Origin of the sequence: Paenibacillus sanguinis 2301083 = DSM 16941 (genome assembly GCF_000374825.1) — a bacterium.
Lineage (GTDB): Bacteria > Bacillota > Bacilli > Paenibacillales > Paenibacillaceae > Fontibacillus > Fontibacillus sanguinis.
In genome coordinates this window covers 1-57480 of sequence record NZ_KB895378.1, presented here as the reverse complement: position 1 = coordinate 57480, position 57480 = coordinate 1, and the positions used below count along the sequence as shown (strand labels likewise).

General features: G+C 50.6%; 56 protein-coding genes, 2 tRNA genes and 1 pseudogene (1 of these 59 only partly in view). 32 read left to right on the top strand and 27 right to left on the bottom strand.

The annotated features are described in order from the left end of the window. A protein-coding gene (locus C557_RS0106390; protein WP_018751011.1) for an MraY family glycosyltransferase crosses the window boundary here: on the bottom strand, positions 1-72 show its start. Its footprint begins 903 nt before the window's first position; the window shows 72 of its 975 coding nt (coding positions 1-72); its start codon is at positions 70-72; the stop codon falls past the left edge of the window. 373 nt (positions 73-445) lie between these two features. Here C557_RS0106390 and C557_RS0106385 point away from each other — a divergent pair, with 373 nt between their 5' ends. From C557_RS0106385 to C557_RS0106365, 5 genes are all read left to right on the top strand, one after another. After that, on the top strand, positions 446-835 hold the full coding sequence (locus C557_RS0106385; protein ID WP_018751010.1) for a DivIVA domain-containing protein: 390 nt from the start codon (positions 446-448) through the stop codon (positions 833-835). Positions 836-1165: 330 nt separating this feature from the next. Next, positions 1166-1630 (top strand): Dps family protein, encoded by a 465-nt coding sequence (locus C557_RS0106380; RefSeq protein WP_018751009.1) that lies wholly within the window; start codon positions 1166-1168, stop codon positions 1628-1630. A 227-nt stretch (positions 1631-1857) separates the two neighbouring features. Beyond that, on the top strand, positions 1858-2649 hold the full coding sequence (locus tag C557_RS0106375) for an amino acid ABC transporter substrate-binding protein (RefSeq protein WP_018751008.1): 792 nt from the start codon (positions 1858-1860) through the stop codon (positions 2647-2649). A gap of 32 nt (positions 2650-2681) precedes the next feature. Further along, positions 2682-3353, top strand: coding sequence for an amino acid ABC transporter permease (locus C557_RS0106370; protein ID WP_018751007.1), 672 nt, complete (start codon positions 2682-2684; stop codon positions 3351-3353). A 14-nt stretch (positions 3354-3367) separates the two neighbouring features. Further along, complete coding sequence (locus tag C557_RS0106365) at positions 3368-4102, top strand: amino acid ABC transporter ATP-binding protein (protein WP_018751006.1); 735 nt, start codon at positions 3368-3370, stop codon at positions 4100-4102. A 74-nt stretch (positions 4103-4176) separates the two neighbouring features. On the opposite strand, the gene C557_RS0106360 is transcribed toward C557_RS0106365, so the two are convergent. Next, positions 4177-5874 (bottom strand): methyl-accepting chemotaxis protein, encoded by a 1698-nt coding sequence (locus C557_RS0106360; RefSeq protein WP_018751005.1) that lies wholly within the window; start codon positions 5872-5874, stop codon positions 4177-4179. Between the two features lie 146 nt (positions 5875-6020). Continuing rightward, the gene (locus C557_RS23055; RefSeq protein WP_018751004.1) at positions 6021-7178 is read right to left on the bottom strand and encodes an MGDG synthase family glycosyltransferase; all 1158 of its coding nucleotides are present in this window, start codon (positions 7176-7178) and stop codon (positions 6021-6023) included. A 462-nt stretch (positions 7179-7640) separates the two neighbouring features. Between C557_RS23055 and gltB the strand changes: the two genes are divergently transcribed. Beyond that, positions 7641-12233 (top strand): glutamate synthase large subunit, encoded by a 4593-nt coding sequence (gene gltB / locus C557_RS0106350; protein ID WP_026263330.1) that lies wholly within the window; start codon positions 7641-7643, stop codon positions 12231-12233. Positions 12234-12341: 108 nt separating this feature from the next. Here gltB and C557_RS0106345 read toward each other — a convergent pair whose 3' ends face one another. The 3 genes from C557_RS0106345 to ligD form a co-directional block, all read right to left on the bottom strand. Further along, positions 12342-12749 carry a bactofilin family protein gene (locus tag C557_RS0106345; RefSeq protein ID WP_018751002.1) on the bottom strand — a complete coding sequence of 136 codons (408 nt, stop codon included), beginning with the start codon at positions 12747-12749 and terminating at the stop codon, positions 12342-12344. Between the two features lie 15 nt (positions 12750-12764). After that, a complete protein-coding gene (locus tag C557_RS0106340) occupies positions 12765-13778 on the bottom strand; it encodes a M23 family metallopeptidase (RefSeq protein ID WP_018751001.1) in 1014 nt (337 codons plus the stop codon). A gap of 81 nt (positions 13779-13859) precedes the next feature. Then, positions 13860-14762, bottom strand: coding sequence for a non-homologous end-joining DNA ligase (ligD, locus tag C557_RS0106335; protein WP_018751000.1), 903 nt, complete (start codon positions 14760-14762; stop codon positions 13860-13862). A gap of 97 nt (positions 14763-14859) precedes the next feature. Between ligD and C557_RS0106330 the strand changes: the two genes are divergently transcribed. Beyond that, a complete protein-coding gene (locus C557_RS0106330; protein WP_018750999.1) occupies positions 14860-15804 on the top strand; it encodes an ATP-dependent DNA ligase in 945 nt (314 codons plus the stop codon). Positions 15805-15814: 10 nt separating this feature from the next. On the opposite strand, the gene ku is transcribed toward C557_RS0106330, so the two are convergent. Continuing rightward, positions 15815-16762, bottom strand: a complete 948-nt coding sequence (ku, locus tag C557_RS0106325; protein ID WP_018750998.1) for a non-homologous end joining protein Ku — start codon at positions 16760-16762, stop codon at positions 15815-15817. A 452-nt stretch (positions 16763-17214) separates the two neighbouring features. Here ku and tsaE point away from each other — a divergent pair, with 452 nt between their 5' ends. From tsaE to tsaD, 4 genes are read left to right on the top strand one after another with little or no spacing between them, the layout of a single operon-like run. After that, positions 17215-17712: a tRNA (adenosine(37)-N6)-threonylcarbamoyltransferase complex ATPase subunit type 1 TsaE gene (tsaE, locus tag C557_RS0106320; protein WP_026263329.1), complete on the top strand. Its 498-nt coding sequence runs from the start codon at positions 17215-17217 to the stop codon at positions 17710-17712. Beyond that, positions 17684-18643 carry a tRNA (adenosine(37)-N6)-threonylcarbamoyltransferase complex dimerization subunit type 1 TsaB gene (gene tsaB, locus C557_RS0106315; RefSeq protein WP_040676509.1) on the top strand — a complete coding sequence of 320 codons (960 nt, stop codon included), beginning with the start codon at positions 17684-17686 and terminating at the stop codon, positions 18641-18643. Before tsaE ends, tsaB begins: the two co-directional genes overlap by 29 nt. A 17-nt stretch (positions 18644-18660) precedes the next feature. Beyond that, complete coding sequence (rimI, locus tag C557_RS0106310; protein WP_018750995.1) at positions 18661-19158, top strand: ribosomal protein S18-alanine N-acetyltransferase; 498 nt, start codon at positions 18661-18663, stop codon at positions 19156-19158. Then, positions 19152-20189, top strand: a complete 1038-nt coding sequence (gene tsaD / locus C557_RS0106305) for a tRNA (adenosine(37)-N6)-threonylcarbamoyltransferase complex transferase subunit TsaD (RefSeq protein ID WP_018750994.1) — start codon at positions 19152-19154, stop codon at positions 20187-20189. The genes rimI and tsaD overlap by 7 nt, the downstream gene beginning before the upstream one ends. An 84-nt stretch (positions 20190-20273) precedes the next feature. Here tsaD and C557_RS0106300 read toward each other — a convergent pair whose 3' ends face one another. After that, on the bottom strand, positions 20274-20744 hold the full coding sequence (locus tag C557_RS0106300; protein WP_018750993.1) for a bactofilin family protein: 471 nt from the start codon (positions 20742-20744) through the stop codon (positions 20274-20276). Beyond that, a complete protein-coding gene (locus C557_RS0106295; protein WP_018750992.1) occupies positions 20741-21754 on the bottom strand; it encodes a M23 family metallopeptidase in 1014 nt (337 codons plus the stop codon). The genes C557_RS0106300 and C557_RS0106295 overlap by 4 nt, the downstream gene beginning before the upstream one ends. 218 nt (positions 21755-21972) lie before the next feature. Between C557_RS0106295 and C557_RS0106290 the strand changes: the two genes are divergently transcribed. After that, positions 21973-23067, top strand: coding sequence for a ParM/StbA family protein (locus C557_RS0106290; protein ID WP_018750991.1), 1095 nt, complete (start codon positions 21973-21975; stop codon positions 23065-23067). A 79-nt stretch (positions 23068-23146) separates the two neighbouring features. Here C557_RS0106290 and C557_RS0106285 read toward each other — a convergent pair whose 3' ends face one another. Together C557_RS0106285 and C557_RS0106280 are read right to left on the bottom strand one after the other, a co-directional pair. Then, positions 23147-23488, bottom strand: coding sequence for a rhodanese-like domain-containing protein (locus C557_RS0106285; protein WP_018750990.1), 342 nt, complete (start codon positions 23486-23488; stop codon positions 23147-23149). A 521-nt stretch (positions 23489-24009) separates the two neighbouring features. Further along, positions 24010-25974, bottom strand: a complete 1965-nt coding sequence (locus C557_RS0106280; RefSeq protein ID WP_018750989.1) for an ABC-F family ATP-binding cassette domain-containing protein — start codon at positions 25972-25974, stop codon at positions 24010-24012. 192 nt (positions 25975-26166) lie between these two features. On the opposite strand from C557_RS0106280, the gene C557_RS0106275 reads away from it, so the two are divergent. The 6 genes from C557_RS0106275 to groL all read left to right on the top strand — a co-directional run bounded on the left by C557_RS0106275 (position 26167) and on the right by groL (position 30689). After that, positions 26167-26805, top strand: a complete 639-nt coding sequence (locus tag C557_RS0106275) for a 5-formyltetrahydrofolate cyclo-ligase (protein WP_018750988.1) — start codon at positions 26167-26169, stop codon at positions 26803-26805. Positions 26806-26915: 110 nt separating this feature from the next. Further along, positions 26916-27401, top strand: coding sequence for a MogA/MoaB family molybdenum cofactor biosynthesis protein (locus tag C557_RS0106270; RefSeq protein ID WP_018750987.1), 486 nt, complete (start codon positions 26916-26918; stop codon positions 27399-27401). Positions 27402-27515: 114 nt separating this feature from the next. Then, positions 27516-27722: a twin-arginine translocase TatA/TatE family subunit gene (gene tatA, locus C557_RS23050; RefSeq protein ID WP_018750986.1), complete on the top strand. Its 207-nt coding sequence runs from the start codon at positions 27516-27518 to the stop codon at positions 27720-27722. Positions 27723-27806: 84 nt separating this feature from the next. Continuing rightward, positions 27807-28559 carry a twin-arginine translocase subunit TatC gene (gene tatC, locus C557_RS0106260; RefSeq protein WP_018750985.1) on the top strand — a complete coding sequence of 251 codons (753 nt, stop codon included), beginning with the start codon at positions 27807-27809 and terminating at the stop codon, positions 28557-28559. Between the two features lie 159 nt (positions 28560-28718). After that, complete coding sequence (groES, locus tag C557_RS0106255) at positions 28719-29000, top strand: co-chaperone GroES (RefSeq protein WP_018750984.1); 282 nt, start codon at positions 28719-28721, stop codon at positions 28998-29000. Positions 29001-29060: 60 nt separating this feature from the next. Next, positions 29061-30689 (top strand): chaperonin GroEL, encoded by a 1629-nt coding sequence (groL, locus tag C557_RS0106250; RefSeq protein WP_018750983.1) that lies wholly within the window; start codon positions 29061-29063, stop codon positions 30687-30689. A gap of 369 nt (positions 30690-31058) precedes the next feature. On the opposite strand, the gene C557_RS24405 is transcribed toward groL, so the two are convergent. From C557_RS24405 to C557_RS0106225, 4 genes are all read right to left on the bottom strand, one after another. Beyond that, entirely contained in the window at positions 31059-31235 is a 177-nt protein-coding gene (locus tag C557_RS24405) for a YjfB family protein (RefSeq protein WP_018750981.1), read from the bottom strand. 195 nt (positions 31236-31430) lie between these two features. Continuing rightward, the gene (locus C557_RS25660; protein ID WP_018750980.1) at positions 31431-32360 is read right to left on the bottom strand and encodes a glycine betaine ABC transporter substrate-binding protein; all 930 of its coding nucleotides are present in this window, start codon (positions 32358-32360) and stop codon (positions 31431-31433) included. Between the two features lies 1 nt (position 32361). After that, the gene (locus C557_RS25655) at positions 32362-33204 is read right to left on the bottom strand and encodes an ABC transporter permease (RefSeq protein WP_018750979.1); all 843 of its coding nucleotides are present in this window, start codon (positions 33202-33204) and stop codon (positions 32362-32364) included. Continuing rightward, positions 33173-34414, bottom strand: a complete 1242-nt coding sequence (locus C557_RS0106225) for a quaternary amine ABC transporter ATP-binding protein (RefSeq protein WP_018750978.1) — start codon at positions 34412-34414, stop codon at positions 33173-33175. Before C557_RS0106225 ends, C557_RS25655 begins: the two co-directional genes overlap by 32 nt. 365 nt (positions 34415-34779) lie before the next feature. Here C557_RS0106225 and C557_RS0106220 point away from each other — a divergent pair, with 365 nt between their 5' ends. Next, a complete protein-coding gene (locus C557_RS0106220; RefSeq protein ID WP_018750977.1) occupies positions 34780-35334 on the top strand; it encodes a GbsR/MarR family transcriptional regulator in 555 nt (184 codons plus the stop codon). An 87-nt stretch (positions 35335-35421) separates the two neighbouring features. On the opposite strand, the gene C557_RS0106215 is transcribed toward C557_RS0106220, so the two are convergent. Beyond that, complete coding sequence (locus C557_RS0106215) at positions 35422-37764, bottom strand: alpha/beta hydrolase (RefSeq protein WP_018750976.1); 2343 nt, start codon at positions 37762-37764, stop codon at positions 35422-35424. Positions 37765-37869: 105 nt separating this feature from the next. Next, positions 37870-39222: an amino acid permease gene (locus tag C557_RS0106210; RefSeq protein ID WP_018750975.1), complete on the bottom strand. Its 1353-nt coding sequence runs from the start codon at positions 39220-39222 to the stop codon at positions 37870-37872. A 182-nt stretch (positions 39223-39404) separates the two neighbouring features. Here C557_RS0106210 and C557_RS0106205 point away from each other — a divergent pair, with 182 nt between their 5' ends. Further along, the gene (locus tag C557_RS0106205) at positions 39405-40649 is read left to right on the top strand and encodes an MDR family MFS transporter (RefSeq protein ID WP_018750974.1); all 1245 of its coding nucleotides are present in this window, start codon (positions 39405-39407) and stop codon (positions 40647-40649) included. Positions 40650-40694: 45 nt separating this feature from the next. On the opposite strand, the gene C557_RS0106200 is transcribed toward C557_RS0106205, so the two are convergent. Next, positions 40695-41252: a hypothetical protein gene (locus C557_RS0106200; protein ID WP_018750973.1), complete on the bottom strand. Its 558-nt coding sequence runs from the start codon at positions 41250-41252 to the stop codon at positions 40695-40697. A 114-nt stretch (positions 41253-41366) separates the two neighbouring features. Between C557_RS0106200 and C557_RS0106195 the strand changes: the two genes are divergently transcribed. Both C557_RS0106195 and C557_RS0106190 read left to right on the top strand, forming a co-directional pair. Next, the gene (locus C557_RS0106195; protein ID WP_026263327.1) at positions 41367-41957 is read left to right on the top strand and encodes a TetR/AcrR family transcriptional regulator; all 591 of its coding nucleotides are present in this window, start codon (positions 41367-41369) and stop codon (positions 41955-41957) included. 330 nt (positions 41958-42287) lie between these two features. Further along, positions 42288-43274 (top strand): alpha/beta hydrolase family protein, encoded by a 987-nt coding sequence (locus C557_RS0106190; RefSeq protein ID WP_154656167.1) that lies wholly within the window; start codon positions 42288-42290, stop codon positions 43272-43274. A 284-nt stretch (positions 43275-43558) separates the two neighbouring features. Here the strand turns inward: C557_RS0106190 and C557_RS25555 are convergent, their stop codons facing one another. Then, complete coding sequence (locus C557_RS25555; protein ID WP_018750970.1) at positions 43559-43681, bottom strand: hypothetical protein; 123 nt, start codon at positions 43679-43681, stop codon at positions 43559-43561. 63 nt (positions 43682-43744) lie between these two features. Continuing rightward, positions 43745-43939, bottom strand: a complete 195-nt coding sequence (locus C557_RS23045; RefSeq protein WP_018750969.1) for a hypothetical protein — start codon at positions 43937-43939, stop codon at positions 43745-43747. A 236-nt stretch (positions 43940-44175) separates the two neighbouring features. On the opposite strand from C557_RS23045, the gene C557_RS0106175 reads away from it, so the two are divergent. The 6 genes from C557_RS0106175 (at position 44176) to C557_RS0106150 (ending at position 50585) form a co-directional block, all read left to right on the top strand. Then, positions 44176-45303, top strand: coding sequence for an outer membrane lipoprotein-sorting protein (locus C557_RS0106175; RefSeq protein ID WP_018750968.1), 1128 nt, complete (start codon positions 44176-44178; stop codon positions 45301-45303). 239 nt (positions 45304-45542) lie between these two features. After that, a complete protein-coding gene (gene alr / locus C557_RS0106170) occupies positions 45543-46724 on the top strand; it encodes an alanine racemase (protein ID WP_018750967.1) in 1182 nt (393 codons plus the stop codon). Between the two features lie 246 nt (positions 46725-46970). Next, on the top strand, positions 46971-47252 hold the full coding sequence (locus C557_RS0106165; protein ID WP_018750966.1) for a CopG family ribbon-helix-helix protein: 282 nt from the start codon (positions 46971-46973) through the stop codon (positions 47250-47252). Between the two features lie 3 nt (positions 47253-47255). Then, positions 47256-47606, top strand: coding sequence for a type II toxin-antitoxin system PemK/MazF family toxin (locus C557_RS0106160; protein WP_018750965.1), 351 nt, complete (start codon positions 47256-47258; stop codon positions 47604-47606). A 238-nt stretch (positions 47607-47844) separates the two neighbouring features. Then, entirely contained in the window at positions 47845-48195 is a 351-nt protein-coding gene (locus tag C557_RS0106155) for a DUF4190 domain-containing protein (RefSeq protein ID WP_018750964.1), read from the top strand. 176 nt (positions 48196-48371) lie between these two features. Then, the gene (locus C557_RS0106150) at positions 48372-50585 is read left to right on the top strand and encodes a Tex family protein (protein WP_051082423.1); all 2214 of its coding nucleotides are present in this window, start codon (positions 48372-48374) and stop codon (positions 50583-50585) included. Positions 50586-50641: 56 nt separating this feature from the next. Here C557_RS0106150 and cmpA read toward each other — a convergent pair whose 3' ends face one another. Then, entirely contained in the window at positions 50642-50773 is a 132-nt protein-coding gene (gene cmpA / locus C557_RS24685) for a cortex morphogenetic protein CmpA (RefSeq protein WP_085979050.1), read from the bottom strand. Positions 50774-50937: 164 nt separating this feature from the next. Continuing rightward, positions 50938-51288 (bottom strand): hypothetical protein, encoded by a 351-nt coding sequence (locus tag C557_RS0106140; RefSeq protein ID WP_018750961.1) that lies wholly within the window; start codon positions 51286-51288, stop codon positions 50938-50940. A gap of 97 nt (positions 51289-51385) precedes the next feature. Here C557_RS0106140 and C557_RS0106135 point away from each other — a divergent pair, with 97 nt between their 5' ends. Beyond that, positions 51386-51859 (top strand): SprT family protein, encoded by a 474-nt coding sequence (locus C557_RS0106135; RefSeq protein WP_018750960.1) that lies wholly within the window; start codon positions 51386-51388, stop codon positions 51857-51859. A 236-nt stretch (positions 51860-52095) separates the two neighbouring features. On the opposite strand, the gene C557_RS0106130 is transcribed toward C557_RS0106135, so the two are convergent. Together C557_RS0106130 and C557_RS0106125 are read right to left on the bottom strand one after the other, a co-directional pair. Then, positions 52096-52662, bottom strand: a complete 567-nt coding sequence (locus C557_RS0106130; protein WP_018750959.1) for a helix-turn-helix domain-containing protein — start codon at positions 52660-52662, stop codon at positions 52096-52098. Positions 52663-52749: 87 nt separating this feature from the next. Then, positions 52750-54012 (bottom strand): MFS transporter, encoded by a 1263-nt coding sequence (locus C557_RS0106125; protein WP_018750958.1) that lies wholly within the window; start codon positions 54010-54012, stop codon positions 52750-52752. Between the two features lie 273 nt (positions 54013-54285). On the opposite strand from C557_RS0106125, the gene C557_RS0106120 reads away from it, so the two are divergent. Then, a tRNA-Asn gene (locus C557_RS0106120) sits at positions 54286-54361 on the top strand. Between the two features lie 7 nt (positions 54362-54368). Next, positions 54369-54457: transfer RNA gene (locus C557_RS0106115), tRNA-Ser, on the top strand. 120 nt (positions 54458-54577) lie between these two features. Here C557_RS0106115 and C557_RS0106110 read toward each other — a convergent pair. Then, the gene (locus tag C557_RS0106110; RefSeq protein WP_026263325.1) at positions 54578-55276 is read right to left on the bottom strand and encodes an ArsR/SmtB family transcription factor; all 699 of its coding nucleotides are present in this window, start codon (positions 55274-55276) and stop codon (positions 54578-54580) included. 74 nt (positions 55277-55350) lie between these two features. On the opposite strand from C557_RS0106110, the gene C557_RS0106105 reads away from it, so the two are divergent. Then, positions 55351-55959 carry a flavin reductase family protein gene (locus C557_RS0106105; protein ID WP_018750956.1) on the top strand — a complete coding sequence of 203 codons (609 nt, stop codon included), beginning with the start codon at positions 55351-55353 and terminating at the stop codon, positions 55957-55959. A gap of 65 nt (positions 55960-56024) precedes the next feature. Here C557_RS0106105 and C557_RS23040 read toward each other — a convergent pair whose 3' ends face one another. Beyond that, the gene (locus C557_RS23040) at positions 56025-56924 is read right to left on the bottom strand and encodes a Cof-type HAD-IIB family hydrolase (protein ID WP_018750955.1); all 900 of its coding nucleotides are present in this window, start codon (positions 56922-56924) and stop codon (positions 56025-56027) included. 335 nt (positions 56925-57259) lie between these two features. After that, positions 57260-57480, bottom strand: a pseudogene (locus C557_RS25765) (ISNCY family transposase); the annotation flags it as partial.

Below are 57480 nucleotides of genomic sequence, written 5' to 3'. Positions count from 1 at the left end.
AGGGATCAGGAAGTAAACAATCAGAAACGATACCAGGAAAGTTAATACGTATAGAATTTTGCTCACCACCAAATGTTAGACTCAACTAATGCATATTATAGAAAGAAATTCGGACATTGTCGAATGCTTGTTTCACAGTGACATTGGAACAGGTGATTCCGGGGTCTGAAATGTGTTACATTATAAGAGTGCGAGTTCAAAAAGTCGGGTTTACAGGACCAAGAAGGTTGAATGAAGCTAGGGACTGAGTAGCGGAGCGTACGTAGTGGGTACGTGAACAACGGAAGTTCCGGGTGAATTCAAGATTCGATGTCGAATTTACTCCTCGAACACCTTCGTCCTGGGAAGGCGACTGTTTGAACAACCTCTAAAAGAGTGCGAGTTCATGACTTTTTGAACTACCTCTATAAAGGATTAAACGTTGAGCAAGTACGGAGGGATTGTAATGCAAGATGAGTATACACGCAAACTGGAGGATCAAAAAAGCTTGTTTCGCCAGTTAGGAGTCAAGCTGGATGCGCTCTCGATCCATGAGAAGGATTTTGATGCGAAAATGAGAGGTTATGATAAGGAAGAGGTTGACCGTTTTCTGGATGACATTATTGTTGACTATGAACGCTTTTATGATATTATCACCGACTTACTGGATAAATATAAGGAAATCCAGCGCCGTCAGGCCTACTGGGAGGAAGAGAAGAAGACGCTTGCTGCCGCTCGCAAGCCACAAGTGGATACCGAGCATGCGGTGGACCGTCGCCTGGTAGAAGAGGGCATCCGTCAAATGGAGCGCAGTCTGGAGCAATTCAAGCTGCATCTGCGTAATGAGCAACGTTAATGGCATGCAGCCCGAACCGGACGATGACGGTTCGGGCTATTTTTTTAAGATTATAGAGTTTATAAGTTTTCAGCGGAGCTGAACAATTCTATAATCGCAAGAAAAACTACCGCTTAACGTGGCCTGGCTTCAAAGACAGTACATCAATAGATATTTTCCTTATAAAATCATCAACTCTTCACGGGATGTTCATGGTTGAAAGCTTGCAACCTGTCTATTCAGGTGATATGATAATAACAAGATTTAGATTTAGTCTAAATTTAATAAAAAAGCACAGCAGATAGACTAACTATCTATTTAAAATTATTTGTTGAAACGGAGGAATTACAAATGGCAAATCAAACAACAACTCAAGTGGATCAAGTATTACAGCAACAGCTCAATTTGCAAATTGCGAACTGGACGGTGTTGTACACCAAGCTGCACAATTTCCATTGGTTCGTCAAAGGCCCTAACTTCTTCACGCTGCATGAGAAATTTGAAGCACTTTACGATGAAGCGGCCACCTATATCGATGATATTGCTGAACGCTTGCTGACTATTGGTGGTACTCCGGTAGCCACTTTGCGTGAATCTCTGGCTTTATCCAGCATTGAGGAAGCTAGCGGCAAGGAGACTGCGGAAGAAATGGTAGCGGCGGTGATTAGCGACTTCGAGAAGCTGGGACAAGAATTGAAGGATGGCATGGAAGCTGCAGCTAATGCCGAGGATGAAGCGACTGGCGATTTGTTGCTAGGCGTCATCTCTTCCCTGGAGAAGCACCGCTGGATGCTGAACGCCTATCTTGGCAAATAAGGATCGGACTCGCCGATCTGTAATGAGCTGATACACTTGTCATACTTTACAAATTCTGATTAAAAGCGGGGCATCCATCATGAGATGCCCCGCTTTTTTTAGATGTTAGAATTTATTAATATACTACAAGATATTAAGTTGACTAATCTTATAGGAATATATATAATTAATCACATTGAACTGATAAACATGTATTTTTGTAAAGAACTTCAACAGGGGGAAATAAGATGGAGAGAAAATTATTGTTTACGATGATTTTTTTGTTGTTGGTTGGTTTGCTTGCCACCGCTTGCTCCAATTCCGGTGCCACAGGAACGGACGGGAAGAAAGTGTTAAGGGTAGGAGCCACCGGGCAGTCTTATCCCAATAGCTATAAAGAAGGGGACAAACTGGTTGGCTTCGATGTGGAGGTTATTGAGAAGGTTGCAGAGAACCTGGGATATTCTGTGGAGTGGACCAATTCGGACTTCAGCGGCTTAACCGGACAACTTGAGACGGGTAAAATCGATACGATCGCCAATGTGGTGGCGGTGACGGAGGAACGGAAGGCCAAGTACGATTTTACAATACCGTATTCCTACGCGGGAGTAACGATTGTGACGCATCAAGACAATACAAATATTAATACTTTGGAGGATCTGAAGGGCCACACGGTAGCGGGCGTCTTCGGTTCGCAAAATGTGAAGAATCTGGAGAAGTTTGATACGAATAGCGAGATAAAGGTCCGGACGTATGAAAATCGCGACGGGGCACAAAATGACGTACTGAACAAGCGGGTAGAAGGCTATGTGAACTCTAAATCCTCCTTGCTGGCGGAAATCCAGAAGCAAGGTCTGCCGCTCAAGTTCGTGGGCGATCCGTTCCATTATGAGGATGTTGCCTTTCCGTTTATGAAGAAAGGGAAGGCTGCACTGATTGAAGAGATCAACGGAGAGCTTCAAAAATTACGCGAGGACGGCACGCTCAAGCAGATTTCCGAGAAATATTTCAAAGAAGACATTACGGTAAAACCGGAATAATAGCCCGGTGAGGGGGAAGCAGGCGATTCGATATGAATTTTGATCCTTCTTATATCCTTGTAGCCATGGCAGGTGCCATGAGATACATTCCCATAGCTCTATTCATGGCCGTTCTGGCTATGCTTATCTCTGTAGTGGTTGGACTTGTGCTGGCATTTATGCGGAACAGCTCCAGCCGGGGACTGAGATCGGCAGCGAGTCTATACATCTCGTTCTTCCGTTCCATTCCGATGCTTGTGCAACTATTTTTACTCTATTATGGTTTGCCGCAGTTATTTCCTTTTTTTACAAAAATGGATGCGATCACCGCAACGATTATTGGTCTAGGCATCAAGCAAGCGGCATTCCTGGCGGAAATCTTCCGCGCCGCTCTGCTGTCGGTGGATAAAGGGCAGATGGAGGCTTGTCTGACCGGAGGCATGACCAAGGTGCAGGCATATCGGCGCATCATCTTGCCTCAGGCGGCGCGTAATGCTCTGCCGGGTACGGGCAATACCTTTATTTCGTTGCTTAAAGAAACCTCGCTGGCGTTCACACTGGGCGTCGTAGAGATCTTTGCCGAAGCCAAGATGCAAGCAGCTGAATCTGCCCGTTTCTTTGAGGCTTATCTGGCTGTGGCCCTGATTTATTGGGCAATGATTATTGTCTATAGTTACTTGCAACAATTACTGGAAAGATATTTGGATCGCCCATACCGGACGTAAAGGTTGGATGGTAAATGATAAGTGTCACGAATTTGACCAAGAGCTTCAATGGGCTGGAGGTCCTGAGAGGCATTGACCTGGACATCAAGGATGGTGAGGTGCTCTCGATTATTGGCCCCTCGGGGTCGGGCAAATCGACGCTGATTCGTTGCTTGAACTTCCTGGAAAAACCCGATAGCGGGATCATAGAGGTAGGTAAGGTCAAGCTGGATGTAGGAAGCTGTAATCGCAAAGAGATTCAGCACCTGCGGGCGCAAACGGCCATGGTCTTCCAGAATTACAATCTGTACAAGAACAAGACCGCGTTGCAAAACGTGACCGAATCTTTAGTTGTCGTCAAAAAAATGGCGAAAAAGGAAGCGAACGAGCTGGGGATGGAGCTTCTTAGACAGGTAGGGCTAGAGAGCAAGAAGGATAACTATCCTGCTACCCTGTCGGGGGGACAGCAACAGCGCGTCAGTATTGCCCGGGCATTGGCCCTGCGTCCTCATGCCATTTTGTTTGATGAGCCAACTTCTTCTCTGGACCCCGAACTGGTAGCTGAGGTGCTTCAGGTCATCAAGTCCATCGCCGAGATGGACACCACGATGATTATCGTCACACATGAGCTGGGCTTTGCCCGTGAGGTGTCCGATCAAATTGTGTTCGTGGAAGGTGGACACATTGTGGAGCAGGGAACGCCGGACTTATTCTTCAATCATCCGCAGAAGGAACGCACCAAGCAGTTTATTAAGAACTTTCAGAAATAAAAAAGGTGTGCCGCTGCTTTCCTGAGTTACAGGAAGCCGTGGCACACCTTTTTGCATCTATCTATTACGTTGAATCAAGCTACCTTAAAGCGCTCAATCAGCTCGTGCAGCTTCTCGGCCAGGCTGGATAGCAAGTTGGCTGAGGCATCAACCTCCTGAATGGAGGCGAGCTGTTCTTGGGAGGAAGCAGACATGTCCTGTGCACTGCTGACTGTCTCATTGGCAAAGCGCACGATTTCATCGATGGAGGCAACCAGCTTGTCCGAGCTTGCCGCAAGCAGACTTACACTTTCGCTTACATCCGTGATCGCTTCGGCTGTGGACTGAGCGGCTTCCTCGACTTGCTCGAACGAATCACCTGCACGTTGCACAAGCTCGGAGCCGCGCTTCACTTCTTGGACCGTCTCGCCCATGGCTACACCAGCCAACTCCATACGCTGGACAATCAGCGCGACCAGTTGGGCAATCTGCCCAGCCGAGGCGGTGGAGCGCTCTGCGAGCTTGCGTACAGAGGAAGCCACGACTGCAAAGCCGCTTCCGTATTCTCCGGCCCGGGCTGCTTCAATGGAAGCATTCAGGGCTAGCAGATTTGTCTCGGCGGCAATCTCGGTCATAATATCGAGGATACCCTGCACTTCTTTGGAATGGCTGCTTAACTCTTCGATCGTGCTGGATAAATCCACAATCTTCGATTCCATCGTAGCCATTTGCTGCACACTCGAACGAATGGCTAACGCGCCTTCATCGGAGGCGGCGGAGGCTTGCTGGGCTGACCCGGACACATTTACAGCATGCTGAGCAATGTGTCCGATTCGGTTAGACATCTCATGCAGGGCCATCGACCCGGACTCGAGGTTTTGCAATTGCAGCTCGGCACCCTGTGCCAGCGCTTGCGAAATGCTGACACTATGCTCGCTGGCGGTTCCCGTCTGCTCGGCGCTGGCGGAGAGTTGCTCGGAAGATGCGGCTACTTGCATCGAAGTATCATTCACCTCGGCAATCAGCTCCCGCAGGCTGGTGATCATTTCTGCGATGCTGTAGGTCAGGCGACCCACCTCATCCTTGCTCTTGACAAGAAGCGGTTGTACGGTCAAGTCGCCTTGAGCGACCAGCTCCACTTGCTTGGAGAGCTTCTCCAGTGGACGAATCATCCGATGAATGAAGAAGTAGACGAACAGAACAGCCAAGACGAAGACGATGGCTCCGATCATAAAAGGCAGCATCAAGATGTCCCGTGTTCTGTCGCTAATAATAGAAGCATCAAAATTAATGACCATCAGACCGATGATTTCTTGCTGCGGATCGTGGTTTTTGTATATCGGTCCGTAGCCGCTGAGCAGCTCGGCTCCATCATAGGAATACACCTTCGTATATACGGAGTGCTTCATCGAAGCAATCATCTCACGATCCTCATCGCTGAAATGAAAGGTATCCCCAGCCTGGTATCCCCGGGCTTTCAGATTTTGGTCGGCGGCCAGAATCGTACCGTCCAGCGACATCAGAAACGATTCCTTGAACAGCGGCTTGTGTTCTACCGTCCAGTTCAGTCTAGTCTCCAGTTCCTCCAGTCCGGAGGTATCTCCTTGAACGAGGCGCTCGATATCGCCGGTGTCAAATAATCCGGTAGTAATATTGGCGCATCCGACCGTTTCAATGCCTGCAGACTCTTCTACCTGACGGTAGGTGACTTGATAGCTGAACAAACCGATTAATGAACCGACCAGAAGCAGCAGCCCGATCAGCACGTAGGCAATTTTTTGTGCAAAGCTCATGTTACCTCTCCTATCTTGACCCAGCTATAATCGCTATATATGTAATTAGGCCTAAGTCAGATTATATCCAGAAGAGCAGGAGAAGGGTGTAACTTAACGCACTGGCAATGCTATTAATTGAGAATTGTGTGAGAAATCAAGCCTGCTTAGCATAAAACGCGGAGCGTATGGGATGGCGTGCTTGCAGCTAAGGGGTGCAGCAACCCAGCGACCACATCGGCGCAGGAATCAGGTTGATAGCCCGCTCGCATCGTCGCCACCTTTTTGCTCCGGGCGTTTCCGGTCCGCTCAAGCAGTGCTCCCAACCTCTCGTCCAGCATGGAAGGAGAGGTTAACTCCGCTCCAAAGCCGTGCTTCAGGAAGAATTCACGGTTCTTCTCCTCCTGACCTGGGATGGACTCAAAGAACAGCATGGGAATGCCCTTGGCCATACCTTCGGTGCAGGTCATTCCTCCCGGTTTCGTAATCAGCACGTTGGAGGCATCCATCCACTTGCTGATCTCTCGCGTAAATCCGATGACCTTAACATTCGGGTGCTGGAATCTGGGATCAGAACGCAGCTTGGCTGCAAGCTTCTCGTTGTTTCCGACGCAGCACACAATTTGCACTCTGTCGCTCCAGGCTGTCAGCTTGCTGAGCAAATCATCCTCTACCGGCAGTCCCCAGCCCCCTCCCATAACAAGTACAGTGGGGATATCCTGAAGCCCTAACTCGGCTCGGGCAACGGATGGGGCCTGTCTTCCCCAGAAGTCGGGGTGGACGGGAATCCCTGTGCTGCGAATTTTGGCTGGTTCCACACCGCGTGCAATTAGCAAAGCTCTGACCTCAGGGGCAGAGACCAGGAAAACATCGGTGCCGGGACTAATCCAGGAACCATGGGCATCGTAATCGGTGATCAGGGTGCAAAGTGGCACATTCAGGCGTTTGGTCGCTTTCAGATGGGCCACAATAGCGTTGGGAATCGGATGAGTGCACACGATCAGATCGGGATTGAGCTGCTGAATCACCTGCAACGTATGCTGATAGAACATCTTATGTAATGCCAGTCGGGTGAGCCCGCCCATGGGCTTCTCATATTTTTTATAGTAGAACTTGCCCACCAGCGCAGGGCTGGTATTTACCGTCATGCGATAAGCGGCCAGTATTAAAGGAGCAACCTTCGGGTTCAGAAATGATCCCAGCTCCATTACCTTTGTGTGAATTTGCGGATTTTTCCGTTTGAGCCCGGCTGCCAGCGCATATCCGGCTTGCGTATGGCCACTTCCAAATCCCTCAGATAAGATCAGCACTCTTCTCTTCCGCATATTTATCGCCTGCCCCCCACACTTATTCCATATTTGTACTCTGCTATTAAGTGTATTGCGTTTCTGTGTCAATATACAGAGTCTATGGACTGGTCTGCTGCTGGACTTAGGTCGGGGAACTCAAGCAGGACAAGGAATTGGAATAGCAGCCAGCTATCATTCGCAACCAATTTTATACCGCCGTCACTACTCACCTGCGATCCCTTTTTCTTCTGTAAAAAAGTACAAGCTGGAAAGTTAGATTATCCAGAGGGAAGACCCTGGATGATTTTCACTATAGATGAACATGCTGCTATGTGCAGGGGGCTAATTTGGACGAGCTGTGCTCATTTGTCTGAAATTTCTAATCAATAGTGCAAAATAAAGAGAATATAGTGCAAAAACACAACTGACATTTTCCGTTAGAATAAAAGGAAAGATGGGTCCGGGCTTATCCGGCTGAAGAAAGGGTTGCGTCAGATGATGAAACATACCGATACACCGATCAAGCAGGGATTGTATGATCCCGCTTTTGAAAAAGACGCTTGCGGTATGGGCTTCGTCGCTCATATCAAGGGAAACGCCTCACACGATATTGTCAGTCAGGCCTTGACGATGCTGGCGAATATGGAGCACCGGGGCGGGCAAGGCAGTGAGCCCAATTCGGGAGATGGGGCAGGTATTTTACTGCAAATTCCGCATCGCTTTTTTGCGGAGGAAGCACAGAAGCATGGCTTTGTTCTTCCAGAAGCCGGCCAGTATGGTGTAGGCATGTTGTTCCTGCCGCATGACGAGGCGGTTCGTGCCAGTCAAGAAACGGAGCTTGCACGCATTGTTGAAGCGGAAGGACAACGCGTGCTGGGCTTTCGGACGGTGCCGACCTGTGATGATATGCTGGGTAAGTCGGCCAAGGCGGCCAAGCCGTTTGTTCGTCAAATTTTTATCGGCCGCTCGGCAGAGCTTACGGACGATCTGGATTTTGAGCGCAAGCTCTATGTCATCCGCCGCCGGGCCGAGCTAGCGATTCGTTATAGCGGCTCGGAAGAGGGCGATGCTTTTTACGTGTCCAGTCTGTCATGCCGTAAAATTGTGTATAAAGGGATGCTGACCACCGAGCAGGTGGGGCAGTTTTATCTGGACTTGAAGCAGGAAGCGCTGGAGTCGGCCATTGCCCTGGTGCACTCTCGCTTCAGTACCAATACATTCCCAAGCTGGGAGCGCGCGCATCCGTATCGCTTCATGATCCACAACGGGGAAATTAATACGTTGCGCGGTAACGTGAACTGGATGCGTGCCCGGCAGTCGATGTTCAAGAGCGAGGCGTTTGGCGCCGATCTGGAGAAGGTCAAGCCAATCATTAACCCGGATGGCTCCGACACGGCTATGTTTGATAATACGTTTGAATTCTTGTATCTGAGCGGACGTTCCCTGCCGCATGTCGCCATGATGATGGTGCCTGAGCCTTGGGGTGGACAGAAGGATATGGACCAGGACAAGAAGGCGTTCTACGAATACCACAGCACCTTGATGGAGCCATGGGATGGCCCTGCAGCTATGGGCTTTACCGATGGTATCCAGATCGGAGCGATTCTGGACCGCAACGGCTTGCGCCCTTCGCGTTATTACGTGACCAAAAACGATCTGATCGTATTGTCCTCCGAAGTAGGCGTACTGGACATTCCAGCCGAGGATATACTCTATAAGGACCGTCTTCGTCCAGGACGGATGCTGCTGGTCGATACCAAGGAGGGACGGATCATTTCCGATGAGGAAGTGAAGGCAGCCATTGCTGCTGAGCAGCCTTATCGCCAATGGCTGGACGAACACTTGGTCGAACTAGAGGATTTGCCCGACGCGAAGGAGTTGCCGCCGGTAAGTCATGAGAATATCTCGCAGCGGCAAATGGCCTTTGGCTATACGTATGAGGACTTGCGCAAGGTGCTGGAGCCGATGGCGATGACGGGGCAGGAGAACCTGGTCTCCATGGGTTATGATGCACCGATTGCCGTATTGTCGGAGCAGCCGCAGCGTCTCTATAACTACTTCAAGCAAATGTTCGCTCAGGTAACCAACCCGCCGATTGATGCCATTCGTGAAGAACTGATTACCTCAACGGTGACTACGATTGGACCCGAGCGCGACCTGCTTAATCCGGAGCCGGAGAGCTGTCGTCAGATCCGTCTGGACTCGCCGATTTTGTCCAATGAGGATTTTGCCAAGATTCGTCATGTACGCCGCCCTGGCTTCAAATCCATTACGATTCCAATTCTGTTCCCGGCGGCCGAAGGGGCGGAAGGGCTTCGTCAAGCACTGGATACCCTGTGCGAAGCTGCTGACCGGGTCATTGCCAAGGGCCATAACATCATTATCCTGTCGGACCGGGGGATGGATGCGGAGAATGCTGCTATCCCGGCATTACTGGCCGTTTCCTGCCTGCAGCATCATCTGATTCGTCAGGAAACGCGGACCAAGGTCAGCTTGCTGCTGGAATCCGGCGAGCCGCGTGAAGTGCATCATTTCGCCCTACTGCTGGGCTATGGTGTAAGCGCGGTAAATCCGTATCTGGCTTTCGAGTCATTGAAGGATATGATCGCTCAGCATATGCTGCAAGGCATTACCCATGAGAAGGCTGTTTATAACTTTATTAAAGCAGCCACGAAGGGCGTTCTCAAAACGTTGTCCAAAATGGGCATTTCCACGATTCAATCGTACCGTGGGGCACAAATATTCGAGGCGGTTGGGCTGGAGTCATCATTTATAGACCGCTACTTCACCTGGACGCCTTCCCGCATCGGCGGGATCGGCTTGCCGGAGGTTGCCGCCGAGACGCTGGCACATCATTTCCGGGCTTTCACCGATAAAGACGGCAATGACAAGGTGCTGGATTCCATCGGGGAATATCAATGGCGCAGCGGGGGCGAAGAGCATCTCTTCAATCCACAGACTGTACATTTGCTGCAGCAGGCCGTACGGACAGGAGATTATGCTCTGTACAAGAAGTTCGCCGAGCTGGTCCAAGGGGAGAATCAGAAGCATCTGACGCTGCGTTCCCTGCTGGAGCTGAAGGCAGCCGGACCGAAGGTGCCGCTGGAGGAAGTGGAATCTGCGGCTTCGATCATGCGCCGCTTCAAGACCGGGGCGATGTCCTACGGGTCCATTAGCAAGGAGGCGCATGAGACGATTGCCATCGCAATGAATCGCATCGGCGGCAAGAGCAATACCGGCGAAGGCGGGGAAGACCCGGCACGTTTCGTACCGGATGCGAACGGCGATTTGCGCCGAAGCGCGATCAAGCAGGTGGCCTCCGGACGGTTCGGCGTGACGTCGAACTATCTGGTGAATGCCGACGAAATCCAGATCAAGATGGCTCAGGGGGCGAAGCCAGGGGAAGGCGGACAGCTTCCTGGACGGAAGGTCTACCCATGGGTTGCCGAGGTACGTGGCTCGACGCCAGGCGTAGGACTGATTTCGCCGCCACCCCATCATGACATTTATTCTATTGAGGATTTGGCTGAATTGATCTTTGATCTCAAAAACGCCAATCCTCGGGCTCGCATCAATGTCAAGCTTGTCTCCGAGGCGGGTGTCGGCACGATTGCTGCCGGGGTAGCCAAGGGCCGGGCGGATGTTATCCTGGTCAGCGGCTATGACGGAGGAACTGGCGCATCGCCGCAAAGCTCCATCCGTCATGCCGGCTTGCCGTGGGAATTGGGGCTTGCCGAAACACATCAAACCTTGATGCTTAACAACCTCCGGGATCGCGTTGTGCTGGAGACAGACGGGAAGATGCTGAACGGGCGCGACCTTGCTGTTGCTGCCCTGCTAGGGGCTGAGGAATATGGCTTCTCCACCGCACCGCTCGTAGCGGTTGGCTGCATCATGATGCGTGTATGCCAGCTTGATACCTGCCCGGTAGGCGTAGCTACGCAAAATCCGGAGCTGCGCAAGAACTTTGCCGGAGACCCGCAGCATGTCGTGAATTTTATGACCTTTGTGGCGGAGGATTTGCGGGAATGGATGTCGGAGCTCGGCTTCCGCAGCCTGGAGGAGATGATCGGCCGGACCGATTGTCTGGATGCCGTGAAGGTAGAGGGGCATTGGAAGAAGCAAGGCGTTGACCTTCGCTCGCTGCTTCATATGCCGAAGCTTCCGGAAGGCAGCAGCCGTTATTGCACCAAGCAGCAAAACCACGGTCTGGAAGAAACGCTGGATATGTCGAGGATGCTGGAGCTTGCTGCACCTGCGTTGGAGCGTAGAGAAGCAGTGAGTGCCCGCTTGCCGATCTGCAATGTCAATCGCGCTACAGGTACGATTGTCGGCAGCGAGGTGACGCGCCGGTATGGTCTTGAGGGATTGCCCGAGGATACGATTACGTTCCACTTTGAAGGTTCGGCGGGCTTAAGCTTTGGTGCCTTTGTACCGAAGGGAATGACGCTCAGCGTGGAAGGGGATGCCAACGATTACACCGGCAAGGGCTTGTCGGGGGGCAAGATCATCGTGAAGCCATCGCCGCGTGCTACGTTCCGTGCGGAAGAGAATATCATTCTCGGGAATACCTCCTTCTATGGCGCGACTAGCGGAGAGGCTTACATCCGTGGTATTGCTGGTGAACGCTTTGCCGTCCGCAACTCCGGGGCCAATGTTGTGGTTGAGGGCGTGGGCGATCATGGCTGTGAGTACATGACTGGAGGTCGCGTGGTTGTACTTGGCGGCACAGGCCGCAACTTCGCGGCAGGCATGTCTGGCGGGATCGCTTATGTGCTGGATGAAGAGGGAGACTTCGTGAATCGCTGCAATCTGGAAATGGTGCTTCTGGAATCGGTGGAGGACCCTGCCGAAGCTGACCAGCTTCGCACCTTGATCAGCCGTCACGTTCTATATACCGATAGTCCAGTGGGACGCCGTATGCTGGATGAGTGGGAGAAGTTCCTGCCTAAATTCGTCCGCGTCATTCCGAAGGATTACAAGCGGATGATGGAGCAAATCCGCAAGGTGGAGAATGAGGGGCTTCGTGGCGATGCCGCATTGCTTGCCGCTTTTGAAGCCAGCACACGTGAGTTGGCTCCAACCAAATAAGGATTACCATGCTTGCCCAAAAACCAAAAGTTCCCATTGCCTTATCCGGCGTGGGAACTTTTTTCGCGTTCGCGTGCGATATAATTCTGCTTGTATGCTTAAGCTCCATTACCCCGCTTCCGCTTGGGGTTGGTTTTTGCCTTTTTCCTTACCGGCTGTTTGGGTGACGGCAGGCGCCGGCTTCTCCATTCTGCTCATACCGTTCAGAGCGCCGCCTTCGATAATAACCAGCTTGGCAACATGGACATCGCCAACAACCCGGCCGCTGTCTGCGATCGTTAACCGGCCGGAGGTAGAAATGTCCCCGAAAACCGTGCCAGCTACAACAACATCGGCACCCTTGATGCTTGACTGAACTTCACCTGTCTTGCCGATGACCACTTGCCCGAGACAATTGATTTCTCCGTGAACTTGACCTTCTACTCGCAGATTGGATTTGCATTCGAGCTTGCCTTCAAACAGGCTGCCTTGACCAATAAGCGTGTCGGTTGTGGACTTCTTCGTCTCTTTGAACATGAACAGGCTCTCCTTTCATTTTAAATAAGGCAGGGGATCAATCGCTTTGCCACCCTTGACGATCTCGAAATGAAGGTGGGGGCCCGTGCTTCGTCCGGTACTGCCCAGCTTGCCGATGCGTTGTCCCTTTCTGACCGCGTCTCCTTCGTTGACATCAATGCCGCTTAAATGCAAGTACCAGGTCTGCAAGCCTCCGGGATGCTCGACGACAATATACTTGCCGTGAGAGCCGTCGCGGTCCGCGGTAACGATCTTGCCCGCAGCGGCGGCATAGACGGGGTCCCCCATCTTCCCGGCAATATCGATGCCCGCATGGAAGGCGGCCCGCCCGGAGAATGGGTCAGTGCGGTAGCCGAAATTCGAGGTCAAGCGGGTGGACAAGGTGGGCCACTCAGAAGGAGTACCGGAAATGGAATGCTGTGTCTGTCGGGCTTTTTTCAAAGTAACCGGGATGTTTTTCTCCATTTCATCCAACATTTCGTTCATGGCGATGAAGTCATTTTTGGTGTGCTGGGCCAGGTCCGTGATTTCGTTGTCATGAACAGCGATAAACTCACCGCCCACACTGCTAGTGCGCACATATTGCGGGGCATCCGCAGCCGTCCATTCGTCCGCAGGCAGGGAGGACAGCTTGCCAAGCTCTTTGGCATCGCTGATGCCATATTTGCTGATGAATTGCTGAAGCTCTGCCTCCAGCTCCGCGACCCGTTCCATACGCCCCATCATGTTCTCGGATTGGCTGGACAAAGCGATGACCTCATTCTGCAAGCGTGATATGGCCTCATCCTTGTCAGTAACCACGGCTTCAAAAGCGAGGGTCTGTGTAGCAAGCTTGCTTTCCAGAGCGCCGATCGTTTGCTCCGACTGTACGTGCAGGCTGACGATCAGTCCAGAGATGGACAATATCGCCAGCAGCGGAACGGCAACGACCAGCGGCTTGGACACTTGAATTTGTTTGACGGGACGAGCCGCATCCCGAAGAACAAGCAGTGTCATCCGGTTGGGATTAGGCAGGGTAACACTCCTCATGGCATCTCCTCCCTACTCTTGTGGGTTCTATTAATTATCTATTCCTATGATTCTTAAATCATGTCAAAAAAACGGTCCTGTCTAATATAAAGGCCGCTTTCCCTTGAGGTGCTGCAGAATCAATTCCAGAGGCTGCGGAGGGATGGCATCCAGCAAATCACCGCGCTCCTTCAGGCGCTGTGCGATGTTCAGGAGATTATAATCCGCAGGGTGCGGCCCCCGGCGAACCTCCTCCCAGGTTAGCGGAGTAGAGACACTGGCAGCGACGCGGGCCCTTGGCGTGTAAGGGGCAGCCAGTGTTTTTCCACTATAGTGCTGCAAGTAATCCACGTAGATTTTATCGCCGCGGTCTTTTTTTAACCGTTCAATCGTAAAGAGCCCGGGATGCTTCTCAGTAACGTACCTGGCGACGAAGTGGCCGATACTGCGCAACTCATCGAAGGTGATGCCATAATGAATCGGGACGATAATTTGCAAGCCGGTCGCACCCGAGGTCTTTGGAACAGATTCGATGCCAAGGGAGGATAGGGCTTCGCCGACGATGGCGGCAGCCTCCATAATGCGCGGCTCTTCCTCCAGCGAAGGGTCCAGATCCATCATCCATTCGCAAGGCAGCGATTCGCCCACGTAATGCAGCGAAGGATGAAATTCAATGCAGGCGAGATTGCCCAGCCATAATAAGGTGGCCAGTCGGTCCAGCACGATATAGTTGATGTCTTCATGGATAGCGGTGTGGACGAAGGCAGGCAAGGGCTGTGGGGCATTTTTCTGATAAAAGTGTTTGCCATGAACCCCTCCCGGATAACGGATCGTTGTTAAGAGCCGATTGCGGCAGGCTTTGAGCAGATAGGGAGAAAGCTCTGTCAGCTTCTCCAGATACAGGCTTTTGGTAATGCCGAGTTCCGGCCACAGCAGCTTGTCAGGATTGGTTATCCGAATCTCTTCCCCTTCCACATAAATGCTTCCCTGCCGGGCTGTTGCCATGCGCAATCCCTCCTATACTTATTTAAGTATAGGCTTGCCTTCGGTGCGCAAAACTATGAGGGAGGATGACAGATAAGAGAGGAAGAAGGTTGGGCGGATGAGATTGGAACCGATTGTCCCCTTTGAGCCGATTCGCAGTAGGGCGATTCCCTGGGGAAAAGCATGGATTGCTCAGGTAAAATGGGACGGGGTGCGGATGCTCGTTTATTATACGGACGGGGAGGCACGGCTTTTCAACCGGCAGGGCCGTGACCGCACTCTCCAGTATCCCGAGTTCACCGAGGTTCCGGCGTACTGCAAGGCAAGCTCGGTGATTCTGGACGGGGAGATGATTGCCCTGGCGGATGGCAAGCCTTCATTTCATGAGATTATGCGGCGGGACAGCCTCCGTCAGGAGCGGGAGATTCGTTTTGCCGTCGGCCGTATCGCTGCAATCTACATGGTGTTTGATGTTCTTTATTACAATGGCAAATGGATGAACGATAAGACGCTGGCGGAGCGACAACACCTGCTGCAACAAATCATCATTCCCTCCGATCGAGTGCAAGGGGTTCCCAGTCTGACCGAGGGTGAGCGGCTATTTGCGGTTATGAAAGAACGGGGCTGGGAAGGCATCGTATGCAAAAGGCTGGACAGTACCTATGCGATTGGCGGCAAGGATGCCCGCTGGCAGAAGATTAAGTTAACCCATGACCTTTATGCCGCTGTAGGCGGCGTAACTTACCGCGATGGGATGGTGAATGCCGTGATGCTGGGACTATATGATCAAGAAGGCAAGTTCCTCTATATTGGACATGCTGGTAGTGGAAAGTGGAAGGTGCAGGATTGGCGGGATTTAACGGAGCATATTCAGCCCTTGATCATCCCCGCGAGGCCTTTCCACAATGTCCCGGAACGAGTAAAAGGGGCCGTCTGGATTCAGCCGGCCCTGACGTTAAAGGTGCAATTTCTGGAATGGACACCGGGCGGCACGATGCGTCAGCCTATCATCCAGGGCTGGGTCAATGTTCCGCTGGAGGCATGCCGTGTTGGACAAAGCTGACAGGCCGCCTTCATTTGGCTCCCGGCTTGGTGGAGGCTCGTCGTTTGGGCTTGGGCTGTACGACTATGGATGAGTCCGTAGAGGAACTCTCGACAGCCTTGTCCGGTTCGGACTTGCTCTTCTTGGCCGCAGGTTTGCGCGTTCGCTTGGCCGGAGCCGGGGTTGAAGTGGTGCCTGGATCTGTTGCGACCGGCTTGACCGCTTCTATGCTGGCCTGAAGGGCGGCCATCAGATCGATGACATTCGTCTCCGGCTTGGCCGGAGCCAGGCTGATCTCCTCTCCGGCCACCTTCTGTCCAATCAGACGGAGCAGGCTCTCGCGGTAGTCGTCCGTATATTTCCCGGGCTCAAAGGGAGTGGATAGCTGTTCAATCAGCAGACGAGCCATCGTGAGCTCCTTGTCGTTGACCTGAATTTGCTCGGGCAGATTGGGAACCTGGGAGATGGGCCGAATTTCATCGGGATAAAAAATCGTTTCAATAGCCAGGCAGCCCTCCATGACACGAATGGCAGCCAGACTGCTCTTGGAGCGAATGGCGATCTTGGCAATGCCAATCTTGCCGGATTGCCGCATCGCTTCCAGCAAGAGCTGGTAGGCATTTCCGCCAGCCTGATCAGGAGATAAATAGTAGGTCTTCTGGAAATAGATCGGATCGATCTCCTGCAAATCGACGAAATCCATAATATGAATGGTTTTCTCCGTTTGTGCGGACAACTGCTCCAGCTCTTCCTTTTCAAATAATACATATTTCCCCTTCTCGTATTCGTATCCCCGGGATATCTCCTCCCAGTTCACATCAACTTCACAGGCGGGACAACGTCTCACGTAAGAAAGCGGACTGCCGCAAGCTTTGTGGATATATTTCATCGAGATATCTTTGTCTTCGGTAGCGGAAAACATTTTAACCGGCACGTGGACCAGCCCGAAGCTGATGGCGCCTTTCCAGACCGTATGCATGGGCGTTTGCTCCTTCCTTTGCCTTGGTGTGGCGAATCCGGTTCGCCGGGCGGACAGATGTGTACTTAGATGTAGTATGGGTGAAAAATGATTTTCTATGATGCAGACTTTTTGAAGGAACAGGGAATGTCCAACAACGTTCTTTTTCCTGATGGGGGCGGTTGCGGGTCGAGAAACGTACCGATATAATGAGTACATACGTTTTTGGTACCGGATATAGGACAAGTCAATCAGAGTGCGTGTTCAAAAAGTCGGGTTAGCAGGATGACTTCGGAAGCATACGGGTACGTGAGCAACTGAAATGTTTCTGCAAGAAACATACTACGGAAGCCCATGCTTGGCCCGGGTGAATTCAAGATTCGATGTCGAACCTTCTCCTCGAACTGCTTCGTTCTGGAAGGACGACTTTTTGAACAACCTCTCAAAGGTGGTTACGAGCAGTGAATTCAGAGATGGACAATACCTTGGCTGATTGGGTCTATGAGGCAGAGAGTCTGGAGGCTACCGAAAGGCTGGCGGCTTGTTTGGCCGCTTGGTCGCAGCCGGGGACGGTTCTGGCCCTGGACGGTGATCTCGGGGCGGGCAAAACGGCCTTTTCTCAATTGTTCGCCCGCCATTTGGGCGTGCTTGAGACGGTGAATAGTCCGACCTTCACCTTGATCAAGGAGTATGAAGGCAGGCTGCCCTTCTATCATATGGACGTCTATCGGCTGTCGCTGGATGAAGCCGATGAGTTGGGACTGGACGAGTATTTCTACGGCCCTGGTGTGACTGTGGTGGAATGGGCCAGCCTCATCGAGGAACTGCTTCCGCCGGAGGTGCTCCATATTTATGTGGAGACCGTATCGGAGACGGGGCGGCGCATGCATATCAAGGGACAGGGCGAGCCGTATGCTTCATGGTTGTCCTCCCTGAAGAGAAATGGAGTACAAGGTTATGAATCAATCTAAAGAAGACCAGCAGCCTTGGCGGTTGTTGGCGTTTGACACGTCTACATCCTCCCTGGCTGTTGCGGTGGTACTTGGCGGCCGCGTGCTCGCCGAGCGTAATATTTATGCCGAGCGCAACCATTCGGCATTTCTGATCACGGCGATTAGCGATTGCTTGGCCGAGGCGGGCTTGGCCAAGCGGGATCTAAGCGGCATCGCCGTAGGGGTCGGGCCAGGCTCTTATACCGGTACACGGATCGCGGTAACCACGGCCAAGACCTTGGCCTGGTCACTCAAGCTGCCCGTGTACGGCGTCTCCAGCCTGGCTGCTTTGGCGCTGGGCGGCTGGGCCACTGCCAGCGGGCAGGACGCGGCGGCGCTAGGCCGGCTGGCCGCGCGCCAAGGCGAGGAGCCGGCCGGCGCAGCGCGGGCGGCGGAAGCGCCTGCGGCAGGCCTTGGCGGTGCTGCGGGATGGGGGAAGGAAGTCCCATCCCGGACGCAGGCGGCCCCTCCCGCAGGCGGGGAAGGCCGCCGCTATGCCGGCGGCCACTGGATCGTGCCGCTGGTGGACGCGCGGCGCGGCCAGGCGTATACGGCGCTGCTTGGCGTGCCAGCGCCGGGCGGGATGCCGGAGCGTCTCGCCCCCGACGCGATCCGGCTGATGGACGATTGGGCCGGAGAGCTGGCCCGGCGGCTTCATGAGCTGCCGCCGCAGGAACGCCCGGCCCACGTCTGGTGCGTGGGCGAGACTGCGAAGCATGAAGCCTCGCTGGGGGCCTTGGCTGCCGGCTTTGGCGAGCTGGTCCAGGTCGTACCATACGAATTGGAAGGCGTATGGCTCGGCCTCACCGCAATGGAACGTTCCGGACATCCCCCGGACGATGTGCATGCGCTGGAGCCGAATTATACGCAATTGACCGAAGCCGAGGTTAAGCGGCAGCAGAAGGCGTAGGGAAGGGGGCGGTCTGGATGGATCAGGAAGATATTACATTTCGCAAAATGACACTGGGGGACCTCCCCGATATTATGGTTATTGAACATGAATCATTCACATTGCCGTGGAGCGAGGATGCATTCCGCAACGAGCTTACACATAACCATTTTGCAAGGTATCTGATGATGGATTATCATGGGGTGCCCATCGGCTACGCCGGGATGTGGACGATCGTTGACGAGGCTCACGTGACTAATATAGCGGTTCGTACGTCCTATCGCGGCCATCGTTTTGGTGAGCGGCTGCTTCGCAAAATGATGAATTGGGCGGCGGAGCTGGGCATGGTGCGGATCACGCTGGAGGTGCGAGTGTCCAATCAGGCGGCTCGCTCGTTATACGATAAGCTGGGGTTTACTCCGGCAGGAGTGAGAAAAGGCTATTATTCCGATAATCATGAAGATGCTTTGATCATGTGGTGTGATTTGCCTGTACCGCAGATAGAAGCCGGGGAAGGAAGCGAAAGTCATTGGTAAGTAAGCAAGACGACTGTTACATTCTGGCGGTAGAGACAAGCTGCGATGAGACCTCGGCTGCCGTGGTCAAAAATGGTACAAAGGTCTTATCCAACCTGATTGCCAGTCAGATTGAGACGCATCGGGCTTTTGGCGGTGTTGTGCCAGAGGTTGCCTCCCGCAAGCATGTGGAGAGCATTACTCGGATGCTAGAAGAAGCCGTACAGGAATCCGGCATAGCTATGGAGGACCTGTCAGCTATTGCGGTCACAGAGGGACCGGGATTAGTCGGGGCCTTGCTCGTTGGCGTGATGGCGGCGAAGAGTCTGGCATTTGCGCTGGACAAGCCGCTGATTGGCGTTCATCATATTGCCGGGCACATTTATGCCAATCGCTTGGTTGAAGAAATACAATATCCGTCTATGGCCCTTGTTGTATCGGGCGGGCACACGGAGTTGGTATTGCTGGAACGGGCAGGCAGCTTCAAGCTGCTGGGACGAACCCGGGATGATGCGGTAGGCGAGGCCTATGATAAAGTGGCTCGCGCGCTGGGCTTCCCTTATCCCGGCGGTCCTTATGTAGACAAACTGGCGGGGGAAGCGGCAGAGGTGATAGAGTTGCCACGCGCCTGGCTGGAGCCTGATTCTTATGATTTCAGCCTGAGCGGACTGAAATCCGCCGTTCTGAATGCAGTGAATCAACATCGGATGCGGGGGGAAGAGGATTTTGAGCCGGCCATTGCCCGTGGATTTCAGGAATCCGTCATTGAGGTGCTGGTGGAGAAGGCGGTTCGTGCTGTTCGTGCCACGGGTTCTCGCCAGTTGCTGCTCTGTGGCGGTGTGGCCGCAAATCGTGGACTGCGAGCGGCATTAACGGAGCGTTGTGAGCGCGAAAACATAGCGTTGTTGATTCCACCTTTGAAATATTGTACAGATAATGCAGCAATGATCGGTGCTGCCGCCTATCTGAAATGGTGCAGCTCGGAGTTCTCCAGCCTGGAGATCAAGGGTGAGCCTTCATTCTCGCTGGAGGCCTGGTCGGTTCAATCCTGATTCTGATTTGTTGTCCAATCCAAACAAGCTCCCAAAGCTATGTTCAATTGAACGGCTTCGGGAGCTTGTTTTGTTTACTTCGTACTACCATGTTTTGTAGACGGCTTCGCTTTCTGACGAGTCATTATTCTTAGCCAAGGCTGCTGCTTGACCTTGAGGCTGAGCTTCTTTTGCGGCAGCCGCTTCAAGATCTGCCGTGCCCCCCATTTTACTGGTGCCTTCGAAGATGCTTCCTTCCTCGATGGCTAGAGAAGCAGCTACTATATTGCCATACAGCTTACCCTTGGACGTAATGGACAATTTGTTCTTGGTATGTATGTTCCCGTGAATGGTACCGGCAATAATTACGTTGCGGGCATGGATATTGGAATGCACAACACCTTTCTCGCCAACGGTGACGTCACCTTCACAATCGATATCGCCCGTCATTTGTCCCTCGATGCGTACGCCTGCATCCGAACGGATATTTCCTTCAAAGACACTGCCTTCTCCAATTAAGGTATCGGTGGTATTCGGATCCAGCTTGACGGCTTTATTTTGACTCCTGAATTTCATGGTTTATCTTCCTCTCCGGGTTTTCTCAAATATTCTGCGGGGTCTACCGTGCTTCCGTTCTTCACTACTTCAATATGCAGGTGTGGCCCGGTGCTGCGACCTGAGGAGCCGAGCTTGGCTATGGTATCTCCTTGCTTGACGGCATCGCCCGCCTTGATCAAAATTTCACTTAAATGCATATAGTTCGTTTTCAGCCCCGATGGATGGGAGAGGGTGATATAGTTGCCCCGTGCGCTGGAATAGCCAGCTTCAATCACTTTACCATCCGCGGCAGCATATACGGGATCGCCTACCTTGCCGCCAATATCCATACCTGCATGCATGGTGGCTCGTCCGGTGAACGGGTCACGTCGCTTGCCGTAATCCGAGGTTACCCTCAACGAATCGGTTGGCCAAAGCGTGGGCAGGACGGCCATCATCCGCTTGTATTGTTCAATGGAGAGCTTGGTTTGCTTTAGCCTGCTTTGCAGGTCAGGCATGACTTCCAATGAAACAGAGATGCTTTTCTTAGTCTCCTTGATGAGGTTGGTTATATCCTGCTCAGTTAGCGGAATGGCTTCGCCGCCGACACCTTCGGGTTGCAGTACGGTGGTGGCATCTTCCTTCATCGCAGCGGCCGTGGTGCCTTGGGAGCCGGTCACTGTGATCAATTTCAGTTCAGCCTCCAGTTGCTCCAGCTCGCTCATCTTGGTTTCAATCGTTCTGGATTTCTCGTAGAGGTCCATCAATTCTTTTAATAACCGATCGATTTCTTGCTCCTTGTTCACCACAGTGGTTCTGAATTGATCGGACGAGTCGGTCAGTTCGGCTTCCAGATGGCCGATCCGGCTGGTCTGGTTGCGATTGGCAACAAACAGGAACATGAGCGAACTGATCAACAACGCGGCGCTGATCATAATGATCAGCAGATAGGAGAAGCGAAATTGAAAGCGGAATACGGGATTCGTGCCTTCCGGCACAACGAGCAACGTATACCGTCGATTTATATTTTTTCTAAATCTAAGCCGCATGTCTTCCTCCCGATCTCTTATGTAGTGCATTCTAAATAGGGCTAAGGTCTTTCTTGCAACTTGCCAATACAACTATTTCGGCAAAATACTCAAAATTCCTCTTGAAATTTTAAAAAATGTTCGTTTTTTCACTTTTAAAGGAGGAATTTGTCGAAGAAGGGCGAAATGAACAAAGGAAGTTGATAAAGTGGTTATTTTCCTATCGTTAGGAGGTTATTATGATCAGAATTGCCGGTATTGACGTTGGTAACGACAGCGTTAAGGTAGTCGTCGACGGTTCACAACGACCGATCATTATTCCGAGTATCGTTTCTCCCGGATATGATAGACATGTGCTGCAAGAAGAGGATTCCCCACTGAAGGCGCTGGATGTGAGAGTCTATAGTCCCAAGCTCAAGAAAAATAATCAGCGGTATTTCGTAGGGATGCTTGCCATGGAGGATCAGGACAATTCCGAACTCGAGGAGACAGACAACAAGGCCAACAGCGATCAAGCGCTTGTCGTGGCCTTAACGGCGTTAGCCTATGCGGCCCTTTCGGGGCAAGCATATCAACCGGCGGGAACCGGGGTGGAAGAGGTAGAGTATATCATCGGCACCGGATTGCCGGTACGCACCTATGTTGCTTTTCACCAGGCTTTTGAAGAACGCTTGACCGGAGAGCATGAGGTGACATTCCTGTCTACGCCTGAGCTGCGCGGACGGACGGTGCGAATTGCAATTCGTCGTACTATTGTTTCGGTAGAAGGGGCCGCTGCATTGTTCCATTTGGCTACCAACGATACCCTGCAGGTGCGAAATGAAGAATTACATAACGGCTGCATCGGCATCTGTGAGATCGGTGCATTGACCACAGACTTTCCTGTGGTAAAACGAATGAATATCGACAACCAGTTCAGTACGGGCGAGCAATTTGGCCTGGCCACCTATCTGGATTCAATTATCCGCGATGTGGAGGATCAGTTTGGTTACCGCTTCCCGAGCCGGGCGAAGCTGATCGGCAGAATTCGCAATCGTGAGTTCGTGATCCAGCGGGTAGGTGAGGGGCAGGCTGATATTCGTCCGATCGTGGACATGTATTTTGGTCGGGCTGCACAGAAGCTGATTGATTTGATCCGTAAGCGGTGGAAGAAGTATCCTGATATCGAGTGCTTCTATGTGCTTGGCGGGGGGGCTTCCGCCCTGAAGACCTATCTGATCGAGGCTTCCGGGCAAATGAGGTTGCGCTTTGAAGAAAACAGCGAGGTTCTGAATGTGTATGGCTATCTTAAGCTAGCCAAGAATAAAGCCGGTCAATCTTCCACACCGGCGTAGATGAACTTAATGGATCCGGCGGTGGCTTCACTGCCGGTTTTTTGTATCTATTTTTGTATCTATAACAGTGGGGAAACGCTTACTCGGGAGAGGAACCAGAGATGACTTCGCGATCCCAGTTCAGCATGCCGCCAAGATAATTGTGGACACGGGGAAAACCCAGGGCCTGGAAATAACGTGCGACCTCGAAGCTGCGGGAACCACTGCGACATACAAAAATATATTCTTGATTCCTATCGAACTCTTCCATTCGGTTCGGAATCTCGCCCATCGGAATCAACGGAACACCGGGGATATGGGCCGCTTGATACTCGTGGGGCTCACGAACGTCGATAACCACCGCGGTATTTGCCGGGTTTTGCAGCAGGCTATGTAATTCTTTGGTATCGATATGAGAGATGCCTTCGATGATTTGGGCCATGGATAGTTCCTCTTTTCTATGAATATCTTATTTTTTTAATACTCATTTTTTGTCTATTTTAGCTGACATCAAGGCTTTCTTTCAACTAAAATATAAATAGCAAGCAGGTATTTTTTGGGAACGATGGTGAAATACATTGGCTTTGCTCTCATTATATGAAGCTCTGTGCAAATTTATATCCTGAGCTGATTTTACATGAAGCAATAGCATCGCCATTCAATTTGTCAAGTTGTGGACAAGGTTATCCACAACTTGTTGACTATATTTATGAAAGCAATGTGAAAGCTTATGTACCAGCCTATTGAGCATTACCTGAAAAAATCAAGCCTTTTTTGCTGAAAACTGTGGATAATGTGTATAACTTGGTGGATAAGATTGCATTTTGACGAAAAACGACGTTTTTCCTAAGCAAGAACCGGTCTGATGGGCCGATTCTTGCTTATTAGTCCTCCGAAAAATGTGGATAAGCCTGTGTATAATACGACGAATTGTTTGGGGAATGTAATAAAAAAATTGCATTGTTAACCTTCAGCAAGTGTTTCCCATTCCTCATATGCTGCGGATAACTCCGTTTTATGTCGATCAATGACCGTTTGCCGCTCCTGTATGGCTGTATAATCCTGATATACCTCCGGGAGAGTCAATTCATACTCCAGGCCTGTAATGATCTCCTCCAGTTCGGCAATCAGGCTCTCCAGTTGCTCCAGACGTCGTTGCCGACTCCGTTCCTCCCGCTTGGCTTGCTTGTCGGCTTCATAGGAGGCGGCCCCTGTCTTGTCATTTGCCATGCTAGTGGACTCGTCCTGGCTGGCCCGGACCGTTCTACCGGCTGCTTGCATCGTCGCTTGTTCGGCCACCAGTTCGGCAAGTTCCTGCTTTTTCGCTAAATAATCGTCATAATTACCCAGGAAATGTTCTGCGCCGTTAGGGTGCAACTCCACAATGCGTTCCGACATCTTGTTCAGGAAATAACGGTCATGGGAAATGAACAGCAAGGTTCCATCGTATTCCATCAAGGCGGATTCCAGCATTTCCTTACTGAACAGGTCCAGATGGTTGGTTGGCTCGTCAAGAATCAGAACATTGGCCTTCTGCAGCATGAGCTTGGCCAGGGCTACCCGCGCTTTCTCCCCCCCGCTTAAGGCGGATACCTTCTTCAGAACATCATCTCCGCTGAAGAGAAAATTGCCCAGCACACTGCGGACTCGCGCTTCCTCCATGTGAGGAAATGCCCCCCATACCTCCTCCAATACGGTGTTGGCCGGATTCAAATGAGTTTGCTCCTGATCATAATAACCGATCTTCACCTTGGTTCCCCAATGGATCGTTCCGCGAGTTGGCTGCAAGTCGCCGGTCAGCATCTTAAGCAAGGTTGATTTGCCGATCCCGTTAGGGCCGATCAAGGCCACGGTCTCGCCACGCCGAAGCTCAAAGCCCACGTTCTGGAACAAAGGGTTCGGTTTATCGCTAAAGCCGTAGGCAAGTCCGCTAACCTGCAGGACTTCCTTACCGCTCATTACTTCAGCTTCAAAGGTAAAGTTGGCTCGTTTCGGATCGCCAGGCGGACGGTCCATCACGTCCATTTTCTCCAGAGCTTTACGACGGCTTTGCGCACGCTTAGTGGTTGAGGCACGCACAATATTTTTCTGAATAAAGGCTTCCATCCGGGCGATTTCGTCCTGCTGCTTCTCGAATTGCTTCATCTGACTTTCGTATTCTGCAGCTTTGAGATCAACGAAGCGGCTGTAGTTGCCCGTATATCGTCGAGATTGATGCCGTTCAATCTCGACGATCGCTGTTACGAGCCGATCAAGAAAATAGCGGTCATGAGATACAACCAAGAGGGCACCGGAATAATTGCGCAAGTAATCCTCCAGCCAGGTCAAGGTTTCAATGTCCAGATGGTTCGTTGGTTCATCGAGCATCAGCAGGTCGGGGGCTTGCAGCAGAATTCGCGCCAGAGCCAGCCGGGTTTTCTGACCGCCGCTCAGTGTAGATACAATCGTGTCGGGCGGGAACTCCCCAAATCCCATACCATGCAGTACCATTCGAATACGGGTTTCAACCTCGTAGCCGCCATGATCCTTGAACCAGTCGGATTTAACGGCGTAGCGATCAAGAAGCTCCTGATGGGCCTTTTCATCCTGAGCCAGCACAGGATCAGCGATTTGCTCCTCCATTCGGCGCAATTCGCGTTCAGTCTCGATCAGTGGGGCGAAGACATGGAGCATTTCCTCCCAGATGGTTCGATCGGATTGCAGACCACTATTTTGTGCCAGATAGCCGATGGTTGTTTCCTTTGATTTGAAAATCTGCCCGCTATCATAAGAAAGCTCTCCTGCGAGAATTTGCAGAAAAGTGGATTTGCCCGCGCCGTTTACGCCGACTAGCCCGATGCGGTCCCGTTCCAGCACTTGCATATCAATCCCCTGAAGCACAGGGGTAATGCCATATAGTTTGGTAATATTCGAAGCTTGAAGCAACATAACAGATTCGATCCTCCAAAATAGTTTGCAGTATTTGTATTCAGTGTACATGAAATGAAGGTGAAATGCACCGTCCATTCCTTGAATGACAGGGGTTTGCAAAGCAATCATGTTTAGTTTTCATTTTTACATAACAATGATACACTAGGAGAAGATCAGTCAGATACAGAAGAGTGGAAGGATAGTGGACGCATGGAGCTTGCTGATGCCAAGAAAGAACTGCGTCAGCGGATGCTGAAGCTTCGCTCCCAGATTCCCGATCATGTCCGGAGACAGCAGTCGGTTGAGGCTGCGCGTCAGGCCGAGCATGCGGTACTGGAGCCGTTGCGGCAGCGTCGCGGTGGGTCACTGAACGTAAGCTGCTATGTCTCATTTGGGGACGAGCCCCATACGAGCCCATTGATTGAGAACTGCTTGAGTCGGGGAGACAGGGTGCTTGTGCCCAAGATTGGCGCGGAGCGTAGCCTTTCATTGCATGAACTGTCGGGAGAGGCGGATCTGGTTCCCGGAACGTGGGGGATTATGGAGCCTGCCGAGCATACCGCCATCTGGCCAGAAGCCTGTTATAACGAAATCGATATGATGATCATTCCTGGCCTGGCCTTTGACTTGAACGGGGGACGTATCGGATTTGGAGCAGGGTACTACGACCGTCTGATTGATCGGATGATGTCCGGGCACGGAGGGAACACGCGTGTTATTCTGGCTGCCCTGGCGCTTAAAGACTTGATTATATCGGAGGAGATTCCTATGGAGGCGCATGATTTCAGGCTGTCAGTATTATTTGCGCCTGATGGTCCTATATACATGAACCGAGATTTAAGGCATTAGCCATTATTTTGTTACATAGATGAACCTTGCTTTTAAGATAGACCAGCAATATCCCGGTATTACCGTTTGACTGCAATTGGAGTTCCTAATTGGATGAGGAGGGTGACTTCATGGTTTGGAAAACAGCGATCCTGACAGCTAGCGATAAAGGGGCCAGGGGAGAGCGCGAGGATACAAGCGCCCAGGTAATCCGCGAGCTGGTTGAGGAAGAATTGGGCGGGGAGATTGTGGAATATCGCATTGTTCCCGACGAGCCTGATGAGATTATTGCCGCACTAATTGAAATGACGGACTATTTCCATGCTGATCTGGTGCTGACCACGGGAGGGACGGAACTGGCGATTCGAGATGTTACGCCGGAGGCCACCCGCCGGGTGATCGAGCGCGAGGTGCCGGGGATGGCGGAGGCGATGCGCTATAGCGCCATGCAGAAGAATCCCGCAGCCATGCTGTTCCGTGGAATTGTGGGCATTCGCGGCCGCACGCTGATCGTCAATTTGCCAGGAACGCCTAAGGGCGTGCACGAGAACTTGGCTGCGATTATGGGACAACTCCCGGAAGCGTTGCTGATGGTGACCGGACAATTCCGTTTGTGATTAAACCACTTGGTTTTATTCTGTAACTGTGACATTTGTTATGGTATGATGTGGGCAAGGATACAAATCATCGAGCGTCCATAGAAACTACCATAACGAAAGGGGAATAAACCCATGAGTGCAGGTGGATTTTTGCTGATCGTTATTGCGGCCTTGCTATTGTTTGGCCCTAATAAGCTGCCGGAGCTTGGGCGGGCTGTAGGACGGACGTTCCGAGAGTTCAAGGAAGCGACCCGGGACATCGTAGAGGATGAGGCGAAGCGAGCAAGCTCGGTATCTCGGACGGACAGCCCGAAGACAGAACAACGCCTGCCAGAATAGTAGGGCTATACCATTTATAAATCCCTTCCAGATGGAGGGGTTTTGTTTAGGTGCGTGCATTCCAAGGGGAGAGGGGACCCAAGCATGATCGGGAAAAGAGAGACGGACAACCTGGTAGGCCACTTGTCGGAGTTGCGTCGCAGGCTGATGCTGGTGTGCGCTGTGTTCCTTACGGTGCTGGTAGGTGCTTTTTTTGTCGTCGATCCGATCTATCACTATTTAACGAAGAATATGATTTCCGGTGTAACGATAAACTTGAATGCCTTTTCATTTTGGGATGGCGTTAGCGTCTATATGAAGATTGCCATGCTGGTGGCTGTCGGGATTACTCTGCCGGTCACAATGCACCAGATTTGGGCCTTCGTCAGTCCGGGACTCAAGCCGCACGAGCGCAAAGCAACGGTGAAGTACATACCGTTCGTATTTATTTGCTTTGTGGCTGGACTGGCCTTCGGCTACTTTGTTGTTTTTCCGTTAGCGATGACGTTTACGGGATCGCTGAACAAGGAGCTGGGACTGATTGAGACCTATGGCATGGCGGACTATTTCAAGTTCTTGTCCAATATCGTACTGCCGATTTCGGTGTTATTCGAGCTGCCTCTGGTTATTTTGTTCCTGACACAACTGCGTATTCTTACGCCGCTTCGGCTGCGCAAGATGCGAAGGGTTGCTTATTTTATTCTGGTGATTATTTCAGTCATGATTACTCCGGCGGATTTGTTCTCGGCTTTCCTTGTGCTAATCCCGTTAATTCTTCTCTATGAGCTAAGCGTATTGTTGTCACGTCGGGTTTATGCCAGGCAGCAGGCTGCGGAAGCGCAAAGGTCGGAGGAATAAGGGCTGCCTGGCCAGTAAAAAAAATGTACAAAGGAACTTGAAATCTGTTCGCAAGTTGAGTAATATAAAAGTGGTTGTTAGCACTTGAGTAGATTGAGTGCTAACACATAACAACATATTTCCTATAACACAACATATTTAAAGGAGGCTGTTTTTTTCATGATCAAACCATTAGGTGAACGCGTTTTGGTACAACCGATCGAACAAGAGGAAACGACGGCATTTGGAATTGTTCTTCCGGATACGGCTAAGGAAAAGCCGCAGGAAGGTAAAGTTATCGCTGTAGGCAGCGGTGCTTTGAAGGACGGAGTTCGTGTTCCGCTTGAAGTCAAAGAAGGCGACCGCGTGCTGTTCTCCAAATATGCCGGTACCGAAGTGAAATACGAAGGCACAGAATATTTGATTATGAAAGAAAGCGACATTCACGCTATCGTCGGCTAAGATCAGGCCAGCCGAAAAAATACTTAATGATGAACCTAATTTATGGGAGGTAATTGAACTATGGCAAAAGAGATTCGTTTCAGTGAAGATGCGCGTCAAGCAATGCTTCGCGGGGTTGACGCTTTGGCTAATGCAGTAAAAGTAACGCTTGGTCCTAAAGGCCGCAACGTTGTGCTTGAGAAGAAATACGGAAGCCCGCTCATCACTAATGACGGTGTTACCATCGCTAAAGAAATCGAGTTGGAGAATGCTTTTGAAAACATGGGTGCCCAACTCGTTAAAGAAGTGGCTACCAAAACCAATGACGTAGCTGGTGATGGTACAACAACAGCAACTGTTCTGGCTCAAGCGCTGATTCGCGAAGGCCTTAAGAACGTAACAGCAGGTGCTAGTCCAATCGGATTGCGTAAAGGGATCGACAAAGCGGTTCGCGCGGCTGTAACTGAACTGAAGGACATTTCCAAAACGATTGAAGGCAAGCAATCCATCGCTCAGGTAGCTGCGATCTCTGCTGCTGATGAAGAAGTAGGCGAACTGATCGCTGAAGCAATGGAAAAAGTGGGCAAGGACGGCGTTATCACGGTTGAAGAATCCCGCGGCTTCGCAACTGAATTGGAAGTAGTGGAAGGGATGCAATTTGACCGCGGTTATATCTCCCCTTACATGATTACTGACACGGACAAAATGGAAGCCGTGCTTGAGAATCCATATATCCTGATCACTGACAAGAAGATTAGCAGCACGCAAGAAATCTTGCCACTGCTGGAGAAGATTGTTCAACAATCCAGACCGCTTCTGATCATTGCTGAGGACATTGAAGGCGAAGCTCAAGCGATGCTGATCGTAAACAAACTGCGTGGTACATTCAATGCTGTAGCGGTTAAGGCTCCTGGCTTTGGTGACCGTCGTGAAGCGATGCTGCAAGATATCGCTGCCCTGACTGGTGGCCAAGTCATTACAGAGAAGCTTGGTCTTGATCTGAAGAGCACTTCTGTTGAGCAATTGGGTAACGCTCGTCAAGTTATCGTTACTAAAGAAAACACTACGATTGTGGATGGCAGTGGCGACAAAGGCGACATTAATGCTCGCGTAAGCCAAATTCGTACGCAGCTGGAAGAAACAACTTCCGAGTTCGATAAAGAGAAGCTGCAAGAACGTCTGGCTAAACTGGCTGGCGGTGTAGCTGTTATCAAGGTTGGTGCAGCAACTGAAACTGAGCTGAAGGAACGCAAACTGCGTATTGAAGATGCACTGAACGCAACGCGTGCTGCTGTTGAAGAAGGTATCGTATCCGGTGGTGGCGTAGCCCTGGTGAACGTATACAATGCTGTAGCTGCTGTAGAAGCAGACGGTGACGAGAAGACAGGTGTTAACATCGTGCTTCGTGCGTTGGAAGAACCAGTTCGCACCATCGCAGCTAACGCAGGTGAAGAAGGTTCTGTTATCGTTGATCGCCTGAAGAAAGAAAAAGTCGGCATTGGTTACAACGCTGCAACAGGCGAATGGGTAGACATGATTGAAGCAGGTATTGTTGACCCTGCGAAAGTAACTCGTTCCGCACTGCAATATGCGGCATCCGTAGCAGGTCTGTTCCTGACCACAGAAGCTGTTGTTGCCGACAAGCCTGAACCAGAAAAGCCAGCGGCTCCTGATATGGGCGGCATGGGTGGAATGGGCGGCATGATGTAATAAGGGCTGCAAAGCCTTATGGGGCAAGGGTTTTTCTTCGGAGAAGCCCGGTTTGCCTACGCACACATTGTGTATATAAGGAAGACACCTTGGAGTGAGGGAAATCCGCTCCAAGGTGTCTTTTTATTGGTCTCTACTCTAACTCGATCTGGCATGATCGTTGTCCAGAATGGCGTCAGATAAGTGAGGAGTGCAAGGACAAACATTCCAAGGACAAACATTCCGAGCATCATTATTTCTGAAAACGAAAATTGCATAAGCAGCGCCTCCGTCTGGAGGCGCTATTTCTCACTCAAGTTCAGTTGTACAAGCCAAATAATACTACGAGTTTGCTATAGATTACTAGTTATTCCCACGCTTCTTTATTAATTAGATACTTATATCCAGACTTTTACCGACATTAGGGTCCAGGCTTTGTTCCATGAGCTTCCCGAGATTCTGACCTTGCAGTTCGGCTTGGTTCTTAGCCATATTGAGTACGCGAATGCTAACGGCCTGGGCCAAAGCAGCCTGGCTCATGGCGGTTGATGCTGCGGCTATATCCATGGTCTCACCTCCTATCCGTTGTATCGGTTAATTATTCTAATCTTATAAATGAGTTTGTGATTTAATCTGATTTTCAGGTTGGAGTAAGGTTTTCTTAAGGAAGAGGTGCTATTCTTTAGATACTCCCTCTTCTTAATTTATATATATGAATAAGCCGCCCTGAGCAGGGGCGGCTTATTCTCTTAATGCGTATGATTATTTCAAATCCTCGATTGAGGTAATATCCATGTATGCCGGAACGACCAATCCGGTTTTTACGCCAGTCATGTTAGCGCCGAGGTCTTCCACCTGGTCGCTGTATTCATCCCAATAATCGGCATGAGTCAGTGGCAACCAAGCTGCTGCAATGGCATCAACGTCTCCGCTGGCTACTCCGGTCCACATCGGGCCAGCCTCCACCTGCAGCGACTCAACATCATACCCCAGCTTGTTTTCCAGCACATATTCGAGCAGATGCGTACTAGCAATTTCTGAATCCCAGGCTACATAGCTCAGCTTAAGCTTATCGCCGCTTACAGGGGACAGGCCTTCAGTCCAGGTAGCTACACGATCACTGTTCTCTTCAGCCCAGGCTTTGGCAGCTTCTGCCGGGTCCTGGCCTTCCTGAATGGCAGTCATGATCGCCCCCATCTCATCAGAGGTCCATTCAAAACGATCAAGGAACTCATAGGCTGTCGGATGGTCTTCCTTCAGGCCCAGACGGGCTAGCGTATGGATCTCCTCCGCTTCGCCATATACTTTTTGCGGGTCCTCCAAATACTTCAAGTCATATTTGGCGAACATCCAGTGTGGTGTCCAGCCCGTAATGATGATGGGCTTCTCGGCTTTAACCGCTTTATCCAGCATGGCTGTCATGGCTGCACCAGAGCCTTCGATCAGCGTCCAATCTTCCAGGCCATAAGTATCAATCGCTTGACTGGTGGCCTTCATAATTCCTGCTCCGGGGTCGATGCCGATGATCTCATAATTCACTTGCTTGCCTACGGCACTAGCCGCTGCTTCATTACCGGCATTTCCAGCTTCTCCGGAGGAAGCATTCCCGCTATTGCTCGCTTGTCCGCAAGCGGATAAGGCCAGAACACCTGCCAAGCCTGCCAGTAACATCAGTTTCCTCATTTTCTTCATCTTAATCTCCCCTTTGTTTGGATTTAAATAAGTTTTGGGTGAAGCGATCCAGCACAATCGCCAGCACGACGACCGCCAGCCCGGCTTCAAAGCCCTGGCCAATCTTTAACTGGGTTACAGAGCGGTAGACGGTAGCTCCAATGCCCTGAGCCCCGATCATCGAAGCGATGACCACCATCGACAAGGATAGCATAATCGTCTGGTTCACCCCGGCCATTAAGGTCGGCATCGCCAGCGGCAACTCTACCTTGAAGAGCTTCTGCCAGGCTGTAGAGCCAAAGGCATTAGCTGCTTCCGTCAATTCGCCGGATACTTGCTTGATTCCCAGATAGGTTAATCGGATCGTTGGCGGAATCGCAAAGATGACGGAAGCAATCACACCCGGCACGACGCCGAGACTAAAGAAGGTAACGGCGGGTAATAGATAAACGAATGCCGGCATGGTCTGCATGAAGTCCAGCAGCGGCGAGACAATCCGATGTGTCAGCTTGCTGTAGGCGCTCCATATTCCGATGGGAATCCCAAGCAAGATGGAAATCAGTCCAGAGGTGATGACCAGCCCCAGCGTATTCATGGTTTCCTGCCAATAGCCCAGATTATCGATCAGCAGGAATCCGATCACTGTAAACAGCGTAAGCTGCCACTTACCTAGGAAATAGGCGATGACGCCCAGAATAGCAATGAATAGCAGGGGGTGCGGTAGAAGAAAGGCGCTGGAGAAGAAATGAACAATAGCTTCAATGCCATTAGCCAATCCGTCAAAAAATCCACCTAAGTAGGTTTCCATTCCGTCTACGAGCGATTCAACCCAATCAGCGATCGGTAGTTTCGGTATTGCTCTCACCAGGGGTCACCTCCTTGGGTTCATGGGATGAATTTTCTCCGGCGAGTGCGCCCAATACTGCACCACGCACGATGACGCCAAGCAAGCGGTCTTCCTCGTCCACTACGGCGACGGGGACCTTGGCTGAGCTGGTTACTTCAAACAGGTCGCTAAGGACTGTGTCGGGAGATACCCGTGGTCCATCCTGTATCAGAATGTCATTTAGACCTGCACCGGTCTTGACCGCCATGGATGCATCTTCTGCAGTGATAACGCCAAGCAGGCGCTTGCCGCGGTCGATGACGAACAGGTTGGAAATCCCCCGCTCCCGCATCAACTCAAGGGCAACCCGCGGCCCCCGGTCCATGGTGACTGTCTCCGGCCGCAGCATTACACGGGCGGCGGTGAGCACTTTAGACAAATCCACATCCTCAATAAATCGTTCAACATAACGGTTGGCCGGGTTCATAAGCATCTCCTCCGGCGTACCGATCTGTACGAGGGCGCCGTCTTTCATCAAGGCAATCCGGTCGCCAATCCGCAAAGCCTCGTCAAGGTCATGGGTAATAAAAACAATGGTCTTCTGCATCTTCTCTTGAAGTGCGAGCAGTTCATCCTGCATATCCCGTCGAATCAGCGGGTCCAGCGCACTGAAAGCCTCATCCATCAGGAGAATCTCGGGGTCGTTGGCAAGCGCTCTGGCCAAGCCGACACGCTGCTGCATACCGCCGCTAAGCTGACCCGGAAGCTGGTGCTCCCATCCCTTCAAGCCGACAAGTTCCAGAGACCGCATCGCCTTCTCCTGGCGTTCTTTTTTCTCCACCTTCTGGATTTCCAGTCCGTATTCGACGTTTTGCAAAACGGTCCGGTGTGGGAAGAGGGCGAATTTCTGGAATACCATACTGATGGATTTACGGCGGATTTCCCGTAAGCTCGCTTTGTTCATCCTCCGCAGGTCTTGACCGTGCAGCAGAATTTCGCCGGAGGTGGGTTCAATCAAGCGATTCAGCATTCGGACGAGCGTCGATTTGCCGCTGCCGGACAGGCCCATAATGACAAAAATCTCGCCTTCCCGGATATCCAGGCTGACCTGGCCGACACCAACCGTAATCCCCTTTTCCTTAAGCAGCCGTTCCTTGGTGTAGCCTTGCTTCAATAAAGCAATGCCTTGCTCGGGATGAGGACCAAACAATTTACTGACCTCACGAACACTTAATATTTCCTTCTTCATAGATTCACTCCTTAAACTTTGGCGATTTTAAACAATCCCCTTCGATACCTGTCGCTGTTGCCTGAAAAACAGCATAGCGAAGCGATATCGCATTAACCTGTGTACTAAGCTTAACAGAGCAAGCAATTTTTAATCAAAGGTCAAATCCGTACGTAAGGAACGTACAGAAAAAACAGAACGCAAAGAATTAACAGATAACTCCCGATTGCTCCCAAATGCTGCCCAGGCTACTTCTTTACTTTTAGTATTGCATTTCTTAATATATAATAAGCATTGGACTGCCTATGGAATGTATGCATGGCATACGGGGGGGTTCTTAGTGCTACAGCCAGAGATGGTTTGCAAAACGATAGGAGGTTGCAAGCATGAGCTTGGACCAGCTTACATCAGAGCAGCAGGCATTATTAATGAAAGTGCGTAAACGCGTGATCGAAACCATTGGCAAGAACATGGATTTATACGGCGTATCTTTATCAACGGGGCATTTGTACGGGTTGCTCTTCTTTGCCGACAAGCCTATGACACTTGATGAGATGGGCATGGAAATGAAAATGAGCAAGACCAGCATGAGCACCGGCGTACGCACCTTGCTGGATCTTAAAATGGTAAACAAAGTGTGGGAGAAGGGCTCCCGCAAGGATTTATATGAAGTCGAATACGATTGGTATCAGACCTTTACCGATTTCTTCGCCATCAAATGGAGAAAAGCCGTGGAGAGTAATATTTTGATCCTTCGACGTTCGATGGAGGAAATGAAGAAAGCGCTGGCGGTCGAGCCGGAAGGTCCACTTCGCCATGTGCTGGAAGAAGATATCGCGAAGATGAAGGAAGCCGTCAGATATTATGAGTGGCTGGATCGGCTGATTGATGCCATGGAAAGCGGGGAAATTTACAAGCTTGTCCCTAAGGAAACGGATTAATATCGGATTGTGCCAAAGAAAAACGCTTGTTCCCGGATGTGCCATTGGCGGTGTCCGGAAGCAAGCGTTTTTGTGTGTCGTCGTTAATCAGTATACGCCGATATCGTCGAGCATGATCTTGCCGCTGCTTCCGCTGAGGTGAAAGGTTAACTTGCGGATGCCGCTGGAGACATCAAATTTTGGCACGACGGAGGCAAAGGCCTTGAATGATAAGCGGTAGGTCTGAAACACGGCTTCCGTCGGATGCTTGTATTTGCCGGAGGAGAGATGCCGCTCCAGCCAGGAATGAATTGTAAATTGGGTCACGGGCAGGGCCAGGCTATCCCGGAAGCTGCTTAATGGCAGGCGCGCAGCGGCCCCGTTGCCGTCCACTAATTCGACGTCGAGCTTGAGTGCGCCGGACGCAAGGGCTGCCTTTGGAGAATCCTTCGTCTCCAGCTCGAAGCTGCGGTCGGTTAGCGAGAAGGCGAGCCATTGCGGCAGCTGGGGGGCCGGAGCGCCCTGAGGCCAGCTTAACGTGTAGGCCGATGATGCATCCAAGCTTGCGCGACGCTCCAGTACAACCCCGCGGCTTGGCTTGTTGTTGTTTTTTCGATTTTTGGCATCCTCTTCCCTCCAGTTCAGGCCGCTGGCTTCGGCTTCACCTCCGTTAGGGAGCGTGGCTCGTTCCCGATCCTCTTCATAGCGAGTCCAGGCGGTAAAATTCCCACTTTCAAACCGACTATAGTATTCCGTATCCGGCAGCCAGGAACGTCCTGAGCGGTAATCCTCAAACAAGGGCAGATATGAAAAGCCGGAAGTTGCAAAAGATAAGCGGCTTGACGATGACAATGTTTCTTCCATAAAAGCAGTGATGTAGACTTCCGCTATGCGTCGCTGCTCTCCAGGGGATAACAGACTGTCGCGTCGGAGCAGGATGCCCTTCGGATAACTGACGTCCCGACTGCCCCAACGGGTATTGAACTGGCTGTGATTGGCATCAGCCACATACAGGGATGCCTTGAATTGCTTGGCGCCTGTGGAGTAGCTGGTCCGCATATACTGGCGATCTCCGTCAAAATCGGTAACATCCCCGTCCCTGGCTCCTTGCAGGGTTAAATAATTGATATCGCGCAGCCGGGTATATTTATCATCTACCTTCTTATCGGTTGGGGCAATAGCGGCCAGGGACTTGATATCGTATGCGGCGAGATCCGAGATAAGCTCGTTGTCACCTGCGAACCAATTATGATAATCCGCAGCCATGGCTATGGCCTGCCCGCCGCGGGAATGTCCAACCAGCCCGATGCGCGAGAAATCAATCGATTGATAAAAGGGGGTGCCGGGTTCTGCGGCAAATTGGCCGATTTGTTGTAAATGCTTCAGCACCAGCCAGGCCCGGGCCTTCATATCGTTGTCGGGAATCCCGGTCCATACGGAATAATTCAAGAAGTTCTCATCCAAAGACACGGCTGCGAATCCTCGACTGGCCAGCAGTTCTCCGAGATAAGCGTAACCGTCGTCCGAATAGTCTTCCATGAGATGATTGCCATGCACGATGAGCACTAAAGGATAGGCATCTGAGCTTGAAGCTGTGTCTTCTGCGGTAGCCTTGGGCATCCACACTCTTCCGTTCAGCGGCAAGCTATGCTGATCGAACCCCCAATAGGTTGTGCGGAGTTTAGGCCATTTCTGAATGAGAGAAGAAGCATCCACCGTAGAAGAGAGAAGAGATACCTCCTCACCAAATTCGGGGCGGCGCAAATCTTCGCCACTCCCGTAGGTAAAGGCCGCTATTTTATAGGCTCCAGGCTCCGACGGGTTGGCGGTCTGGCTGCTCAGGTCAGGAAGATCCATATCCATCTGTCCTGGAGCATTAGCGTTGTTCTGTGCAGAGTCGGCTTGTTCCATAGGGTCGATCAAGTTTCCGGGCCGTGCTGCGGCCGTAAGGGTAAGAATGGCGATCAGGACAACAAATACGGCCTTATAGCGAAGCCGAATCCGCCTGCTAGCCAGTGCTCCCGCTGTCAGGCCAAGCACAAGTCCCGCACCGGCAACGATGGCGGCGATGACGGCTGCGGCCGTCAAGGACAACCCATTGTGTTCAAACATGATAAAGACGGTGACTCCATCAAAAATAATCATTCCCGTAAACAAGCGGGGGATAGGTACATCCATCAGAGCCAGCAGGAGGGCAGCAAGATGAGCGGTCAGGAACATGCCCAGTGTCCCTGCCAGCATAAAGATCAGCATGTCGGCTGCCGTACCGAATCCGGTGGGCATTCCCCAGGCCAGCAGAATAGATGCGAACATGCCGGCCCCCCAAGGGCCGGCAGCAGCGGATCGCCAGAAGGCGGTATCATATTGGTAAGCTTCCCGGATACGTCCAGTAATCCGGTTGCGTAAAGATGGCTTGTTCAGCTGAAGTTCGGTTATTGCCTGAAGCTCCATGATTTCCCCCAAGTTTTCACCAAATGTGTAGTCTCCTGTTCATATTGTAACATGTGCGGGCATGAGGGAGGAACAGGTGAAAACAGGTGAATAACAGATAAGTGCTTAGCTTCTGCGACCTCCAGCGGGGCGAAAGCGAGCCATGGACCACACGGTCAGCAGCGCCAGTACGGCCAGGCATACACCGATGCTGATCCGGTTCTGCGAGTCAAATAAGAAAAGCAAGGCAATAACGGACAAGGCACATACGGTGATACTTGTGATATAAGGGTATCCCCATACCTTGAAGCTTGGTTCGGCAGGGTAACTCCTGCGCAGCTTAAGCTGGGACAAGCAGATGGCAATCCAGACGAGCAGTACAACGAATCCTGGCACGGCCATCAGCAGCCTGAATAATCCGGCTTGGTTCAGATAAGCCAGCATAGAGCCCAATATCAACACCGTGCCGCTCAGCTTCAAGCTATTAATGGGCACACCCTTGGAGGAAATCTTGGCGAGTGAAGCCGGAGCTTCTCCTCCCGTAGCCATCGAATACAGCATGCGCGTGGCTCCATAAATGCCGGAATTGGCAGCGGACAACACGGCTGTAATCAGAATAAAGTTCATCAGATGAGCGGCTCCCTGGAGTCCAGCCGATGTCAACACTTGCACGAATGGGCTGGTGTCTTCATTAAGACTGTTCCATGGCACCAGACCGCAAATAATCAGGATCGGCAGAGTGTAGAACAGCACCACCCGAAGGATAAAGCTTTTAACCACTCTAGGCAGCACCTTCTCGGCATCCTGCGCCTCAGACAAGGTGAGACCGATCAATTCGGAACCCCCATAGGAGAACATCACCACCAGAAGTGCCGAGAAGATGGCTCTCCAGCCGTTCGGGAAGAAGCCTCCGTAATCGGTATAGTTGTGCGGGAACAGGGTTTGCGCCCCGGGGATAAGCCCGAATAGCATAGCTGCGCCAAGGCCGATGAACACTACAATCATGGCTATCTTGATGCCGGCGAGCCAGAACTCGAACTCGCCGTAGCCAGCAACGCTCATCATGTTCACGGCAAGAATAAAGCCGGCACTGGCAAGACTAAGCACCCACAGCGGGATACCCGGCAGCCAGAATTGCAGGAAGCTGCCTGCAGCAATGACCTCGATGACGCAAACGGCCAGCCACATGAAGCAATATAGCCAACCGAGGATAAAAGAGATACGCTCGCCGAAGGCTCTGCGAATGAAATCCTTCATATTTTGTCCCGGGTACACGGTAGCCATTTCGGCGATGGCACCCATAACGACAAGCAGCAGCAATCCGGCAAAGGCATAGGAGAAGATGACACCCGGGCCGGCTAGTCCTACCGTCTCGGCGCTTCCCTTAAAGATGCCGGTACCGATGACGCCACCCATAGCCATGAAGCTGATATGGCGGGGCAGCAATTTTTTTTGCAAGGTGGATGGATTGGATTTCACTGTGATAAAGCCCCCTGAATAAAAAATCGATCTTCAATAATACTGATCTATATTACACCAATTCCGATGCACGGGAAATGAAATCACTCCGCAGGATGCATTTTTTGGTATTGACAAACATGTGTTCGGTCCGGTAGATTAGGAAGAACAGTTTGCAATTATCGTGAAAAGAAGGCGAAGCTATGAACGCACATCTCAGGAACATTCACCCCCTATCTTGGACAATTATCATCGGCACTATTTTTGGCCGAATGGCCTCGTCCATGAGTATTCCATTCCTATCTATTTATTTGATCAAATCCCTGGGCGCTTCGCCGTCAGAGACAGGGATTGTAGTTGCCGTCAGCTCGTTAATCGGGGTGTTTGCCAGTTTTTACGGAGGTTATATCTCGGATGTTATCGGACGCAAGACCGTCTTATATATATCCATTTTCGGCTGGGTGCTGGTGTTCGTTGGCTTTGGACTAGCGAACCAAATCTGGATATTCTTTGTGATGAATGCTCTAAACGGGTTATGCCGAGCTTTGTTTGAACCGACATCGCGGGCGCTTCTGGCCGATATTACGCCGCAAGAGAGCAAAATGCTCGTATTTAACCTGAGGTACGCGGCTATCAATCTGGGCGTAGTAGTAGGCCCCTTGCTTGGACTCCAGATGGGAGTATCGGAATCGGGTTTGGCCTTTTATTTTGCCGGGGCCGTGTACCTGATTTATGGCTTTGTGCTGCTTGTTCAATTTATGGGGCATAAGGAGGTTGGCAACGTTAAAGCCGATGCGGGTGAGCATCTGACCTTAAAGGGAGCGATGCAGGTTACCGGGCGTGATCGTACGTTTATCTACGTGCTGCTGGGGATGATCTTTTGTGTGTTGGGCTACGGGCATTTCAGCTCGACGTTGGCCCAATATCTGGAGATGACGCCAAGCTTGACGAACGGAGCTGAATTGTTTGGGTATATGCTGTCGCTGAACGCTGTAGTGGTGTTGATTGTTCAGTTCCCACTGGTCAAGCTGGCCAGCCGCTTCTCGCCGATCGTCCCATTGGTTGTGGGGAATGCTTGCGTGGCGGCAAGCTTGCTATGGTTCGGCATAGCCGATTCGGTATGGGCATTTCTGCTGGGCGTGGTGATATTCACCGTGGGGGAAGTTTTGATGTTTACAATGACCGATGTGTTGATAGATCAAATTGCACCAACGGATTTGCGGGGCACTTACTTCGGCATGTTTGGCTTCACCAATTTAGGAAACGTACTGGCTCCGTTGCTTGGGGGATTTCTTCTGGATGGGCTTGGCGTATCGTCCGGCTTACTGATCTTCGCGGTTATTGCGCTGACAACAGCTTTTGGGGTGCCATTTCTGCTGCTGAGCCACCGTCATCTGAAGTTGGGTGAAAAGGCTGGCGCTCAGGAAGCACTGACAGAAGCTTCATGAATGGATAAAAGAAGAGAGAAGGCAGTATCCATTGCCAGGCCGGAATTAATCCCGGCCTGGTTTGTTTTTATCCTGTTTAGGCCATAGGAAAGCTGAAATCATGATGACAAAATCAATGATTAGTACAACGGACCAAAGGCGCAACATACCGTCCAGGGCTGCCGTTCTTGCAGAATCATGGATCCAATAAATCATAGCAGCCAGCAGCCCCGCTCCAATCAGAAAGGAGAGCAGATGGCGCAGGAAGCCTTTTAATTCATGCCGTGCATATTCCCGGCCATACCGCTTCGGCGGCTTGGCTTCTTCCTGTTTGGTCATCAGGTAGCGAAACCAGCGATCTGCCCAAGCGATCATGGATTTGCCAAAGGCGATGGATACGCCGATGTATACTGCGGCAAGTGCGTGGGCGGTGGTGGCGACGGCTCCATTGTAGAGATCCACCCCGGTAATGATGAGCAAGAGTAAATCGATGACCGGAGTTAATGCCAGCAGGAATAAACCCAGCTTAGGTTGCTTAAGCATGTAACGGACGATTAGTCCTGCCGCAATCACTACCCAAAAAGCGATTTCACAAGCGATAATCATCCAGGCAACAAAATTCATGGAGCACCTCCAGCCTTTTTGTAAGAATTGAAGGTAATTGTAGCATTTCGATTTTAATAATACAACTGTATTAAAATAATTGTATTCTATAGAAATGATTGGTACACTGGAGCTATGCCAAAAATAGTAGATCATAACCTAAGAAAACAAAGGATTGCGGAAGCGACCTGGCGTGTGATACTGGAGCAGGGTATGGAGGGGGCTACCGTACGCAATATTGCCAAAGAGGCGGGATTGTCTCCCGGCGCCCTGCGACATGATTTCACCACTCAGGACGAACTGCTGCGCTATGCGATGGAATTGGTGAAGGCGAAGGCGGCAGTGCGCATTGGGGAGCTTTTTGCACAGGACCTGAAGCCGAAGGACAAGCTGCTGCGCATCTTGCTGGAGATTGTGCCAACCCGTGAGGAGACCCGGGCGGAGATGGAGGTTTGGATGGCCTTTACGGCTTATTTCAGGCACAAGCAAGACAGCTTTGATCCCCATCAGGACGGAATTTATATGCTGATTGGCAAGCTGATTGCCTATATGGAGGAGAACGGACTGCTCCGGCAAGGCATTGACCAGGCCATGGAAGTCGAGCGGCTGTACGCCTTGATCGACGGCATTGCCCTGCATGCGCTCATGAACCCGAAGCGTCTGGACAAACAGCAAATCACCCGCCTGCTGATGTATCACATGGATTCTATTTTGAACGGGGAGTAAAGTTATATTCTGTCAGACTCATTGATAATCAAAATGTGAAATATGCAAATTGCTATCCTTTAAATTCTAAGGGCTTTGAACCAATAATGTTACTCTCGTATATGATGAAAATAGTTCTATGTGGTTAGTAGATGAAGTGTATATAAGTTTTTGGATTGAATTAGAAAAAGGGAATACATAAGGAAGTTTTGCAGGTTGGAAAATGGTAAGCTTGTAGAGCAAGGCAGTCATGAGATGTTAATGGAATTAAACCAGCATTATGCTAAAATGTATCGCTTACATCAGTCTGGATATGTTCTAAATTGATATTTAGATAAATGGGGTGTGTATGTGAGTGCAAGATATATATTTACAAATAGAAATAGATTATTCCTTACAACACTGGTTATATTTATCTTAGTTACAGCTACACTATCTGGCTGTCAGACAGGCGAGGCTCCCCCACCAGATAGCGACGTAGAAATTATTTCTAAAGAATTAATAGAAATACCTGGTCAGAATCCAAATATAGATATTTACAAAGTATTTTATAAAAGTGATGGTATTAAAGTTATGGCGTATATGACCGTTCCCAAGGCTTCTGGGAAATATCCGCTCGTTGTGCATCTTCATGGGGGATATGCTCTTGAACGCAACGAGCTTGCTCATTACGATTTTGGATTTACCTTTGGTTTTAAATATATGAGTGATGAGGTAGTCTATTTGTACCCGCTTTATCGTGGTTATTTGGAAAGCGAGGGTCATGTGCAGGGCATTGCGGAGAACACGCGGGATGCGGATAATGCAATTAAAATGGCGATGTCTACCGGGCAAGTGAAAAAGGATTCGGTTTACCTAATAGGCGCTTCAATGGGAGGGGGCGTGGCTTTAAGGCTAGCGTCCGAGCGGCAGGATGTACAATCTGTGGTTGGCGTAAGTCCTTTTGTGGGTTGGGATGTTAATTTGCGTTGGTTAGATGAGCACCCGGATGTGAATTCACCTGAAATTGTAGAAGAGAACAGGAAGACGGCTGGTTATGTGAGGTATACGTTGATCAACTTTGATCCAGATTCAAAGGGTGATTATTCCATTCTGGATCGCATCCCCGACATTCAGGCTCCAGTTCTTTTGCTGCAAGGAACCGCGGATGAAAGTCTTATTTGGCAAACTGTTGAGGATTTTGCAAAGGATATGGAAGAAGCGGGAAAAACCGTGAAGCTTGTTCTTTACCCTGAAGGAAAGCATGGGTTAGAGGACAAGTATGAAGATCAGAGAAACCAGGAAAGCATGCAATGGCTACATAAATATGGCCTACCTAAATCATTTGTCTTGCAGTAATAAAGTAAAACTATCTAGATGGAAAATCTCCCTATAAATCATGGTTTTTTCTTTAAAATAAGTGATTATATGGAATTCATCCCTATAATTTAACGGGTCAAGAGGTTTTCTGCTCTAAATGGCCTAATTATAGGGATTTTTTCCATATAATATAAATTTTGGAGCGGAAAAGAGCAAATTAACAGGAGAAAATCCCGTTAGCAGTTAGTTGCTACTATATTCATACAGGCTGCCCATCTCACACTGAGTGCCGAACGGTCCACACTATATTAAACGCTGCATGCCTACCCGAAGGACAGGTTAGCTGCGTCCATCAGAGTAACAACCAGCACAGCACCAAGCAGCCGCGTCGACCAAACGGAATCATTCCAGCACCAAGCAGCCGCGTCGACCAAAACAACAATCATTCCAGCACCAAGCAGTCCTTCTCATCCGATATTGCTTGTCCTTTCAATAGGGTAACGAGTTCTTCATCGCACTTTGGCTTGATTTTCAACACATCCGAGGTGCAGCGGGTAGGTGGCACCGTCCTTTTTACCGGTGATGGAAAATCCGTACAAGCGGATCTGGGCGATGAGCTTCTCCAGCTCGGCGTCGACCAGCTTGCATTTAATCGTGATTTCAATGTCCTCGTGGTTGAGGGATTGATCGATGATCAGCTTCAAAGGATTCACTCCTCGGGTGTTGATGGATTGAACTTTTCAGGTTGTACCTGCGGCGAGTTAAACATATCATGGCTATTTTTACAGGTGCAATAGCGTTCCCGGTAAACTGCATTTGCGGCAGGGTGAAATACATCCGCAACTTGTCTTATGTCAAGGAGGGCCAGTCTGCATAATCGGCCAAGTTCCCACATAGACATGTATCAGTTTAGAAATCAAACTGCAGAGGGGATGATCTCATGCGCCGCTTCACGTGGATGCTGACCATCGTGATAATTACGAGCCTGGTGTTGGCTGCATGCGGGAAAAAGGACGCCAACGGCGTCGTCAAGGATTTGGACAAAACGGTTGCCCAGTTGGAGAGCTATCAAGGCTCAGGTACGATGACGCTTTATACGGGTGACAAGCCTCAGGAGTACAAAGTAGAAGTATGGTATCAGAATCCTTCTTTTTATCGGATTGCTTTGACTAATGCGCAGAAGGATATTACCCAAATCGTGCTCCGCAATGACCAAGGTGTGTATGTGCTGACGCCAAGTCTTAACAAGAGCTTCCGCTTCCAAAGCGATTGGCCGGAGAACCAGGGTCAGGTTTACCTGTACCAAACGCTGGCTCGCAGCATTCTCAGCGACAGCTCGCGTCAATTTGAGAGCGACAAGGATAGCTACATTTTCGAGGTGGCTGCCAACTACAACACGCATGCCTTGGTGCGTCAGAAGATCTGGTTGGCCAAAGACAATTATGCGCCGAAGCAGGTTCAAGTGTCGGATGCCGAAGCGAAGGTCGTTGTTGAAGTGAAATTCGATAGCTTTGACTTTGATGCCAAATTTGATGAGAAGTCCTTCGATATGCAGCACAATCTGGATGCTGCCGCGGAGCAATCCCAAGGGACATTGCTGGAGGTAGACGAGAATGGCATGCTGGTCGAAAAAACTCCGGCAGATGCTGCAGCGGGGAACGTGGACGAAAGTGAAGCGACTACAGGAGAAATGGCAACACCGGGAGACAAGGCAGATTCAGCTTCGATCGAGCCGTTTGGGGTCATTGTTCCGACCTACCTGCCGGACGGAGTGCTTTATGAGGATGATACTGTTCTGGAAAATGAGGGGCGTAGCACGGTGTTGCTACGATATGGCGGTACATACCAGTTCACCTTGACTGAATCTCATTCTCCTGACCGTACCGCCTCATTGGTACCGGGAGAAGTCGTTGATATGGGCTTTACGGTGGGTCTTCTTACGGGAGATGCCCTGCAAACCTTGACCTGGACGGTGGATGGCCTGGAATTCAGAATCGCCAGTGAGGACTTGCCCGTGACCGAAATGATTAAAATAGCCGCTTCTATGCAGGATCAAACGGGTAAATAATGAAGAATGGGCGGATTGCGGATGTTCGGGCAAGGATCTTCCCTTGTCCGACCCGTCTATTCGCCCCTTTTTCATAGAGAGGTAGTTCAAAAAGTCAGGTTTTCACACCGGATAACTTTTTGAACACGCACTCATAGGTCCATCGTCATGCAGAATTGACAGTCGCATCGCGGGCCATTACCATAAATGTATTACACAGAATATTTCGACTCTCAATCTTTGGAGAAGGTGACCTAGAAGTGCAAGTGAAGTATCGACCTACCCATGCGGAAATTGATTTGGACCTGCTTCGGGGAAATTTTGAGGAGCTTCGCAGAAGACAACCGGCGAACATGAAAATGCTGGCTTGTGTGAAAGCTAATGCTTATGGACATGGAGCGGTGCCGGTAGCTCTGGAAATGGAGCGAGCAGGCGCAGACTATCTCAGCGTAGCTTTTCTGGACGAGGCGCTGGAGCTCCGAAAGGCCGGGATCAAGTTGCCTATTCTAGTCCTGGGCTACACGCCCCCTCATGGTGTACGCGCGGCCTGGGAACAGGACATTACGCTGAATGTATTCAGTGAGGATGTGCTTGAGGCTATAAAGGAGTTGAACCCTGCCGAGTTTGCGCATAAGTTGAAGGTTCATATCAAGATTGACTCCGGGATGGGACGCGTCGGACTGTTGCCTGGTCAAGAGGCAGTCGCTTTCGTACGCGAGGTCATGCAGGTGCCGCAGGCGGAAGTGGAAGGGATGTTCACCCATTTTGCTACTGCGGATGAGGAAGACAAAAGCTATACTTTGGAACAGTTTCACCGGTTTCAGGGCGTGGTGGACGCGCTGCGGGAGCATGAAATTCATATCCCGATCATACATACGGGTAACAGCGCGATTGCCATTGATTTGCCGGAATTGTCGCAGCAAATGGTCCGTATCGGCATCGCTTTATATGGTCTATATCCGTCAGAGCAGGTTCGCCGGGACCAGGTTCGACTTACACCGGTGCTCTCGCTGAAGACGGAGGCCGTCCGGGTCAAGACGCTGCCGCCTCATTCGGCAATCAGCTATGGCGCGCGGTATATCACTCAAGGGAAGGAACGCATTGCTACACTCCCGATCGGGTATGCCGACGGTTATTCGCGAATGCTAAGCGGCAAGGCGCAAGTTCTGATACGCGGCCGCCGCGTCCCTGTAGTCGGAACAATTTGCATGGACCAATGTATGGTTTCGCTTCAAGCTTTGGCTGAGGAAGCTGAAGTAATTCAAGCCGGCGAGGAGGTTGTGCTCATCGGCCAGCAAGCCGGAGAAGAAATCACCGCCGGGGAGCTGGCCTCCGCACTGGGAACGATCCATTACGAGCTGATCTGTATGTTGGCCCATCGGGTCCCTAGGGTTTACAAGCGAAAGGGCGAACCGGACTTTATGTTGAACCCGCTGCTTTGACAGCAGCAAGGCAAAGGGATCTTGTGACAAAACTTTTATTCCCGAATGAAGGAATTCTTGGTAAGTCTATCGAATACAAGAGATGGAAATGATCAGGTATGTACGGCATTGAGATTTACGTTTATAATAAAATGCAGCATACTTGATATACTTCAGGCATATATTTCTTTTGTATATATTTCCTTGAATAATGCTATACTGGATATCAGGGAATAGGGCGACAAGGTTTCGGGGGTGGAAGTCAAGATGGCCAATATGCACAATACTAAAAGAATTATGATCAGTTTGCCGGATCATCTTTTGCAAGAAGTGGATGGCATCGTTGCGATGGAGAATTCCAACCGCAGCGAGTTGATCAGGCAGGCCATGAAGCTGTATCTGAACGAACGCAAGAAGCGGTTTATTCGGGAATCGATGCAGCGGGGATATATGGAGATGGCAAAAATTAATTTGTCCATGGCCTCTGAAGCGTTCCATGCGGAGGAAGATGCAGACATCACTCTGGACCGCCTAGTGAGCGGGGTGTAAACATTGATCGTAAAGCGCGGCGACGTATTTTTTGCAGACCTCTCCCCTGTAGTGGGTTCCGAGCAGGGCGGGGTTAGACCGGTGCTCATCATCCAGAATGATATCGGCAATCGATTTAGCCCAACGGCTATTGTTGCTGCTATTACGGCGCAAATCCAGAAGGCAAAATTGCCGACCCATGTTGAGATTGAAGCGGCTACACATGGTTTTGACAGGGATTCCGTCATTTTGCTGGAGCAAATACGCACGATCGACAAACAAAGACTAACGGATAAAATTACCCATTTGGACGATGAGACGATGAAGAAGGTACATGAGGCACTCTTGATCAGTCTCGGTTTAATTGATTTTTAGCTGTTATGTGTTTTTTTGCTGCAAGCCAAGAGCACTCCGGAATGATAATGATCCGGCGTGCTCTTTTTTAGGCAATAGCCTGAACTGCCTTATGAGGGAGAGGTTCATTCCTAGCTTATTATGCGGCAGGCCAAAATAGTCATGGCATCCTTCGCCTTGATCAAGTACAATAAATGTGAGATCAGGAAAAATAGAAAAAAATGCTGCAAGTATTGCATTGTTGGGGAGGACCTTTTTAATGGATCAACGTCCATCGAACACACCTTATTCTTATTCAAGCTTTGATCAATACCCACCGTCAATGCCGCCTGCTCCGGCTAAAACGAACGGGAAGTCGATTGCTTCACTGGTGCTTGGTATTCTGTCGGTTATCATTCCTTATTTCGGCTTTATTTTGGGGATCATCGCCATCGTGCTATCGTCGCTTTCGTTCAGGGAAATCAAACGGACGAATGAACAAGGCAAAGGCCTTGGTATTGCAGGGCTCGTCTGCGGTATCATCGGAACCGTGTTATACGGAATAATTTTATTATTTGGCTTTATTTTGTTGATGGCCTATTCGTCGACTGAAACGTACAGTAACTTCTAAACCATTTGTATGGGTGTGAAAAAGAACAAGCATCGTCGCCTGAGGCGCGGTGCTTGTTTCTTTTTAAGCTGTTCGCCAGAGGGCGCGGGGGAAGCTGGCAAATCAAGCTGAAGTTTGTGATAATAAAAGGCATAGGAACTTCTGATGAAAGAGGGATTGCATTGGTGAATTCGGAGATGGGCGGAGTAGCAGAGAAGAGCAAGGCCAAGCATGCCAGTGAGGGCGGACAGGAACGGCTGATTGCTCAGATTGCCAAGGAGCTGGGGTTATCGCTCAAGCAGGTGCGCACGACTGTAGGGTTGCTGGATGAAGGCAATACCATTCCATTCATTGCCCGGTACCGTAAGGAAATGACCGGTGAGCTGGATGAAAATCAACTGCGCGATATTGAAGAACGGACCCAGTATTTAAGGAATTTGGAGGAGCGGAAGCAAGAGGTTCTGCGAATCATTGAGGAGCAAGGCAAGCTGACGGAGGATTTGGCGGCAGCGATTAACCGGTCAGTCAAACTGCAGGAAGTTGAAGACCTTTATCGTCCGTATCGACAGAAGCGGAAGACACGGGCTAGCGTTGCTAAGGAGAAAGGGCTGGAGCCGTTGGCCGAATGGCTTTTGTCGCAACCCAAGCAGGGAGATCCGCTGGCCGAGTCAGCGAAGTATACCGTATCTGCCGGTCAGAAGGATGGGGTGGAGACGCCTGAGGAGGCGCTTCAAGGGGCGATGGATATCGTGGCCGAGCGAATGGCTGATGAAGCTGCGATTCGCACCTGGGTCCGCCAGTATACGATGGATCACGGCATGATGGTGTCGGAGGCGAAGACTCCGGAAGAGGAATCCGTATACGAGATGTATTACAATTACCGGGAAGCGGCCAAGAAGATGCCTTCGCACCGGATTCTTGCCATGAATCGTGGTGAACGGGAGAATGTGTTAAAGGTAGAGCTGGAGGTAGATGCCGAAGCTATTTGTCGTTATATACAGGGCCGGATTATCCGCGGACAGTCAGCCACTCAAGCCATCTTGCAGGCCGTGGCAGAAGATGCTTATAAACGACTGATTGCTCCCTCCATCGAGCGGGAGGTGCGTGGCGAGCTGACCGAGAAGGCAGAGGCTCAGGCGATTACGATATTTGCCGGGAACCTGCGAAGCCTGCTATTACAGGCGCCTATCCGGGGCAAAAGCGTGCTGGGCGTTGATCCGGCTTATCGGACAGGCTGCAAGCTGGCGGTAGTTGATGATACCGGTAAGCTGCTGGAAGTGGCCGTAACTTATCCTACGCCACCGAATAATAAAAAACGTGAGGCGGCGGTCAAATTTCATGAATTGATCGATAAGTACGGGGTAGAACTGGTGGTCATCGGCAACGGTACTGCTTCGCGTGAGACTGAGCAGTTCGTGGCTGAGGTCATCGCAGAGCGTAAGGACCGGGGAGGGGAGCTGGCTTATCTGATCGTTAACGAGGCGGGAGCAAGCGTGTATTCGGCTTCCAAGCTAGCCCAGGAGGAATTCCCTGATCTGGATGTGGCAGAGCGCAGCGCTGTTTCCATTGCCCGGCGGCTTCAGGACCCCCTCGCCGAGCTGGTCAAGATTGAACCTAAAGCAATTGGCGTAGGCCAATACCAGCATGATGTGTCCCAGAAGCAACTGGATGGAAGCCTGACCCATGTGGTGGAATCCGCAGTAAACCACGTTGGTGTCGATGTCAATACGGCTTCTCCGGCCTTGCTGGGATATGTGTCCGGGGTGAATGCAACGACGGCGAAGAATATCGTGAAGTTCAGGGAAGAGAATGGGCGGTTCCGCAGCCGGAAGCAGTTGCAGAAGGTTCCTCGCCTGGGGGCCAAGACGTTTGAACAGTGTGTTGGCTTCCTGCGGATTGCCGATGGGGAGAATCCGCTGGATCGCACGCCAATCCATCCGGAATCCTATGATGTGGTCAACCGCTTGTTTAATGAATTAGGCGTTGCGTTGGATCAGCTAGGGACCAGGGAGCTTAACGAAAGGTTAGCAGCGCTTGATGTGAGTGAACTGGCTGCAAGGCTGGACGTTGGGGTGCCAACCTTGCGCGACATTGTGGAGAGCTTGCAGCGTCCGGGCCGCGATCCGCGGGAAGAGCTGCCGCTGCCGATCTTCCGTACCGACGTGTTAAAGATTGAGGATTTGACGCCGGGGATGGAACTGCATGGTACCGTACGGAATGTCATCGATTTTGGCGCCTTTGTGGATATCGGCATCAAAAACGATGGGCTGGTTCATATCTCGCAGCTTAGCAACGGTTACGTCAAGCATCCGATGGATGTCGTATCCGTCGGAGATAATGTGACCGTATGGGTGCTGAATGTGGATGTGAAGAAGGGGAGAGTAGGCTTGACCATGCGTCGGCCGGATTAACAGGCAAGGGGGAAATCCCCTCCCATGGAGGGGCTGACCTGTTTGCTTCTATGGACTTATTGCGCGTTCTTATCCTGGGAATATTGCCGATTATAATAAAAAAACCAACAGTCATTAAGCAAACGAATTTGACGGCGGTCTCTCTTGTGAAAGGCACGCATAATCTGATGACTGAGCCAATTTGGCAAGCGTATCTCCTCCTCGGTAACTCCTCGTATGGATAGGGTATGGGGCATCTCCCCAGAACGTGCAAGTCCTTTATGGGTCTGAATAAAAAAATCCGGCCTGCATAACCCCTACCTACACGGGGCTACTCGCAGTCCGGATGCTGAATGTTACGTTCATGCTTCAGCTAGGCGAATTCTTCTTCATACCATTGCTCCAGTTGGGCCTGAAGCGCGCGAATCTCGGTGAGCAGAGAAATCAGCGGATAGTTCTCTTCTTTAAGCGCGGAGAAGGCGGACTCCAGCTCTTGAACGTATTCCAGTCCGCTTCGTATCACTAGCGATTCCTGAAGCAGGTCAAGCTCCTCACACTCGGCAACGGCAAGTGGAAGAACAGGGACATTGTCTGCGGTGAGCTTGCCCACTTCCTTGTTCAGACGCAGATTGAGGGCGCTAAGCTGGTAAGCATATTCTCGAGGCATTTCCACAAAGACAAGGTCTTGCTCCCGCTGCAAAATAACGTATCTCATAAGAGCCATTAGTTGAAATCTCCTTTATCTATCGGATTCTACTTGACAGTGTAGCCTAAGGGGAAGTTAAAATTCAAGTACATTGGAGAAAATGGGGGGCTGGAGAATGAACGATGCCGAGCTTCAGACCTGGGTAGAACAAATATCGCTGAATAGCTTTGGCATGGCGTTTCGCCATCGTGCCCGGTTCAATTCGCGGCTGCGGACGACGGGCGGCAGATATTTTATGAAGAGTCATGATATTGAGATTAATCCCGCGCAGCTGGACAATTTCGGACGGGATGAAGTGGAGCGGATCATCAAGCATGAGCTGTGTCATTACCATCTTCACTTGGCGAAAAGGGGATATCGCCACCGCGATCCCGAGTTCAAGGCGCTGCTTGCAAAGGTAGGGGGGAGCCGGTATTGTCAGTCTTTGCCCGGGGCTTCAACGCGGCGCACCTTGCCCTATCGCTATCACTTAATCTGTGAAGCGTGCGGAATGACTTATCCCAGGAAGCGGAAGGTGGATACGCGGAAATACCGCTGCGGGAAGTGCAGCGGCAGTCTAAAGCAATATAAATTGAAGGAACCGGTATGATATAATGAAAGAAATAAGGAAATATGCAATAGCCTAAAGGAGAGATGCAAGGTGTCCAGATCAAATGCAAGTAAGAAGCGGCTCAAAGCCGTGCGCGAAGGCAGACGCGACCCGCTGCTCAGCAGAAGCCCGTTTGCCAATCATGACCTGAGAACGAGAACCACAAAGACGAAGCAGGATGTATTGAATCGAAGTAAATATAAGAACCGGATTTCCTGCGGAGGAGATGACGGTTCTTATTTATTTTGTCCGGGCAGCATGTCATGCGGGATTTTCGTAATGGAAAAAAACATCTCGTAGGTATCCTGATCTCCAGTTCGGTCTTTACGCTCATGCGCTTGGCAAAAATCAACAATAAGCTGGTTCAACTCCTCGAACTCTTCCTCGGTTAACTGCAGCTCGGTGTTCGTAATTCTTCCATGAGATTCTTTTTGCTGATTGGCCTGTAAAAAACGTCTTTTATTCTCATCGTACAAATTGCTGAGCAGCTTCGTTGTCTCGGATTGAAATACTTGATGGACCGTCTCGTCGATCTCGCTCTTCTTGATCTTTACTGATCCCTCATAAGCTTTATAGTATTTAGCGGTTATCCCATTGATCAGCTTCGTATCTACCAGCGTAAGAAGTCCAATGCTTTCCAGCTTCTTGACGTGATAATGAACCTTTGCAGGCACCTGTCCCATCGTATCGGCAATTTCTTTGACCGTAGCGGGACGTCCAAATTTATGAAAAGCATTTAGAATCTGAATACGATAAGGATCCGAGTAGATGCGGATTTCTTCCAGGGTTTTAAGCTCGATCATAAAGGGGTGCTCCTAAGCATTTTTGTCTCTATTATATCGCATCATGGCTCAGGCGTACAAAGCACATGATCCTGTTTGGCGCAGCAGCTATAGAGACATGAAGCTGCGGAATCTTGGCAGCAATAGCGCCGGGATGATCAGCAGAATGCCGAATCCGAGATAGATGAGATCCGTTCGGAGCACATCTCCTAATGCACCGGCGAGCAGGCTTCCCAACGGAATAGCGCAGGTGCAGATCATCGTGTAAATGGCCCCAACCCGGCCGAGCATTTCTTGCGGCACATTTTCCATGAAGTAGGTTGTCGCAGGTGTGCTGATCAAGGAGATGGCTGCGCCCATCCCGAAACTGAACAAGGAAGCGGCAGCGATTGAAAGAACAGGCAGAAAGCCGGGAAGATAGAGCAGGGCATAATTAACGCCAAGCAGGGTATAGCCTGTGAGAATGAGTACGCTTTTTCGGTAGGTATTGCCTTTACGGGCCAGCCACAGACCGCTGACAGCCATACCGCCGACCAAGGAGGCGCTCATGATGCTTAAGCCGGTCGGTCCTTGCTCAAGAATCTCGGCGATGAAGGCGGGGCCCAGTACATTGAAGGGGGAGAGGCAGAAATTAGAGAATGCCGCGATGATTACGATGGTCAAAATCGTTTTTTGGCGAAACATAAATACAATTCCTTCTCTTGTCTCTTGAAGCAAATTGCGGCTTGATCCCTCCTTCCCGGCGCTTTCTCCGGGCTTCTCAGCCAATGAAATGAATCTGACCAGCAGGGCGGCGGAGAGAAAGGCTGCTCCGTCAACAAGCATGGCTCCGGATACACCGGCGATAGCGATAATTCCGCCTGCAGCAGCCATTCCGACCAGCTCGGCAATCCGGGTAATGGATGTGCTGAGCGAATTTCCGACAAGGAGCTTCTCTTTCGCCAGCAGCCTTGGAACCAATGATATTTCAGCAGGCGAGGCAAAGCATTCCAAGGTGGAGGTCAATAAGGTCAGGATATAGAGATGCCATGGCTTCAGCAGGGAGGTTGCATAGAGAGTTGCTGTGAGGATGACGATGAGTCCCCGGCCGATGTGAGTGATGAGTAGGACCTGACGCTTGGACCAACGATCTACCAACGCTCCGCTAAAGAAGCTTAGGGCTAGATTGGGTACGAAATTCAGCGCGAAAAGAGTGCCCATCATCAGCTTGGAACCGGTTAGCAAATAGACCATCCAGCTGTAAGCGATCGAATCAATGGAATCTCCAAACCGGGTAATTACACGAGCGGCAAGAAGAACCATAAATGACTTGTTTTCAAGAATGATGGCCCATTTTTGCCTGTTAGGTAAAGCGTGTGCCTGTTCTGTCATTGCGATTCAGCTCCTTTATTTTACTTGTAGAGATCGTTAAATTTATTTTAACGTTAAATTTATTTTAATGGAAAAATGGAATGTTGCAAGAGGTATTTACTAAAACGATAAATTTTTTTCATGGATTGAATATTAGCGGCAAATGAGGGGCGATTTCACAGCGGGGCGACACACGGCGACACACACGCAGCAGGGCAACACAGCAGGACAACGCAGTAGGGCGATTCTTGACTTCATTACAGAAACGTGATAAATTAAAACTTGTTCTAGCGTTCCCTGATAGCTCAGTTGGTAGAGCACTCGACTGTTAATCGAGTTGTCACAGGTTCGAGTCCTGTTCGGGGAGCCACTTTCTTGGAGAGATACCCAAGTGGCTATAAGGGGACCCTCTGCTAAGGGGTTAGACTGCGTAAGCGGTGCGAGGGTTCGAATCCCTCTCTCTCCGTATAGAACCAACTACAACTAGAAGCCCTCCGGCTTGCCGGGGGCTTCTTTATGTATAGGGATGAGAGCCCTCAGAAGGAGGGTTCGTCGGAGCAATTTTTGATTTTTTAACGTGAACTTGTTACAGCGAAATATCCAACACCTCGTACAAGCCTGACTTCCCAGCCTCGGTGACTTCGACAGAACGACTTCCTGCCTTTTGACGAATCCAGTTCAGTTCGAGTAAGCGATGAACGAGCTGCTCGCCAAGCAAACCGGACAGGTGATGACGGCGTTCGCTCCAGTCCAGGCACTTGCGGGCGATGGCCCGGCGTGATCCCGACTTTAATGGAAGCTTGATCCCAAATGCCGTAAACCACTGCATTCCTTTCTCCGTGATTAGATAATCCTTACTTAGCGCCTGTTCCGGCTCAACCAAATAACCTTTCTTAAGCAAGGCTTCACAGAGTGAAGTCCCGAGTTTCCCGGCCAGATGACCGTAACAGGTGCGTGCATAACTTAATTGCTGCAGTTGATTGGATTGCTTTAATGAGCGTATCTGTGCCGGTGGAGCAATACTGGCCATTTTCTCTATCAGATCAGCGACTTCCTGACTTGCTAGACGATAATAGCGATGACGACCTTGCTGTTCTACTTTCAGTAGTCCCCCGGCTACAAGTTTAGCGAGGTGATTACTTGCTGTCTGTGGGCTGACACCTGCCATATAGGCTAGCTCTCCTGCAGGTAATGCGCGTCCATCCAGCAAAGCTGAAAGAATTGTAGAGCGGCTTGCATCAGCGATTAGTGAAGCGATAACAGTGATATTGGGATATGCATTCATATTTCGATGATAGCTGAACTAATGCTGTATTACAATTAAATTTGAATTCAATCTCCTAACAGAAGAGGTGCAAGATGAGTAACGATATGCATCAGTCCATTAATCCAAGTATTTTATACTATGGCACACCTGTTATCATTCTGAGTACATTGAATAAAGACGGGTCCACCAACCTTTCTCCGCTTTCTTCATCCTGGGCGCTGGGAGACTGTCTGGTGCTGGGGATGGGTGTGCAAGGCAAAGCTTATGAGAACCTGTGTCAACATCCTGAATGTGTGATTAATCTGCCGGATGCCTCCATGTGGGGAAAGGTTGAAGCGCTGGGGCGAACGACGGGAAGTTACCCCGTGCCGGAAAATAAAAGGGAGATGGGATATACGTTTTGCCAGGATAAATTTACTGCGGCTGGCCTGACATCTCAACGCTCAGTTCAGGTAGCACCTGATAGAATCGCTGAATGTCCGCTTCAGATTGAAGCGGCTGTACAACATATACGAACCCCAGAGCACACGCGGTTTATGGCGATTGTAGAAGTAAAGGCCTTGAAAGTGCACGCCCATATCCATCTGATCTCGGAGGCCAACAGGATTGATCCGGAGAAATGGCATCCGTTGATCTATAATTTCCGTCACTATTACGGGCTTGGGGAGAGACAAGGCAAGAATTTTCGAGCAGAGAAATAAATCAAAACCCAGCCAAGCCCAGCCTCGGCTCACGAGACTGTGCTTGATTTTACTTTACTTCCCTTTTACTGGCCTTCCGCCGAGACAATTGTTTCTGTCGGAGCAATAGGTTTGCCTTCCAGCAAGCTGTGGATTGCATAAGCAACGCCATGCTCAACGTTGGTGCGTGTTATCGCTTTGGCCAAGGCGCGGATCTCAGGTTCAGCATTGCCCATAGCGATACCCAGCCCAGCCATAAGCAGCATGGAAACATCATTAAAGTTATCGCCAATAGCTGCGGTCTCTTTCATCGAAATGTTCAAGTGCTCCGCCAGTTTAGAGAGGGCGTTGCCCTTGGATACATCCGGGTGCTGCATTTCGAAGTTATGCTCAAAGGAGACAACCATCGCAACATCGGTTCTGGAGGAAAAGTATTCGCGTCCAAGCCGAAGCTTTTCAGGGTTCATCGAGAAGGCCATAATATTATAAATGTATGCTTCTGCTGGAATTGCAAGATGGCTGCTCACGCGGTGACAGTTTTTTTTGTCGTGATATTTTTTGAACGAAAGGACCATACGCTCTATATGCTCGCCGGGTTTTGAGCCCAGGATACGTTCCAGCTCCGCGAGCATCGTTTCGTGCGTGCTGATTGCGGCGTAGATGCCCATCTGCGTTGAAGCTTCATAGTAAATATCCTGATCTTCCAGCCATTGCATGACAGAGGCTGCCGTTTCACGATCCAGTGTGAGATGGAATAATCGTTCTCCGTTCTCATCATGAATGGTCGCGCCGTTGGATCCGATAATCGGGGTTTTGACTCCGCCTTGACGGCTGATCGCGACAACATCTGAATACACACGTCCGGTCGCAATCGCTACCTTCATTCCAGCCTGCTGCGCCTTCTGAATAGCAGCTGCATTCTCGCGGCTGATTTGGCTATCTCGATTCAACAATGTTCCATCTAAATCGGTAGCAAATAACTTCATATTCTCACAACTCCTTCGCTTATGGATGATCGTGCATTGGACTATAATTTAATTATAAGTAATTATAATGTGATCTGTCTTTAGATTTACACAATTAGCGTAGATGGAGGGTGAGAGAAGGAGATGAGCCTGTGTAATTTGTAGACTAACCTGGAATGAGCGGGATCATTCAGCCTGAAGAGCTTTTGTGAAAAAGTCTTTGCAAAAAAGTATAGAAGAAAATATAGAAGAAAATAGAAGGAAAAATAGAAGAAAAATAGGGTGTCAATCGTCTGTGAAAATGTCACCTTAACTGTGCTATGAAAATGTCACTTTATTCGTTGGAGCCTCCTGCTTCACCAGGAGGTCTCCGAATAGCTGCTATGCTGTGAATACATAGCATCTTGGAATGAGCTTTGTTTTGTGCTATGGTTAGTTATGGTGTTTACCGTGGATCTCCACGGATGGTTAGGAGCGGGTTTGCGTGGCTGCGCAGAACTCGCTTTTTTTGTTTCCATAGTGGCTGGTATTGGTTTTTCCGTCCTCTTTAAAGGCAAAGCTTGTCCTTGGTGCCACA

Coding starts and splice junctions, on each gene's coding strand:
- C557_RS0106385 (WP_018751010.1), top strand. CDS start 446: ATGCAAGATGAGTATACACGCAAACTGGAGGATCAAAAAAGCTTGTTT.
- C557_RS0106380 (WP_018751009.1), top strand. CDS start 1,166: ATGGCAAATCAAACAACAACTCAAGTGGATCAAGTATTACAGCAACAG.
- C557_RS0106375 (WP_018751008.1), top strand. CDS start 1,858: ATGGAGAGAAAATTATTGTTTACGATGATTTTTTTGTTGTTGGTTGGT.
- C557_RS0106370 (WP_018751007.1), top strand. CDS start 2,682: ATGAATTTTGATCCTTCTTATATCCTTGTAGCCATGGCAGGTGCCATG.
- C557_RS0106365 (WP_018751006.1), top strand. CDS start 3,368: ATGATAAGTGTCACGAATTTGACCAAGAGCTTCAATGGGCTGGAGGTC.
- C557_RS0106360 (WP_018751005.1), bottom strand. CDS start 5,874: ATGAGCTTTGCACAAAAAATTGCCTACGTGCTGATCGGGCTGCTGCTT.
- C557_RS23055 (WP_018751004.1), bottom strand. CDS start 7,178: ATGCGGAAGAGAAGAGTGCTGATCTTATCTGAGGGATTTGGAAGTGGC.
- gltB (WP_026263330.1), top strand. CDS start 7,641: ATGAAACATACCGATACACCGATCAAGCAGGGATTGTATGATCCCGCT.
- C557_RS0106345 (WP_018751002.1), bottom strand. CDS start 12,749: ATGTTCAAAGAGACGAAGAAGTCCACAACCGACACGCTTATTGGTCAA.
- C557_RS0106340 (WP_018751001.1), bottom strand. CDS start 13,778: ATGAGGAGTGTTACCCTGCCTAATCCCAACCGGATGACACTGCTTGTT.
- ligD (WP_018751000.1), bottom strand. CDS start 14,762: ATGGCAACAGCCCGGCAGGGAAGCATTTATGTGGAAGGGGAAGAGATT.
- C557_RS0106330 (WP_018750999.1), top strand. CDS start 14,860: ATGAGATTGGAACCGATTGTCCCCTTTGAGCCGATTCGCAGTAGGGCG.
- ku (WP_018750998.1), bottom strand. CDS start 16,762: ATGCATACGGTCTGGAAAGGCGCCATCAGCTTCGGGCTGGTCCACGTG.
- tsaE (WP_026263329.1), top strand. CDS start 17,215: ATGGACAATACCTTGGCTGATTGGGTCTATGAGGCAGAGAGTCTGGAG.
- tsaB (WP_040676509.1), top strand. CDS start 17,684: ATGGAGTACAAGGTTATGAATCAATCTAAAGAAGACCAGCAGCCTTGG.
- rimI (WP_018750995.1), top strand. CDS start 18,661: ATGGATCAGGAAGATATTACATTTCGCAAAATGACACTGGGGGACCTC.
- C557_RS0106300 (WP_018750993.1), bottom strand. CDS start 20,744: ATGAAATTCAGGAGTCAAAATAAAGCCGTCAAGCTGGATCCGAATACC.
- C557_RS0106295 (WP_018750992.1), bottom strand. CDS start 21,754: ATGCGGCTTAGATTTAGAAAAAATATAAATCGACGGTATACGTTGCTC.
- C557_RS0106290 (WP_018750991.1), top strand. CDS start 21,973: ATGATCAGAATTGCCGGTATTGACGTTGGTAACGACAGCGTTAAGGTA.
- C557_RS0106285 (WP_018750990.1), bottom strand. CDS start 23,488: ATGGCCCAAATCATCGAAGGCATCTCTCATATCGATACCAAAGAATTA.
- C557_RS0106280 (WP_018750989.1), bottom strand. CDS start 25,974: ATGTTGCTTCAAGCTTCGAATATTACCAAACTATATGGCATTACCCCT.
- C557_RS0106275 (WP_018750988.1), top strand. CDS start 26,167: ATGGAGCTTGCTGATGCCAAGAAAGAACTGCGTCAGCGGATGCTGAAG.
- C557_RS0106270 (WP_018750987.1), top strand. CDS start 26,916: ATGGTTTGGAAAACAGCGATCCTGACAGCTAGCGATAAAGGGGCCAGG.
- tatA (WP_018750986.1), top strand. CDS start 27,516: ATGAGTGCAGGTGGATTTTTGCTGATCGTTATTGCGGCCTTGCTATTG.
- tatC (WP_018750985.1), top strand. CDS start 27,807: ATGATCGGGAAAAGAGAGACGGACAACCTGGTAGGCCACTTGTCGGAG.
- groES (WP_018750984.1), top strand. CDS start 28,719: ATGATCAAACCATTAGGTGAACGCGTTTTGGTACAACCGATCGAACAA.
- groL (WP_018750983.1), top strand. CDS start 29,061: ATGGCAAAAGAGATTCGTTTCAGTGAAGATGCGCGTCAAGCAATGCTT.
- C557_RS24405 (WP_018750981.1), bottom strand. CDS start 31,235: ATGGATATAGCCGCAGCATCAACCGCCATGAGCCAGGCTGCTTTGGCC.
- C557_RS25660 (WP_018750980.1), bottom strand. CDS start 32,360: ATGAAGAAAATGAGGAAACTGATGTTACTGGCAGGCTTGGCAGGTGTT.
- C557_RS0106225 (WP_018750978.1), bottom strand. CDS start 34,414: ATGAAGAAGGAAATATTAAGTGTTCGTGAGGTCAGTAAATTGTTTGGT.
- C557_RS0106220 (WP_018750977.1), top strand. CDS start 34,780: ATGAGCTTGGACCAGCTTACATCAGAGCAGCAGGCATTATTAATGAAA.
- C557_RS0106215 (WP_018750976.1), bottom strand. CDS start 37,764: ATGGAGCTTCAGGCAATAACCGAACTTCAGCTGAACAAGCCATCTTTA.
- C557_RS0106205 (WP_018750974.1), top strand. CDS start 39,405: ATGAACGCACATCTCAGGAACATTCACCCCCTATCTTGGACAATTATC.
- C557_RS0106200 (WP_018750973.1), bottom strand. CDS start 41,252: ATGAATTTTGTTGCCTGGATGATTATCGCTTGTGAAATCGCTTTTTGG.
- C557_RS0106195 (WP_026263327.1), top strand. CDS start 41,367: ATGCCAAAAATAGTAGATCATAACCTAAGAAAACAAAGGATTGCGGAA.
- C557_RS25555 (WP_018750970.1), bottom strand. CDS start 43,681: ATGATTGTTGTTTTGGTCGACGCGGCTGCTTGGTGCTGGAATGATTCC.
- C557_RS0106175 (WP_018750968.1), top strand. CDS start 44,176: ATGCGCCGCTTCACGTGGATGCTGACCATCGTGATAATTACGAGCCTG.
- C557_RS0106165 (WP_018750966.1), top strand. CDS start 46,971: ATGGCCAATATGCACAATACTAAAAGAATTATGATCAGTTTGCCGGAT.
- C557_RS0106155 (WP_018750964.1), top strand. CDS start 47,845: ATGGATCAACGTCCATCGAACACACCTTATTCTTATTCAAGCTTTGAT.
- C557_RS0106150 (WP_051082423.1), top strand. CDS start 48,372: ATGGGCGGAGTAGCAGAGAAGAGCAAGGCCAAGCATGCCAGTGAGGGC.
- C557_RS0106140 (WP_018750961.1), bottom strand. CDS start 51,288: ATGGCTCTTATGAGATACGTTATTTTGCAGCGGGAGCAAGACCTTGTC.
- C557_RS0106135 (WP_018750960.1), top strand. CDS start 51,386: ATGAACGATGCCGAGCTTCAGACCTGGGTAGAACAAATATCGCTGAAT.
- C557_RS0106130 (WP_018750959.1), bottom strand. CDS start 52,662: ATGATCGAGCTTAAAACCCTGGAAGAAATCCGCATCTACTCGGATCCT.
- C557_RS0106125 (WP_018750958.1), bottom strand. CDS start 54,012: ATGACAGAACAGGCACACGCTTTACCTAACAGGCAAAAATGGGCCATC.
- C557_RS0106110 (WP_026263325.1), bottom strand. CDS start 55,276: ATGAATGCATATCCCAATATCACTGTTATCGCTTCACTAATCGCTGAT.
- C557_RS0106105 (WP_018750956.1), top strand. CDS start 55,351: ATGAGTAACGATATGCATCAGTCCATTAATCCAAGTATTTTATACTAT.
- C557_RS23040 (WP_018750955.1), bottom strand. CDS start 56,924: ATGAAGTTATTTGCTACCGATTTAGATGGAACATTGTTGAATCGAGAT.